Genomic DNA, 57,313 nt, shown 5'->3' on the forward strand with positions numbered 1-57,313 from the left:
TACGTCGGCCGGTGCTGCGGCGGTGCGGCGAGCAGCCGCGCGCCGTCGGTGACGCCGGTGAGAACGAGCAGCGAGTCCACCTCCCCGTTGAACGCGCCCTCGATGTCCGTGTCCAGGCGGTCCCCGACCACCAGCGGTCGCTCGGCACCGGTCCGCAGGATCGTCTCGCGGTGCATGGGCGGCAACGGCTTACCCGCGACCTGCGGTTCGGCACCGGTCGCAATCCGTACGACCTCCACCGCCGCGCCGTTTCCCGGCGCGATCCCGCGCGCGCCCGGAATCGTCAGGTCGGTGTTGGACGCGTACCAGGGCACCCCGCGCGCGATGGCGAAGCAGGCCTCCGCGAACCGGGCCCACCGCAAGTCGGGCCCGCCGTACCCCTGCACGACCGCCACCGGATCGTCGTCCGCCGACTCGACGGGCTCAAGCCCCCGCTCCGCCAGCGCGACCCGCAGCCCCTCCCCGCCGATCACCAGCACGCGTGCCCCCGCCGGCACCTGCTCGCTGATCAGCCGGGCGACCGCCTGCGCGGAGGTGATGACGTCATCGGCGCCAGTCGGTATCCCCAGCTCGGTCAAGTGACCGGCCACCGCGTCCGGCGTCCTCAGCGCGTTGTTGGTGACGTACGCGAGACGCATCCCGCCCGCCCGGGCGGTGGCCAGCGACTCGACCGCGTGCGCGATGGCATTGCCCCCGGCGTACACCACCCCGTCCAGATCGAGCAGCGCCGTGTCGTACGCCTCGCTCAGGGCCTGGCCACTGCCCTCGGGCCTCGTCCTGACGCTCTGGCTCATTCCACATCGCTCCTCGCTCGACGGCTTTCCCTCGATCATCCCTCACGCCTCTGACACACGTACGATGCCGGGATGAAGACAGCGGGTCACTCGGAACCAACGGCGCGCCGAGGCCTGGAACTCACCCCGTTCCGAGGCCTTCGCTACGACCCCGACCGGGTCGGCAGCCTGGCCGCTGTGACGTCCCCTCCTTACGATGTCGTCGTACGCCCCGACGGCCTGCACCACCTCCAGTCCGCCGACCCGTACAACATCGTCCGCCTGATCCTGCCGCAGGCCACCACGCCCACCGCGCGCAACGAACAGGCCGCCGACACCCTGCGCCGCTGGCTGTCGGAGGGCGTACTGGCCGCGGACTCACAACCGGGCCTGTACGTCTACGAGCAGCAGGACGGGGACGGAATGCTGCAGCGCGGCATCATCGGCGCCCTGCGCGTCTCGGACCCTTCGGAGGGCGTGGTGTTGCCGCACGAGGACGTCATGCCGCATGTGGTCGCCGACCGCGCTGCGCTGATGCGCGCCACCTCCGCGAACCTCGAACCATTGCTCCTGACCTACCGTGGCAACGGCTCGGCGTCGGCCGCGAGAGACGTCGTGGAACAGGTCACCGACCGGCCCCCGCTCCTGGCCACCACCACGGAGGACGGTTTCAGCCACCGCCTGTGGTCGGTCACCGACCCGGCCGACCTCGACCGCATCCAGTCCGACCTGGCCCAGCACCAGGCGCTGATCGCCGACGGCCACCACCGCTGGGCGACGTACCGGCGCCTTCGCGGGGAACACACCTCCCCCAGCGCCTGGGACTACGGCCTCGTCCTGCTGGTCGACACGGCCCGCTACCCCCTGCGCGTCCGCGCCATCCACCGCCTCCTGCACGGCCTGCCGGTCGCCGACGCGCTCGCTGCGATGGAGGGCCGATTCCGGATACGGCACCTGCCCGTGCCGCTGCCGGAAGCCCTGGACGCGCTCGCGGACAGCGCCTGCGCGGGCAACGCCTTCCTGCTTGCCGGCGACGGCGCCTTCCACCTGGTCGACCGCCCCGACCCGGACCTCCTGGCCCGTACGATCCCCGCCGACCGCCCCGCCGCCTGGCGCACCCTTGACGCGACGGTCCTGCACTCCACTCTCCTCGACCACATCTGGCACATCCCCGAGGACTCTCCGGCCCACATCGCGTACATCCACGACACGGCGGCCACGGTCGAGAAAGCCGAACGCGACGGCGGTACGGCCGTCCTGATGCACCCGGTGCGCGAGGAGGTCGTCCGCGACCTGGCCCGCCAGGGAGTGACGATGCCCCGCAAGTCGACGTCGTTCGGCCCGAAGCCGGCCTCGGGACTGGTGCTGCGCGCACTCGACCTCTGACATGCGAAAGGGGCGGGACCACGCGGCCCCGCCCCTCAAACCCAGATCAGTCCTTGTCGTCCTCGACCTCGTCCTCGACCTCGACCTCGGCCTCGGCACCGTCGGCCTCGTCGCTCTCCTCGAAGGCGTCGACGAACTCCACACCGTCCAGTTCGGCAAGCCGGTCCGAGGCGTCCGTGCTGCCGTCCTTGTCGGCCTCGACGGCCTTCGCGAACCACTCCCGCGCCTCGTCCTTGCGACCGGCGGCGAGCAGCGCGTCGGCGTAGGCGTACCGCAGCCGCGCGGTCCACGGCTGCAGTGAGTTGGAGGCCAGCTCGGGGCTCTGCAGCGTCACGATGGCCGCGTCGAGCTGCCCCATGTCGCGCCGGGCGCCGGCCGCGACGAGCCGCATCTCGACCTGCCCGGCCTTGTCCAGCTTCTGCACCTCGGGCGCCCCGGCCATGTCCAGCGTCTTCTCCGGCCGCCCCAGCCCACGTTCGCAGTCGGCCATCACGGGCCACAGCTCCGCGCTGCCGGACATGCGCCGCGCGGCCCGGAACTCGGCAAGCGCCTCGGCGTACTTCTGGTTCGCGTACGCGGCGAAGCCACCCGCCTCACGCACCGCGGCGACACGCGACGCCAGACGCAGCGCCACCTTGGAGTAACCGTAGGCACCCTCGGGGTCCTCGTCGATGAGCCGTGCGACCATCACCAGGTTCTTGGCGACATCCTCCGCGAGCCCCTTCGGCAGACTCTGCAGCTCCTGCCGTACGTCCTTGTCGATCTCCTCGCCGGTGACGTCCTCGGGGATGGGCAGCCGCTTGATCGGCTCACGGTCGCGGTCACGATCCCGCTCGTCACGGAACCGGCCGCCACCACCCTGCCGGTCGTCACGCCCCCGGAAGCCTCCGGAACCCCCGGGCCGACCACCGCGGTCGTCACGACGGGGACCGCCGCGTCCACCACGGGCATCGCCCTGCCGGTCGTCCCTACGGCCGTACCCGCCACCACGGTTGTCGTCCCGCCGGAAGCCACCGCGGTCGCTGTCGCGCCGCTCTCCTCGGTCATCACGCCGGAAGGGAGGCCTCTCCCCACGGTCATCACGCCGGAACGAGGGACGCTCGCCACGATCACCACGGTCGTCACGCCGGAAGGGGGGACGCTCGCCACGATCACCACGGTCATCACGGCGGAACGAGGGACGTTCCCCACGGTCACCACGGTCATCACGGCGGAACGAGGGACGTTCCCCACGGTCACCGCGGTCATCACGGCGGAAGGGAGGACGCTCCCCGCGGTCGTCGCGACGCGGCCCACGGTCGGAACCACCACGGTTGTCGTCACGGCGGAAACCGCCACGGTCACCGCGGTCATCACTGCGACGGTCGTCCCTACGGCCGTACCCGCCACCACGGTTGTCGTCCCGCCGGAAGCCACCGCGGTCGCTGTCGCGCCGCTCTCCTCGGTCATCACGCCGGAAGGGAGGCCTCTCCCCACGGTCATCACGGCGGAACGAGGGACGCTCGCCGCGATCACCACGGTCGTCACGCCGGAAGGGGGGACGCTCGCCACGGTCACCACGGTCGTCACGCCGGAAGGGGGGACGGTCACCACGGTCACCACGGTCGTCACGCCGGAAGGAGGGACGTTCCCCGCGGTCGTCACGGCGGAAGGGAGGACGCTCCCCGCGGTCGTCGCGACGCGGCCCACGGTCGGAACCACCACGGTTGTCGTCACGGCGGAAACCGCCACGGTCACCGCGGTCATCACTGCGACGGTCGTCACTACGGCCGTACCCGCCACCACGGTTGTCGTCCCGCCGGAAGCCACCGCGGTCGCTGTCTCGCCGCTCTCCTCGGTCATCACGCCGGAAGGGAGGCCTCTCCCCACGGTCGTCGCGACGCGGCCCACGGTCACGGTCGTCGCGCTGGAACGCCGGACGCGCGCCACGGTCGCCCTCACGCCGGTCGTCTCGCCGGCCGTTCCCGCCACCACGGTTGTCACCACCACGGTTGTCGCCGCGACGGTCGTCCCGACGGTAACCCCCACGGTCATCGCGGTCCCCACTGTCCCGTCGCCGCTGGTCGCGCTCCGGTCGGTCGTCGGGAGAGTTGGTGGACATGGGTGACTCCTGTCTTCGGTACCGCAAGTCATTCTCGCGCAGCCGGGTATCCGGCGCGCTTCGGGCTGTGTTTGTTTCAGAAAAAACAAAAGGACCCCTGGTCCCAGCTTGACGCTGGGACCAGGGGTCCTCCAAAGATTGTTCGGCGGCGTCCTACTCTCCCACAGGGTCCCCCCTGCAGTACCATCGGCGCTGTAAGGCTTAGCTTCCGGGTTCGAAATGTAACCGGGCGTTTCCCTCACGCTATAACCACCGAAACCCTAATGGTTTCGAGCGAACAAGCACACTCTTCACTTGTTTATCAGCTCAAAGCCGGCAACAGTCGTTGCCTCAGAACTAACACAGTGGACGCGAGCAACTGAGGACAAGCCCTCGGCCTATTAGTACCGGTCACCTCCACCCATTACTGGGCTTCCAGATCCGGCCTATCAACCCAGTCGTCTACTGGGAGCCTTACCCCATCAAGTGGGTGGGAATACTCATCTCGAAGCAGGCTTCCCGCTTAGATGCTTTCAGCGGTTATCCCTCCCGAACGTAGCCAACCAGCCATGCCCTTGGCAGAACAACTGGCACACCAGAGGTTCGTCCGTCCCGGTCCTCTCGTACTAGGGACAGCCCTTCTCAATATTCCTGCGCGCGCAGCGGATAGGGACCGAACTGTCTCACGACGTTCTAAACCCAGCTCGCGTACCGCTTTAATGGGCGAACAGCCCAACCCTTGGGACCGACTCCAGCCCCAGGATGCGACGAGCCGACATCGAGGTGCCAAACCATCCCGTCGATATGGACTCTTGGGGAAGATCAGCCTGTTATCCCCGGGGTACCTTTTATCCGTTGAGCGACGGCGCTTCCACAAGCCACCGCCGGATCACTAGTCCCGACTTTCGTCCCTGCTCGACCCGTCGGTCTCACAGTCAAGCTCCCTTGTGCACTTACACTCAACACCTGATTGCCAACCAGGCTGAGGGAACCTTTGGGCGCCTCCGTTACTCTTTAGGAGGCAACCGCCCCAGTTAAACTACCCATCAGACACTGTCCCTGATCCGGATCACGGACCCAGGTTAGACATCCAGCACGACCAGACTGGTATTTCAACGACGACTCCCCCTGAACTGGCGTCCAGAGTTCACAGTCTCCCAGCTATCCTACACAAGCCGAACCGAACACCAATATCAAACTGTAGTAAAGGTCCCGGGGTCTTTCCGTCCTGCTGCGCGAAACGAGCATCTTTACTCGTAGTGCAATTTCACCGGGCCTATGGTTGAGACAGTCGAGAAGTCGTTACGCCATTCGTGCAGGTCGGAACTTACCCGACAAGGAATTTCGCTACCTTAGGATGGTTATAGTTACCACCGCCGTTTACTGGCGCTTAAGTTCTCAGCTTCGCACGCCCGAAAGCGCACTAACCGGTCCCCTTAACGTTCCAGCACCGGGCAGGCGTCAGTCCGTATACATCGCCTTACGGCTTCGCACGGACCTGTGTTTTTAGTAAACAGTCGCTTCTCGCTGGTCTCTGCGGCCACCCCCAGCTCATGGAGTAAATCCAATCACCAGTGATGGCCCCCTTCTCCCGAAGTTACGGGGGCATTTTGCCGAGTTCCTTAACCATAGTTCACCCGAACGCCTCGGTATTCTCTACCTGACCACCTGAGTCGGTTTAGGGTACGGGCCGCCATGAAACTCGCTAGAGGCTTTTCTCGACAGCATAGGATCATCCACTTCACCACAATCGGCTCGGCATCAGGTCTCAGCCCCATGTGCGACGGATTTACCTACCGCACGGCCTACACCCTTACCCCGGGACAACCACCGCCCGGGCTGGACTACCTTCCTGCGTCACCCCATCACTCACCTACTACAAGTCTGGTCTATCGGCTCCACCACTTTCCATTCCCCGAAGGGTCCGGAACGGCTTCACGGACTTAGCATCGCCTGATTCAATGTTTGACGCTTCACAGCGGGTACCGGAATATCAACCGGTTATCCATCGACTACGCCTGTCGGCCTCGCCTTAGGTCCCGACTTACCCTGGGCAGATCAGCTTGACCCAGGAACCCTTAGTCAATCGGCGCACACGTTTCTCACGTGTGAATCGCTACTCATGCCTGCATTCTCACTCGTGAACCGTCCACCACTGCCTTCCGGCGCGGCTTCACCCGGCACACGACGCTCCCCTACCCATCACAGCCTCCGTTGGGAGTATTGCTGCAATGACACGACTTCGGCGGTACGCTTGAGCCCCGCTACATTGTCGGCGCGGAATCACTAGACCAGTGAGCTATTACGCACTCTTTCAAGGGTGGCTGCTTCTAAGCCAACCTCCTGGTTGTCTGTGCGACTCCACATCCTTTCCCACTTAGCGTACGCTTAGGGGCCTTAGTCGATGCTCTGGGCTGTTTCCCTCTCGACCATGGAGCTTATCCCCCACAGTCTCACTGCCGCGCTCTCACTTACCGGCATTCGGAGTTTGGCTAAGGTCAGTAACCCGGTAGGGCCCATCGCCTATCCAGTGCTCTACCTCCGGCAAGAAACACACGACGCTGCACCTAAATGCATTTCGGGGAGAACCAGCTATCACGGAGTTTGATTGGCCTTTCACCCCTAACCACAGGTCATCCCCCAGGTTTTCAACCCTGGTGGGTTCGGTCCTCCACGAAGTCTTACCTCCGCTTCAACCTGCCCATGGCTAGATCACTCCGCTTCGGGTCTTGAGCGCGCTACTATACCGCCCTATTCGGACTCGCTTTCGCTACGGCTTCCCCACCCGGGTTAACCTCGCAACACACCGCAAACTCGCAGGCTCATTCTTCAAAAGGCACGCAGTCACGAGAATGTGCAAGCACATTCCGACGCTCCCACGGCTTGTAGGCACACGGTTTCAGGTACTATTTCACTCCGCTCCCGCGGTACTTTTCACCATTCCCTCACGGTACTATCCGCTATCGGTCACCAGGGAATATTTAGGCTTAACGGGTGGTCCCGCCAGATTCACACGGGATTTCTCGGGCCCCGTGCTACTTGGGTGTCTCTCAAACGAGCCGTTGACGTTTCGACTACGGGGGTCTTACCCTCTACGCCGGACCTTTCGCATGTCCTTCGCCTACATCAACGGTTTCTGACTCGTCTCACGGCCGGCAGACCGCAAAAGAGAGATCCCACAACCCCGTATACGCAACCCCTGCCGGGTCTCACACGCATACGGTTTGGCCTCATCCGGTTTCGCTCGCCACTACTCCCGGAATCACGGTTGTTTTCTCTTCCTGCGGGTACTGAGATGTTTCACTTCCCCGCGTTCCCTCCACTTGCCCTATGTGTTCAGGCAAGGGTGACAGCCCATGACGACTGCCGGGTTTCCCCATTCGGACACCCCCGGATCAAAGCCTGGTTGACGACTCCCCGGGGCCTATCGTGGCCTCCCACGTCCTTCATCGGTTCCTGGTGCCAAGGCATCCACCGTGCGCCCTTAAAAACTTGGCCACAGATGCTCGCGTCCACTGTGCAGTTCTCAAACAACGACCAGCCACCCACCACCCCGAACCTAAGTCCGAGTGCACTGGGGCCGGCATCAGAAGGGCAAGCAACGCTCGCACCCTCAGACACCCAACAGCGTGCCCGACCCGACTCCCGCCCGGAGATCATGCTTTCCACACTCCGAAGAGCAGTACTCACAGCCTCCGACCCGAGAACCGGACCGAATAATCAACGTTCCACCCATGAGCAACCAGCACCGGACGTTCGCCGATGAACTGGCCTCTGACCTCACCCCGTGGGGATCGGTAAGAAGTGCTCCTTAGAAAGGAGGTGATCCAGCCGCACCTTCCGGTACGGCTACCTTGTTACGACTTCGTCCCAATCGCCAGTCCCACCTTCGACAGCTCCCTCCCACAAGGGGTTGGGCCACCGGCTTCGGGTGTTACCGACTTTCGTGACGTGACGGGCGGTGTGTACAAGGCCCGGGAACGTATTCACCGCAGCAATGCTGATCTGCGATTACTAGCAACTCCGACTTCATGGGGTCGAGTTGCAGACCCCAATCCGAACTGAGACCGGCTTTTTGAGATTCGCTCCACCTCACGGTATCGCAGCTCATTGTACCGGCCATTGTAGCACGTGTGCAGCCCAAGACATAAGGGGCATGATGACTTGACGTCGTCCCCACCTTCCTCCGAGTTGACCCCGGCGGTCTCCTGTGAGTCCCCATCACCCCGAAGGGCATGCTGGCAACACAGGACAAGGGTTGCGCTCGTTGCGGGACTTAACCCAACATCTCACGACACGAGCTGACGACAGCCATGCACCACCTGTACACCGACCACAAGGGGGGCACCATCTCTGATGCTTTCCGGCGTATGTCAAGCCTTGGTAAGGTTCTTCGCGTTGCGTCGAATTAAGCCACATGCTCCGCTGCTTGTGCGGGCCCCCGTCAATTCCTTTGAGTTTTAGCCTTGCGGCCGTACTCCCCAGGCGGGGAACTTAATGCGTTAGCTGCGGCACCGACGACGTGGAATGTCGCCAACACCTAGTTCCCACCGTTTACGGCGTGGACTACCAGGGTATCTAATCCTGTTCGCTCCCCACGCTTTCGCTCCTCAGCGTCAGTAATGGCCCAGAGATCCGCCTTCGCCACCGGTGTTCCTCCTGATATCTGCGCATTTCACCGCTACACCAGGAATTCCGATCTCCCCTACCACACTCTAGCTAGCCCGTATCGAATGCAGACCCGGGGTTAAGCCCCGGGCTTTCACACCCGACGTGACAAGCCGCCTACGAGCTCTTTACGCCCAATAATTCCGGACAACGCTTGCGCCCTACGTATTACCGCGGCTGCTGGCACGTAGTTAGCCGGCGCTTCTTCTGCAGGTACCGTCACTTTCGCTTCTTCCCTGCTGAAAGAGGTTTACAACCCGAAGGCCGTCATCCCTCACGCGGCGTCGCTGCATCAGGCTTCCGCCCATTGTGCAATATTCCCCACTGCTGCCTCCCGTAGGAGTCTGGGCCGTGTCTCAGTCCCAGTGTGGCCGGTCGCCCTCTCAGGCCGGCTACCCGTCGTCGCCTTGGTGAGCCATTACCTCACCAACAAGCTGATAGGCCGCGGGCTCATCCTTCACCGCCGGAGCTTTCAACCACCACCCATGCGAGTGACAGTGATATCCGGTATTAGACCCCGTTTCCAGGGCTTGTCCCAGAGTGAAGGGCAGATTGCCCACGTGTTACTCACCCGTTCGCCACTAATCCACCCCGAAGGGCTTCATCGTTCGACTTGCATGTGTTAAGCACGCCGCCAGCGTTCGTCCTGAGCCAGGATCAAACTCTCCGTGAATGTTCTCCCGTCATCGGGATGACACCACGAGAGCGGAACAGCCGGGCGGAATAAGCCCAGCCGTTCACAGCGTCCTCGCTGTGTTTTACTTCAAAGGAACCTCGACCACCGGAACAAGTCCGGCGGACGGGGTATCAACATATCTGGCGTTGATTTTTGGCACGCTGTTGAGTTCTCAAGGAACGGACGCTTCCTTTGTACTCACCCTCTCGGGCTTTCCTCCGGGCGCTTCCCTTCGGTCTTGCGTTTCCGACTCTATCAGACCGTTTCCCGATCCGATTTCCTCGGTGCTTTCCAGGATCCCGCTTTCGCGTTTCCCTTTCCGGCGGTCCCGACTCTATCAGATCCTTTCGGGCCTGATTCCCTGTCGGCGGGGCCTTTCGACATTCACCACGTTAGCCGATTCCCTCTGCTACTCATAATCGAGTTCCGCGAGTTGGAATTCAGGCATGCGGGCACGCTGAATTCGCCCCCGCTGAGGGGTGATCGTAGGTAGTGGTTTGGCCGCTTCCGGCTGCTGGCGATTGCCATACCCGGTTCAGCGGCTCGGGCTACATTACGCACCTTCCAAGGGCGAGTCAACTTCGGCGACGCTTCGGGACGTGCGCCCGATAGGGGCTCACCGTGGGGTCGTTGGCGCTCCAGAAGCGCCAGGGGTGGACGCCCCCGACACCGGCCACGCCGGTGCGGGGACCGTTGCGCACCTGGTGGGGGGCGATCGGAGTGCCCGTCAGGATGCGGAGGGGAGTGTCTCCGGAGCTACATGCGTCCGTGCCGTCCAGGTCCCGGCCCACGTCCAGGGCGGTGGCCAGGCGTGCGGGCCCTTTGGCCAGTTCCTTGTCGTTTCGGGCCGAGAGTCGACGTTTACGCGCGAGCTCGGCACCCTCGACGATCTCGCCGGCCCGGAGCAGGACGGCGCTCGCCCGCCCTTCGGGGCCGCACACCAGGTTCATGCAGAACCACATGCCGTAGGTGAAGTAGACGTACACGTGCCCGGGCGGACCGAACATCACGCCGTTGCGGGGCGTGGGGCCGCGATAGGCGTGGGAGCCCGGGTCGTTCGCGCCGTCGTACGCCTCGACCTCCGTGAGGCGCAGGGCGATCGGACCGTCCGGGGTCGTACGCACGAGGAGTCGGCCCAGGAGGTCGGGGGCGACTTCCAGTACGGGGCGGTCGAAGAACTCCCTGGGGAGTGGCATACGGTCCGGTGACGCGATCATGGCGCCCGAGCCTAGTCCAGACGGGTGGGGGCCAAGGGGTGGTCAAGGTTCCGTCTGCTTGCCAGGGTGAGGGCGCGGAACCGGGCGCGCCCGGATCGCGTTTGTAGGGATCAAGGGTCCATACGTAAGAGGAGAGACATGGCGTTCAAGAAGCTGCTCGCGAGCCTGGGGGCCGGCGGGGCTTCGGTCGAGACGGTGCTGACCGAGGTCAACGTCGTTCCGGGCGGCGTCGTCCAGGGCGAGGTGCGGATCCAGGGCGGGTCTGTGAACCAGGAGATCGAGGGCCTGTCGGTGGGCCTGCAGGCGCAGGTCGAGGTCGAGAGCGGCGACCAGGAGTACAAGCAGAACATCGAGTTCACGATGGTGCGGCTCGGTGGCGCCTTCGAGCTGCAGGCCGGGGCCGCGCACGCCATGCCGTTCGGGCTGGAGATCCCCTGGGAGACGCCGGTCACCACGATCGACGGGCAGGCCCTGCGCGGCATGCACATCGGTGTGCGGACCGAGCTGGAGATCGCGCGGGCGGTGGACTCCGGCGACCTGGACCCGATCAACGTGCACCCGCTGCCGGCGCAGAAGGCGATCCTGGACGCCTTCATCCAGCTGGGCTTCCGCTTCAAGAACGCGGACATGGAGCGCGGGCACATCCGGAACACGCGCCAGAAGCTTCCGTTCTACCAGGAGATCGAGTTCTTCCCGCCGTCGCAGTACCGCGGACTGAACCAGGTCGAGTTGAGCTTCGTGGCCGACGAGCACGCGATGGACGTCATCCTGGAGATGGACAAGAAGCCGGGGCTGTTCAGCGAGGGCAGTGACACGTTCCGGTCGTTCCAGGTGGGTCTGCACGACTTCCACGCGACCGACTGGGCGGCGTACCTCAACCAGTGGCTGTCCGAGGTCGGCAGCAAGCGCAGCTGGTTCTAGGCTCGGAACTGCTGATTCCAGTAATCGATCAGGAGGTACCGACGTGACCGAGCTCAAGAGGCGTCCGCTCCCGCATGACTTCCATCCGCCCGTGCCGTCGTTCACGGTCACGAGTGAGGACGTCGAGGAGGGTGCGACGCTCAGGGACGCTCAGGTCTACGCGGGCGGCAACACCTCGCCGCACCTGCGGTGGGAGGGCTTCCCGCCGGAGACCAAGGGCTTCGCCGTGACCTGCTACGACCCGGACGCCCCGACGGGCAGCGGGTTCTGGCACTGGGTCCTGTTCGACATCCCGGCCTCGGTGACCGAGCTTCCGGTGGGCGCGGGCAGTGGCAAGTTCGAGGGACTGCCCGAGGGTGCCGTGCAGGCGCGCAACGACTACGGGAGCAAGGACTTCGGCGGGGCTGCTCCCCCGCCTGGGGACGGGTCGCACCGGTATGTTTTTACCGTGTACGCCGTGGACCAGGAGAAGCTCGGTCCGGATTCCGACGCCTCTCCCGCCGTCGTCGGTTTCAACCTGCGGTTCCACGCGATCGCGCGTGCCCAGCTCATCGGCGCGTACGAGAGTCCCGCGGAGAGCTGAGTAAGCAGAGCGTTCATTGAACGTTTGCCCGCCCCTGGTCATGGAAGTGATCGGGGGCGGGCATTTTTTATTGCGTTGTCCATCTCGGCGTGCCCGGCCAGAGTTGATCCAAGCCCGCCAGAGGGTGGGCCCGGTGCGCATGGGAGGTGGGCTGGATGCGGGACACGCTGGTGCTGAACGCGAGCTTCGAGCCGCTGTCGACGGTGACGTTGAATCGAGCCGTCGTTCTGGTGCTGCAGGACAAGGCCGTTGTCGAGCAGGCCCACCCCGAACTGCGCATGCGCGGAGCCGCGGTCGACATACCCGTGCCCCGGGTGATCCGGCTGTGCAGGTACGTGAGGGTGCCGTTCCGAAGACAAGCTCCGTGGTCGAGGCGGGGTGTGCTGGTCAGGGACCGGCACCGGTGCGCGTACTGCGGTCGCCGGGCGACGACGGTGGACCACGTGGTGCCTCGGGCTCAGGGCGGTAGGGACTCGTGGCTCAACACGGTCGCCTCGTGTGCGGAGGACAACCACCGCAAGGCGGACCGGACTCCGGAGCAGGCGGGGATGCCGCTGCTGCGGCAGCCGTTCGAGCCGACGCCGCAGGATGCGATGCTGCTGACGCTGGGGGCCGAGGACTTTCAGGCGCTGCCGGCTTGGTTGGCTCGGGAGGCCGCTTAAGCGTCAGCCGGGCTACGGCCCCGCGCCCCTCGAAGTGGGGGCGCGGGGTCTGACGTAGTTCTGGAAGGAGCCGTCAGTCGATGGACGGCTTCTCTCGGCGTTCCGAGCCGCCGGAGTTGCCTCCGCCGCCTGAGTTTCCGCCTGAATTACCGCCGAAGGGGCCGAAGTTGCCCATCGCGCCGGACAGTCCCTTGAGTGCGTCGCCGATCTCGCTGGGGACGATCCAGAGCTTGTTGGCGTCTCCCTCGGCGATCTTCGGGAGCATCTGGAGGTACTGGTAGGCGAGCAGCTTCTGGTCGGGGTCGCCGGCGTGGATGGACTCGAAGACCGTACGGATCGCCTGAGCCTCGCCCTCGGCGCGCAGGGCGGCCGCCTTGGCCTCACCCTCGGCGCGCAGGATCTGGGACTGCTTCTCACCTTCGGCGGTGAGGATCGCGGCCTGGCGCGTACCTTCCGCGGTGAGGATCGCGGCGCGCTTGTCACGGTCGGCGCGCATCTGCTTCTCCATCGAGTCCTGGATGGAGGTGGGCGGTTCGATCGCCTTCAGCTCGACGCGGTTGACGCGGATGCCCCACTTGCCGGTGGCCTCGTCGAGGACACCGCGCAGGGCCGCGTTGATCTCCTCGCGGGAGGTCAGGGTCCGCTCCAGGTCCATGCCACCGATGATGTTGCGCAGCGTGGTGACCGTCAACTGCTCAATTGCCTGGATGTAGCTGGCCACTTCGTAAGTGGCGGCCCGGGCGTCGGTCACCTGGTAGTAGATGACCGTGTCGATGTTGACGACAAGGTTGTCCTGGGTGATCACCGGCTGGGGCGGGAACGGCACGACCTGCTCGCGCAGGTCGATGCGGTTGCGGATCGTGTCGATGAACGGGACGACGATGTTGAGGCCCGCGTTGAGTGTCCGCGTATAACGGCCAAAGCGCTCGACGATGGCGGCGCTGGCCTGTGGGATGACTTGGATTGTCCTGATCAGGGCGATGAAGACCAACACCACCAGAATGATCAGGACGATGATGACCGGTTCCATCGTCGTTCCCCGTACCCTTCTCCGCCTCGGCTCTTTCGGAAGATCTTATGGTTGTTGAAGATCTTGCTGGTCGAGTCTGACAGACCGTCGCACAACTCGTGTGCTGTTCGGTTCAGTTGAGTCGTACGAGGTCAGATGACAATCGCGGTGGCCCCTTCGATCTCCACGACATCCACTTCCTGCCCCACTTCGTACGCGCTGTCGGTGTCGAGCGAGCGTGCCGACCAGACCTCGCCGGCCAGCTTGATCCGGCCTCCGGAGCCGTCGACGCGCTCCAGTACGACGGCTTGCTTGCCCTTCAACGCCTCGACGCCTGTGGCGAGTTGAGGGCGTTGTGCACTGTGCCGGGCCGCGATGGGCCGTACGACGGCGATGAGGGCGACCGAGACGGCGACGAAGGCGAGTACCTGGGCCACCGCTCCGAAGCCCAGTCCGGCGATGACGGCGGCGGCGACTGCGCCCACCGCGAGCATGCCGAACTCCGGCATCGCCGTCACCACGAGCGGGATTCCGAGCGCAGCCGCGCCTACGAGCCACCACACCCATGCGTCGATGTCGTTCACATGGTCATGGTAGGACCGCGGGTCCCGCCTCGGACAGGGCGCGATGTGGTGAGGAGGGCTTCTTACCCGTGTTTTCGCGGGTACTTCACAGAGTCAGGACAGAGTCAGGACAGCGGCAGGCCCTGAGCGGTCCAACGGTCGCCCACCTGTTCCACGACGAGCGGGAGGCCGAAGCAGAGGGAGAGATTGCGGGAGGTGAGCTCGAGCTCCAGCGGGCCCGCGGCGAGAACCTTGCCCTGACGGATCATCAGGACGTGGGTGAAGCCCGGGGCGATCTCCTCGACGTGGTGGGTCACCATGATCATCGAGGGGGCGATCGGGTCGCGGGCGAGCCGGCCGAGGCGGCGTACGAGGTCCTCTCGGCCGCCGAGGTCGAGGCCGGCGGCGGGCTCGTCGAGGAGGAGGAGCTCGGGGTCGGTCATCAGGGCGCGGGCGATGAGGGTGCGCTTGCGCTCGCCCTCGGAGAGGGTGCCGAACTTGCGGTCCACGTACTCGGTCATGCCGAGGCGGTCGAGGAAGGCGCGGGCGCGCTGCTCGTCGATGTCCTCGTAGTCCTCGTGCCAGCCGGCGGTCATGCCGTACGCGGCGGTCAGCACGGTCTGCAGGACGGTCTGGCGCTTGGGGAGCTTGTCGGCCATGGCGATGCCGGCCATGCCGATGCGCGGGCGCAGTTCGAAGACGTCGGTGCCGGGCTTGCCGAGGGTCTCGCCGAGGATGGCCGCCGTGCCCGTGCTGGGGTAGAGGTAGCTGGACGCGACGTTCAGGAGGGTGGTCTTGCCGGCGCCGTTCGGGCCGAGGATGACCCAGCGCTCGCCTTCCTTGACCGACCAGGAGACCTGGTCCACCAGAGCCCGGCCCTCCCGGACCACGGATACGTCCTGAAGCTCCAGAACATCGCTCATGAGCGCGTTGTCTCCCCTTGCAGTGTGACCGGTCTCGGCATCTCGGCGGTCGCGGGCGCCTGTGGCGCCGCCCTCGAAGAAATCTACGCCACCGGTCGGCAGCTCCATTCCATCGGTCCGGTCCTTAGGGTGGAGGCATGCTGTCGGAACCACGTTCAGGACGCCTTGCCGCTTGGGGAAACGCCCTTTTGGCCGGACTTGTCTCACCTGACGACGCCGTGCTCGCGATCGTCGGGGACGACGCACTGCACAGGATGGAGGGGCTGCCCGGGGAGTCGGGGCCGGTCGGGCTCACGCTCGCGCTGGGGCGGCTGCGGGCGCTCGGCGTGACGGGGCTGCGGCTCGCGCTGCCCGCGCCGGGGCATCCGTTGGGCCTGAGCGGGCCGGCGGAGTTCAATGCGCGGGCAATAGAGGCCGAGGAGGCGGTCGTCTGTTACGGCGCCGCGCTCGGGCTGGTTCCCGAGGTGTACGAGGCCGGGCCCGACGGCGATGTGCATGTCGAGGTCGTCTGGCACTGTCTGGCGGTGCGGGAGGCTCCGCCGGCCGACGTGCCCTCGCTGGGCGAGGCCGAGCGGGAGCTGGCCGAGGCGTTGCGGGAGGCCACCGAGGTTCTGGCCCGGTTGGACGTCGCGGCGTCGGGGCCGGTGGCGGAGGCGGCGATCGACGCGTATCGGGCGCGGGCCGAGCGGGAGCGGGAGGTGCTGGCACCCGGGTATCCGCCGCGGGCGGTGCGGGTGCTGGAGCTGGCGCAGCGGATCGGGTTGTTGATCTCCCTCGCCCAGGAGAACGGGCACGGGGGTGCGGTCAGCTCCGCCGAGATGGCGGCGCGGTCGGGGGTGTTGCGGCCGGTGGAGCGGGTGGCTCGGCGGGCTCAGGTCGCTGCGTACAACTCCGTTGTGGAGGAGCGGGAGCGGGGGGTTCGGTGAGCCTGTTTGTCCTGGGTGACCGGAGTTCGGGTGGCCGCTTCTGGGGGCTCTGCCCCCAGGCCCCCGTATCGGCCTGAACGGCCTCGTCCTCAAACGCCGGACGGGCTGATGTTGCCCGACCGGCGTTGTACAGGTCTGCGTGTGACACCGGGCGAAAACTGACCGGCCTCCCGGGAATGCTCGGGAGGCCGGAGGTCTATGCACGCCGTGTGGCGGTCGTCAGCGGTTGACGCCCAGGTTGCCGAAGGCGGGGTTCAGGACGCCGATGACGTTCACGCTGTTGCCGACCGCGTTCACCGGGATGTGAACCGGGGCCTGGACGAGGTTGCCCGAGACGATGCCCGGGGAGCCCACGGCCGTGCCATCGGCGTGCGCGTCAGTGGCGGAAGCCATGCCGGCACCAGCGGCGATCAGGCCGCCGGCCACCATCGTCACGGCCGCTGCCTTCTTCAGGTTCTTCACTTTCTTAGCCCTCCCTAGCGGTAGCCGCGGCAATCGCCGCAGCACGCACTGGAGAACGGCGGAGATCCACGAAGGATGCGCCATCCGGGGGACATTCCCACGACGGTATGAATCTCAGCCCGGAAGGGAACCCTCCGTATTGCCGCTGCGTACCGGCGCGAGCGGCGCGTATCAGCCGGTCACGCCGTGGCGTACTGCCCACAGCGCCGCCTGGGTGCGGTCCGCCAGGTCGAGCTTCATCAGGATGTTCGAGACGTGGGTCTTCACGGTCTTCTCGGACAGGACGAGGGCACGCGCGATCTCCCGGTTCGAGCGGCCGTCCGCTATCAGGCCGAGCACCTCGCGCTCCCGCTCCGTGAGTGAACCGCCTCTCCCCTGGCCCGAGTTGGCCCCTTCCTGGGCCAACAGGGCGCCCGCCACCTCGGGTTGGAGCAGGATGTGCCCGGCGTGGACCGAGCGGATGGCTCCGGCGAGCGCGTCCGGGTCCACGTCCTTGTAGACGTAACCGGCGGCGCCCGCGCGCAGGGCCGGGACCACCGTGCGCTGTTCGGTGAAGCTGGTGACGATCAGTACGCGCGCGGGGTTCGCCAGCTCTCGGAGCCTGCGGAGCGCGTCGACCCCGTCCATGCCCGGCATCTTGACGTCCATCAGGACGATGTCGGGCTGCAACTCCTCGGCGCGGGCGACTCCTTCGGCGCCGTCGGCCGCCTCGCCCACGACCTCGATGTCGTCCTGCACTTCGAGGAACGTACGCAGGCCGCGGCGGACCACCTGGTGGTCGTCGACGAGCAGCACCTTGATTGGGTCAGCCACCGGGGACCTCCATCTCGATCGTGGTGCCCTTGCCGGGCTCCGATTGCACCGTCAGCCTGCCGCCGACCCCGCTCGTGCGGTCGCGCATGGACACCAGGCCCAGATGGCGTCCGGCCCGTCGTATCGACTGGGGGTCGAAGCCGCTGCCGTCGTCCGTCACGCGCAGAGCGACTGCGGTGCCGCGCCGGGCCAGCGCCACCTCCACGTGCTCCGCCCCGGAGTGCCGCAGGGCGTTGTGCAGGGCCTCCTGGGCGACGCGCAGCAGGGCTTCCTCCTGCGCGGCGGGCAGTGCGCGCACGCCGCAGCTGTCGAAGGTCACGCGCGCGGTGTGGGCACGGTCGAGGACGTGGATCTGGGTGCGCAGGGTGGCGACGAGGCCGTCCTCGTCGAGGGCCGCGGGGCGCAACTCGACGACGGCGGCGCGCAGTTCGTCGGCCGCCTCGGCGGCGAGCACGGCCACCTGCTGCAGCTCGCCCTTGGCGCGGGACGGGTCACGGTCGACGAGGGCCGCGGCGGCCTGGGCGGTCAGGCGCAGGGAGAAGAGCTTCTGGCTGACTGCGTCGTGCAGTTCGTGCGCGAGGCGGGAGCGCTCCTCGGCGATCGTCAGCTCGCGGCTGCGCTCGTACAGGCGGGCGTTGGTGAGGGCGATCGCGGCGTGCTGGGCGAGGATGGCGAGCAGGTCCTCGTCCTCCTCGGTGAAGCCACAGCCGCCTTTCGGCTTCGGGCAGGTCTTGTTGGCGAGGAAGAGCGCGCCGATGACCTCGTCGCCGTCCTTGATGGGGAGGCCCAGGAAGTCGGACATGTCGGGGTGAGCGGAGGGCCAGCCCTCGAAGCGGGGGTCCTCGCGCACGTCGGCGAGGCGCTCGATCTTCGCCTCCTGCAGCATGGCGGCGAGGATGCCGTGCTGGCGGGGGAGCGGGCCGATGGCCTTCCACTGGGCGTCGCTCATGCCGTCGACCACGAACTGGGCGAAGCCGCCGTGGTCGTCGGGGACGCCGAGCGCCGCGTACTGCGCGTCGAGCAGCTCGCGGGCCGAGGCGACGATCGTCTTGAGGACGTCACGCACCTCGAGGTGCCTGCTCATGGCCAGCAGCGCGGAACTCACCGCTGCGAGGCCGGACCGGGGGCCTTGGCTCATGTCCTCAAGGTACCGGCGGGGTGTGACACCGCGGATCGGACCTGTGACGGCGGGGCCTGCGCCGGTGGACCTAGGGCCGGTGGCCTAGGTCCTGGGTCCGGGGCCCGCGGCTTAGGCCGAAGGGCCCCGGCTGTCTGCGGCCCGCGTCCGAGGCGGCGCGGGCGGGCCCGTTCCTACGGTGATGTCACCGCCGATCGACAGGCGGGCTGGACGAGGGGAAGTGTCATGCCGGTAGCGATCATCACGGGGGCCTCGAAGGGGCTCGGACGGGCGCTCGCCGAGGCGCTGGCCGCGCGCGGCTGGGATCTGGTGCTCGACGCCAGGAGCGAGGGGGCCCTCACCGAGGCGGCAGGGGCCGTATCGGCGTACGGCACGCGCGTGACCGCCGTGCCCGGGGACGTCACGGACTCCGCTCACCGGGCGGAGCTGGTGGCGGCCGCGTGGAAGCTGGGCGGCGTCGATCTGCTGGTGAGCAACGCCAGTGCGCTGGGCGCCGAGCCGCTCGTACGGCTGGAGAATCTGGCCCTTGAGGGGCTGCGGCGGGCGCTGGAGGTGAACGTGGTGGCCGCGCTGGGCCTGGTCCAGGAGGCGCTGCCGCTGCTGCGCGCGTCCGAGGCAGGCTCGGTGATCGCGGTCAGCTCGGACGCGGCCGCCGAGGCCTACGAGACGTGGGGCGGGTACGGGTCGTCCAAGGCCGCCCTGGACCAGCTCGCGGCCGTGCTGGGCGAGGAGGAGCCCGGGCTACGGGTGTGGGCGGTCGATCCGGGGGACATGGCCACGGACCTGTACGCGGCGGCCGTACCGGACGACGACGATCCGCGGCCGGCGCCCGCCAGTGTGGTGCCGGCCTTCCTCCGGTTGCTGGAGGAGCGTCCGGCGAGCGGCCGCTATGCGGCTTCGGCGCTGCTGGAGGTGCAGGGATGACGGTGGCGGTGAAGGTGCCGGAGGAGTTGTCGGCCCGCCTCCCGGTCGAGCAGCGTGGGCCCGGGCTCGACCGGGATGCCGTACGGCTGCTCGTGTCGCGCGGGACCGAGGTGTCGCACCACGCGTTCACGGAGTTGCCGCGGCTGCTGCGGGCCGGCGATCTGCTCGTCGTGAACACCTCGCCCACGCTGGCCGCCGCCGTGGACGGGTGGGTCGGGCACGCGCGCGTGGTGGTGCACTTCTCCACGTGCGGCGACGACGGGCGGTGGGCGGTGGAGCTGCGGGATACCGACGGGAGGGGCACCACACGCGCGCGTGTGGATCCCGACGGGAAGGGCACTGCACGCGCGCGTGCGGGTGGGCCCGCGGGGAAGGAGGTGTGTCTGCCCGGCGGCGTGCGGCTACTCCTGGAGGAGCCGCTGAGCGTGGGTGGCGAGCGTTTGCGGTGGGCGCGGGCTTCGGGGGCGGAGGTCCTCGGGATGCTGCGGGAGCACGGGCGGCCCATCCGCTACTCCTATACGGAGCGGGACCAGCCGCTGTCCGTGTACCAGACGGTGTTCGCGCTGCCGTCGGCCGACGGCGCGGGCAGTGCGGAGATGCCGAGTGCGGCCCGGCCCTTCACGGCGCGGCTGGTCACGGAGCTGGTGAGCCGCGGGGTGCAGTTCGCGCCCGTCACCCTGCACACCGGGGTCGCCTCGGCGGAGGCACATGAGCCGCCGTATCCGGAGAGGTTCTCGGTGCCGGAGGCGTCGGCACGGCTGATCAACGCCGCGAAGGCGGGGGACGGCAGGGTCGTCGCGGTGGGGACGACCGCCGTGCGGGCCGTGGAGTCGGCGGCCGGGACCGACGGCGTCGTACGCGCGCGTGCGGGGTGGACGGACCTCGTCGTCACCCCGGAGCGCGGGGTGCGGGTGGTGGACGGACTGCTGACCGGGCTGCATGAGCCGCAGGCCTCGCATCTGCTGATGCTGGAGGCGATCGCCGGCCGGGCCGCGGTCGACCGCAGCTACGAGGAGGCGCTGCACGGGCTCTACCTGTGGCACGAGTTCGGGGACATCCACCTCATCCTCCCGCAGGAGTCTCCTCACACAGAGCATTGCTCCAGCAACTAGCGGTGAGACCGCTATGGGCTCGATGTGAGCCCGCGCATAGGGCGCAGATCACGTACGAAGCACGTTAGGAGATAAACCGTCCCCTTTTGAGCGGGACAGACAGTCTGGTCTGTCCCATTTTGCCCTTCCCTGGTCAACTACCCGGGATCGTACGTCACACCTTTGCCACGGCATTTTGCGGCCGCTAAGAATGGCTGCTGTCGCTCGACGCCGCGGGTTCCCCCCGCGGCGTTTGTGCGGGAAGGACCCGTGTCCCCCGCCGGACAGAGAGCGACTCCGCGCTATTCGAAGAGGTCCGTTGCCATGCCCAAGAACACCGATTTTCGCCGACTCAGTCGCTCGCTGAACCGCCACCACAAGATCGCCATAGCCGGTGTCGCCACCCTCGGTGCCGCCGCCATCGCGTTCTCCGCGGTCCCCAGCAACGCCGAGACGACCACGAACGAGGCCACCGTTTCCACAGCCAAGGTGGCGTACGGCTCCGGCCAGGTGAAGGACGTCAAGGCCAGCGTCACCGACCAGCTCGCCGGTGCCAGCCTGAAGGCCCAGGCCATCGAGGCCAAGGCCGCCGCGAAGAAGAAGACCGCGGCCGCTGCCGCCGCGAAGAAGAAGGCGGCCGCCGAGGCCGCCGCCAAGAAGAAGGCCGCTGCCAAGAAGGCCGCCGCCGCGCGCAAGGCGAAGGAGGCCGCGAGCCGGTCCGCCAAGCGCGCCGCGCTGAAGAAGGCCTCGCCGAGGTACTACGCCAACAACCTCGACGGCTGGATCAAGCACAGCCTCGACATCATGAAGAACAAGGGCATCCCGGGTTCCTACAACGGCCTCCACCGCAACATCATGCGGGAGTCCTCGGGCAACCCGAACGCCATCAACGGCTGGGACATCAACGCCATCAACGGCATCCCGTCGAAGGGGCTGCTGCAGGTCATCCCGCCGACCTTCAGCGCCTACCACGTCTCGGGCACGTCCTGGAACATCTACAACCCGGTCGCCAACATCACCGCCGCCGCCAACTACGCGGCCGACAAGTACGGCTCGATCGACAACGTCAACAGCGCGTACTGAGGTCAGCGCGGACCTCTGCACGTGAACGCCGAAGGGCGGCACCCCCTGACGGGTGCCGCCCTTCGCGGTCGTATCAGAACTGCTTGCGCATGACCTGTGGTCAGAACTACTTGCGCATGACTTCCGGCTCGTGGCGACGCAGGAAGCGGGCCACGAAGAAGCCGCAGATGATGCCGAGGACGATCAGGGCGGCCATGTCCATGCCCCAGGCGCCGACGGTGTGCTGCCACAGCGGGTCGTTGCTCTTGTCCTTGCCTGGCGGGCTGATCTTGTTGAAGTCGAGTGTGGCGCCGGCCGCGGCGACCGCCCAGCGGGACGGCATCAGGTAGGAGATCTGGTTGGCGCCGATCGAGCCGTTCAGGGTGAACAGGCAGCCGGTGAACACGACCTGGATGATCGCGAACATGACCAGCAGCGGCATGGTCTTCTCGGCCGTCTTCACCAGCGACGAGATGATCAGGCCGAACATCATCGAGCTGAAGCCCAGCGCCATGATCGGCACGGAGAGCTCGATCAGTGTGGCGCTGCCGAAGACCAGACCCTCCTTGGGGATCTCGCGGCTGGCGAAGCCGATGACGCCGACCATCAGGCCCTGCAGCACGGTGACCACGCCGAGCACGAAGACCTTGGACATCAGGTAGGCCGAACGGGACAGGCCGGTGGCGCGCTCCCGCTCGTAGATGACCCGTTCCTTGATCAGCTCACGGACGGAGTTCGCGGCTCCGGCGAAGCAGGCGCCGACCGCGAGGATCAGCAGGACCGTGGTGGCCGTGCCGTTCGGGACGGGCTGTCCGGTGGCCTGGTTGATCATCGGGTTGGGCAGCAGGCCCTTCCCCGAGTCGATGAGCAGGCTCACCGAGCCGAGGACGAGCGGCAGGATCACCGTCAGGGCCAGGAAGCCCTTGTCGGATGCGATGACCGAGGTATAGCGGCGCACCAGCGTGACGAACTGAGACATCCAGCCCTGCGGCTTGGGCGGCTTCATCGCCTGCATCGGCGGCATCTGTACGGACTGCGGCGCAACGGCGTCGATGTCCGCGGCGTACATCTGGTAGTGCTGCGAGCCCTTCCAGCGGCCCGCCCAGTCGTAGTCGCGGTAGTTCTCGAAGGCGGAGAAGACGTCGGCCCAGGTGTCGTAGCCGAAGAAGTTCAGTGCCTCATCCGGCGGGCCGAAGTAGGCGACCGAGCCGCCCGGCGCCATCACCAGGAGCTTGTCGCAGATCGCCAGCTCGGCCACCGAGTGGGTGACGACGAGAACGGTGCGGCCGTCGTCGGCGAGACCGCGCAGCAGCTGCATGACGTCGCGGTCCATGCCCGGGTCGAGACCGGAGGTCGGCTCGTCCAGGAAGATCAGCGACGGCTTGGTGAGCAGCTCCAGGGCCACCGAGACGCGCTTGCGCTGGCCACCGGAGAGGGAGGTGACCTTCTTCTCCTTGTGGATGTCCAGCTTCAGCTCGCGCAGCACCTCGTCGATGCGGGCCTCGCGCTCGGCGGTCGTGGTGTCGGCCGGGAAGCGGAGCTTGGCCGCGTACTTGAGGGCCTTCTTGACGGTCAGCTCCTTGTGCAGGATGTCGTCCTGCGGGACCAGACCGATGCGCTGGCGCAGCTCGGCGAACTGCTTGTACAGGTTCCGGTTGTCGTAGAGGACATCGCCCTGGTTGGCGGGCCGGTAGCCGGTGAGCGCCTTGAGCAGGGTCGACTTGCCGGAGCCGGACGGGCCGATGACCGCGATCAGCGACTTCTCGGGTACGCCGAAGGAGACGTCCTTGAGGATCTGCTTGCCGCCGTCGACCGTGACGGTCAGGTGGCGGGCCGAGAAGGAGACCTCACCGGTGTCGACGAACTCCTCGAGGCGGTCTCCGACCAGCCGGAACGTGGAGTGGCCGACGCCCACGATGTCGTTCGGGCCGAGCAGCTGGGAGCCGCCCTTGGTGATCGGCTGGCCGTTGACGTACGTGCCGTTGTGCGAGCCCAGGTCGCGGATCTCGAAGCGGCCGTCGGGGGTGGCGTGGAACTCGGCGTGGTGGCGGGAGACCTGCAGGTCGGAGACGACCAGCTCGTTCTCCAGCGCACGGCCGATGCGCATCACACGGCCCAGCGAGAACTGGTGGAACGTGGTCGGGCTGCGGTCGCCGTAGACCGGCGGCGCCCCCGCGCCACCACCGGGGCCCTGCTGCTGCGGGATCGGCGCGGCCTGCTGCGGTTGCTGCCAGCCTGCCTGCGGTGCCTGCTGCTGCGGTGGTGCCTGCTGCGCCCAGCCGGGGCTCGCGCCCTGTGCGGCGTACGGCTGCTGCTGAGGCTGAGGCCGAGCCTGCGGTGAGGCCACGCCGGCCGCCGCGCCGCCGACGCTCACGAGCGGGCCGTCGGTCGCGTTGCCGAGGTGCACCGCCGAGCCGGGCCCGATTTCCATCTGATGGATCCGCTGCCCCTGCACGAACGTGCCGTTGGTGGAGCCGTGGTCCTCGATGACCCAACTACGGCCGCCCCAGCTGATCGTGGCGTGACGCCAGGACACCCTGGCGTCGTCGAGCACGATGTCGCCCTGCGGATCGCGTCCGAGGGTGTACGGCCTGGACGGATCGAGCGTCCAGGTGCGTCCATTCAATTCCAGTACGAGTTCCGGCACTCCAGCCCCACTGAGTAGTCCCCCGAGTTACCCCCATCACAGGGAGTCTAGGGATGTCGAACATCGTCGGGAACTATTTCAGGCTCGCCCCCCTGACCGAAAGTCGGGCCTGGTGAAGATCACGCACGTACGCGTCGGCCGGTTCCGTTGACGGGGTTGAAACCGACCCGGAGAGTGGTAATCCACGCGAGGGGGACATGCGCGGCCACCGTGCCGTGCTGCGGATCGGGGGGTCTGCGATGAGCGCGTCGTCGAGGTTCGAGACCGCGAAGAACGGCACGCGCGGCACACAAGTGCCGTGGGGAGATGTTGTGTTGTCCGCGATCGCCTCCGTGAGCTGGGCGTTGATCGGGATGGCGGGCACGGCGGCGCTCGGCCTGCATCTGCTGGAGGCGGACGCGTCGGGTTCGCTCGGCCCGATGACCGCGGCGGTCGTGGCACTGGGGGCCGGCGGTTCGGTGACCCCGTCGGGCGATGTGTCCGCGTTCGGGTTGAAAGGTGCGGAGGCCCACACGGCCGTCACGATCACGCCATTGGGTGTCAGCCTCGTCGGCGCGCTTTTGCTGTCCTGGTTCTTCCTACGGTCCCTGCGTGCGGCCGGAGTTGTGATCGCGCCGGCCGAACTCCTCGCGCGCGCGGGCGCGGTGGTGGCGCTGTTCGTGGCGATGCTGGGGGGGCTTACCTGGGCGGGTCACGACGTCATCACGATCGACGGGGGCTCGCTGGGACTGGACAAGCTGCCCGGTGGCGGGGGTGGCGATGGCGGCGTCAACATCCCGGGTCTGGGCGACATCAGTGACATCGGTGGGTTGCTGCCCGACAACATCGGCAACCTCATCCACGCGAAGGCGGCGGTCGGTTTCACCGTCGACACGGCGCCCACGCTGCTCGGCGGGCTCGGCTGGTCGGCCGGCATCCTGCTGATCGCCCTGCTGGCCTCGCGCCGCACCCCTCTGCCGCGCGGCTGGGAGGCCGTGCACAGGGTCGTCCGGCCGGCGGTGTCGGCGGTCGTCGCGGTGATGCTGGTGGCGGTGGCGGCGGGCTGCGCGGCGGCAGTGTACGCGGCGATCGGTGACGACCATCCCAAGCGGATCTTCGGCGCCGCGCTGCTCGGCGCACCCAATGGCACCTGGCTCGGCATCCCGATCGGCCTGTTCGTTCCGTACGACGGCAGTGCGACGGGCGCGCTGACCAAGGTCCTGCCCCACCCGCTCGACGGCCTGCTCACCGCGAAGACCGACCGGTCGGTGACGCTGGGGCGGCTGGCGGACCTGGACGGCCGCGTGTGGCTGCTGGCGGTGGCGGCGGCCGTGCTGATGCTCCTGGCGGGGGTGCTGACCGCGGTACGGACGCCGGTCGCCGTCGGGGGTGGCCCGGCGGGGGCGGGCCCTGCGGGCGTACGGGGGCCGGGCGCCCTCGGCCACGCGGGGCGGTGTGCGGTGCGGCTGGGCGTCGTCGCCGCGTTGACTCTGCCGCTGCTCGCGTGGCTGACGGAGGTGTCGGTGGACGCCTCGCTGTCGGTGCTGGGCTTCGATGCGTTCGGCGCCGGGATCGAGCTGCAGGGTCACCTCGGCATGGCACTGCTCCTGGGCGCTCTGTGGGGTGCGGGGGCCGGGGCCGCCGGGGCGCTGCTGGCACGGGCGTCCGGCGCTGCGGGGAGGCGGGCGGCGCCGCTTGCGCTGAGCGGCGCGCCAGGGGCGGCGCCGGCCGGGGGCGCCGATCATCCGCAGTACGCGCGCGAGGCCGGGGCTGCGGCTGGGACCGGAATGCCTGCCGGCGAGGCGGCCACGCCGGGAGATGCTTCGGGGCCGTACACACCCGGTGCGTCCTACCGGGCTCCGAACCCCGCCACCAATCCGTATCTGCGGCTGCCGGACGAGCTGCGGGAACCGGAACCGGAGGACGTACGGCCGCGGTCCGGCGAGAGGCGAGGGCCCGGCAAGCCGCCGCCCGACGCCGGCAACAGCGGCGTGTACGGCGCGCCCACGGTGGCGCGGCCGCTCGGTGGTCCGCCTCCGCGATCGCCGCGCCGTCCGCCCAGGCCGCAGCCCGGAAACCGGTCGCCTTCCTCACCGGACGAGGGCCCGCCTCCGCCTCCTCCTCCCCCGCCAGGAAGGCCCAAGGGCCGCCCGTGAGCCTGACGCGTCGGTGGTGCCGGTGTGACTGCGCCCGTCGTCGACCGCGGCAGTCGGCGCGGACGTGGCCGACTCTTCAGCAGGCCGTCATGCGGCCGACACCCACTGTTCCGTGTCCGCTAGGCGGACCGCGGCGGCGGTAGGCACTGCGTGCCGGATACGGTGGGTACACCATGAGCGCATCGCAGACCTCGACCTCTGACGTTCCCACTCTCCTCGTCAAGATCTTCGGCAAGGACAGGCCGGGAATCACGGCCGGTCTCTTCGACACCCTCGCCGCCTACTCCGTCGACGTGGTCGACATCGAGCAGGTCGTCACCCGTGGCCGGATCGTGCTGTGCGCGCTCGTGACCCCTCCGGCGGACGGACTCGAGGGGGATCTGCGGGCGACCGTCCACAGCTGGGCCGAGTCGATGAAGATGCAGGCCGAGATCATCTCCGGCCACGGTGACAACCGGCCACGAGGCCTCGGACGCTCCCTGGTCACCGTGCTCGGGCATCCGCTCACGTCGGAGGCGACCGCCCGGATCACCGCCAAGATCACCAAGGCCGGCGGCAACATCGACCGCATCTTCCGCCTCGCGAAGTACCCCGTGACGGCGGTCGAGTTCGCGGTCTCCGGCGTCGAGACCGAACCCCTGCGCACCGCGCTGGTGACGGACGCGGCGGCACTCGGTGTCGACGTGGCGGTCGTCGCGGCGGGGCTGCACCGGCGGGCGCAGCGGCTGGTCGTCATGGACGTCGACTCCACCCTCATCCAGGACGAGGTGATCGAGCTCTTCGCCGCCCACGCGGGCTGCGAGGACAAGGTCGCCGACGTGACGGCTGCGGCGATGCGCGGCGAGCTGGACTTCGAGCAGTCACTGCACGCGCGCGTGGCGCTCCTGGAGGGGCTCGACGCCTCCGTGGTGGACAAGGTGCGCAGTGAGGTACGGCTGACACCCGGTGCCCGCACCCTGATCCGCACGCTGAAGCGGCTCGGGTACCAGGTGGGTGTGGTGTCGGGTGGGTTCACCCAGGTCACCGACGACCTCAAGGAGCGGCTCGGGCTCGACTTCGCCCAGGCCAACACCCTGGAGATCGTCGACGGGAAGCTGACCGGCAAGGTCACCGGCGAGATCGTCGACCGCGCGGGCAAAGCACGGCTGCTGCGCCGGTTCGCCGCCGAGGCGGGCGTACCGCTCGCCCAGACCGTGGCGATCGGCGACGGCGCCAACGACCTTGACATGCTGAACGCGGCCGGTCTCGGTGTCGCCTTCAACGCCAAGCCGGTCGTACGGGAGGCGGCGCACACCGCGGTGAACGTGCCCTTCCTCGACACGGTCCTGTACCTGCTGGGCGTCACCCGCGAAGAGGTCGAGGCGGCGGACACCCACGACGAGGAGTGAGCGTCCCTGACGTCCAGGGGCCCGGCACCGTGGTGGTGCCGGGCCCCTCGGTCGTGGTGTCGGCTACTCGGTCGGCGCCCAGTAGTCGAGCAGTGTGGCCACGGCCGGCTCCAGGCTCTTCCAGGAGCCCTCGAAGGACAGGACGGCGAAGGCGGCGGCCGGGAAGCCCCGGCGGTCCATCCGCTCGCGGGCGTCGCCTTCGGACGAACCGGCCAGGACGTCGGCGAGGCCCTGCACGCCAGGGTTGTGACCGATGAGTACGGCGTTCTGCGCGTCGTCGGGGACCTCGTTGAGCAGCGCGATCAGCTCGCCCGGCGAGGCCTCGTAGATCCGCTCTTCATAGACGGTCTTCGGCCGGTGCGGGAACTCGTGGACGGCGAACTTCCAGGTCTCGCGGGTCCGGAGCGAGGTGGAGCAAAGGGCCAGATCGAAGGGGATGCCGGTGTCGACCAGCTTGCGTCCGGAGACTGCGGCGTCCGATCGGCCCCGCTCCGCGAGGGGGCGCTCGTGGTCCGCGACCTGTGGCCAGTCGGCTTTCGCATGCCGGAAAAGGACGATCCTGCGGGGTTCTGCGACGCTCATGGGATCCAGCTTCGCATGAAACAGGCCACAGGGCGCGGGTAGTTGACCAGCGGTCCAGCCGGTGTTCAACGCGCTATGAGCTGCTGCGCCCGCTCGAACAGGTGGGCGATAGCCGGGTCGCTCGCCGCCGCCTGCGCGTCCGTCGGATTCAGCATCAGCGCGAGGAGCACGATGAAGGCGAGCGTCGGCAGAACGAGGGCCCACCAGGGCAGCCGGATGTCCACGCCACCCGTGGACGCCGGGTGGGGCCGGGTGTGCGTGTGGGCCGACATGGATGCCTCCGCGGGTCTTCGAGTGGTCGGTGGCCCGCCTCTCGCGGCCACACTCCGAAGTTACGGACTCCGCAGTCCTCAACCCATCCGGAGATCCACCCAGTTGACCCTGACACTCACCCCCTAAGGGATGGTGGTGCTAGCACCACCATCGGGTCCCGGCACCGGATCCCGCTGCCGGGTCCCGCTACCGGGCCCCTGCCCGGGGCGTCACGGCGAGGCGATCGTCGCGATGACGGCGATGATCACGAAGATGGCGAGGAACGAGCCGAAGACGAGCAGCATCTTCTTCTGGCCGTTCTGGGGATTCGGGTCGAGCACTGGCATACGGCAAGTCTCGCACCACGCGCCCGCGACCGTTCGCCCGGGGGTCAGCGGGGTCAGCGGGCCGCCTCGTCCTCCACCGTGCGATTGCGCCCGGCCAGGACGCCGACCAGCATCTGCGGGACCATCAGCGCGGCCATGAGCGCGATCGGCAGACCCCAGCCGCCGCTGTGCTGGTAGAGCACGCCCACCAGGAGGGGGCCGGGGATGGAGATCAGATAGCCGGTGCTCTGCGCGAAGGCCGACAGCTGGGCGACGCCCGCGCCGGTCCTGGCCCGCATGCCGACCATCGTGAGGGCGAGCGGGAAGGCGCAGTTGGCGATGCCGAGCAGTAGTGCCCAGACCCAGGCCCCGGCGGCCGGTGCGAGATACAGGCCGGCGTAACCGGCGAGTCCGCAGGCGCCCAGCGCGATCACGATCGGCCCCTGGTGCGGCAGCCTGGCGGCGACCCGCGGGATGACGAAGGCCAGCGGGACGCCCATCACCATGGTGACGGCGAGCAGCAGCCCCGCCGTGCCCGCGGGCACTCCCGCGTCCCGGAAGATCTGCGCCATCCAGCCCATCGTGATGTAGGCGGCGGTGGCCTGGAGCCCGAAGAAGACGGCGAGTGCCCAGGCGGTACGGCTCCGGGTGATCCGCAGCGCGGGTGCCTCCACGCGCGCGTGCTCCCTCGGTACGGCCGGCTGCTCGGCGGGCTCCGGCCCCCGCTGTCGTACGAACGGGATCCACGGCACCACCGCCGTCACGGCGAGAGCCGCCCACACCGCGAGCCCCGACTGCCAGCTTCCGCCCAGTGCGTCGGTCAGGGGCACGGTCACGGCCGCCGCGGCGGCCGTGCCCAGGGCGAGGGCCATCGAGTAGAGGCCGGTCATGGAGCCCACCCGGTCCGGGAACCAGCGCTTGACGATGACCGGCATCAGGACGTTGCTGACCGCGATGCCCATGAGGGCGAGCGCGCTCGCGGCCAGGAAGCCGGCCGTGCTGCCCGTGTACGGCCGTATGAGCAGGCCCGCGGTGATGGCGACCATGCCCGCGCACACCACCGCGCCCGGCCCGAAACGGCGGGCGAGGCGCGCTGCCGTGACGCCGAAGACGGCGAAGCAGAGCGGGGGCACGGAGGTGAGCAGTCCGGCCACGCTGCCGCTCATGCCGAGTCCGTCACGGACCTCTTCGAGGAGCGCGCCGAGGCTGGTGATGGCGGGGCGGAGGTTGAGCGCCGACAGGACGATGCCGATCACGAGCAGTCGCATCGTCCACGCGCGCGTGGCGGGTCGCTGGGGCTCGTCCGCGGCCGGACTGCGCACGGCCGGGGATGTCGTCGTCCTGGTTTCCTGGCTTGCCATGACACCCATCATAGAATCATGGGATGATTGGTTGTCCACTGCCGGGCCGGCCGCTCCCGGCCATCTCGTGCGAAGGTGTGCCATGCCCCTGAGTCACCCCCGCCGTTCGGCGCTGTCCGAGCAGGTCATCGCGGCCCTGCGGCACCAGATCACCTCGGGCGAGTGGCCGGTCGGCTCACGCATCCCGACGGAGCCGGAGCTGGTCGAGCAGCTCGGCGTCGCACGGAACACCGTCCGTGAGGCCGTCCGCGCACTCGCGCACAACGGCCTGCTGGACATCCGCCAAGGCTCCGGCACCTATGTCGCGGCGACCAGTGAACTGGCGGGTGTGATGCACCGCCGCTTCGCCGACGCGGACCCGCGGCACATCGCCGAGCTGCGCGCCACGCTGGAGTCGGCGGCCGCGCGGCTGGCCGCCGGGCGGCGCACGGAGAAGGACCTCAAGCAGCTCGACGCGCTTCTCGTGCGGCGCGAGGAGGCCTGGGAGTCCGGCGAGACGGAGGCGTTCGTGACGGCGGACGCGACCTTCCACCTGGCGGTGGTGGCGGCGTCCCACAACGACGTGATGAGCGCGATGTACGCGGACCTCGGCGAGGTGCTGCGGGACTGGCTGCGCGAGGACGTCGGCGCGGAGCTGACACCGGAGACGTACATGGACCACACCCGGCTGGTCGACGCGATCCGCGCGGGGGACGCCGAGGCGGCCGGCGTCGAGGCGGCGAGTTACCCGTTCCTGTGCCGTCCCGGACGGTTCACCGTTTCTGGTGGCTGATCCACACCGAGCGGACTTCCTCCCAGCACCGTCCGGTGAGCCGTACGGTCATCGCCGGGCCGGTGTCGACCCGCACACCGTCGGTGTCGATGTCCCACCACCGGGCGCACTCGACGTGCAGGCTGACGCCGTCGGTCTGCGGATACGGGTTGTGGCAGTACGTGGTCACATGGGAGCCGGTGACCTTGGTGCGGCACGCCGCACCGAAGGGCTGCGGGGAGGGGGGCTTCCCGGGCTGCACGCGCGCGTGGGGAAGCGCTTCGCACGGCAGGGACATCACGAGAGCGACGGCGACGGTCACTGAGGCCAGACTGCGGAACAGGCGCACAAGGAGACCTCCTCGGCCGTGCTGGGGAGGGAATCACGTGCTGAACACGTAATCCAGAGTGCGCAGTTGAGCCCGGACCCGCCCGGCCGGATAGGCCGAACGGGTGATATGCGCAGGGCGCGCGCCCGGCGGGACGCGCGCCCTGGATCGTCGGTCAGACCGCAGCGGCAACGGCAGCCGCAGCGACAGCGATCACGCGCCGATGGCGTGCAGACCGCCGTCCACGTGGATGATCTCGCCCGTGGTCTTCGGGAACCAGTCGCTCAGCAGGGCGACGATGCCCTTGCCGGCCGGCTCCGGGTCCTTGAGGTCCCACTCCAGCGGGGAACGCTCGTCCCAGACGGCGGCCAGGTCGCTGAAGCCCGGGATGGACTTGGCTGCCATGGAGCCGAGCGGGCCCGCGGAGATGAGGTTGCAGCGGATGTTCTGCTTGCCCAGGTCGCGCGCGATGTAGCGGCTGGTGGCCTCCAGGGCGGCCTTGGCCGGGCCCATCCAGTCGTACTGCGGCCAGGCGTACTGCGCGTCGAAGGTGAGGCCGACGACCGAGCCGCCGTTCTGCATCAGCGGCAGGCAGGCCATCGTGAGCGACTTCAGGGAGTACGCCGAGACGTGCATGGCCGTGGCGACCGACTCGAACGGCGTGTTCAGGAAGTTGCCGCCGAGCGCGTCCTGCGGCGCGAAGCCGATGGAGTGGACGACGCCGTCGAGGCCGCCCAGCTCCTCACCGACGACGTCGGCCAGACGGCCGAGGTGCTCGTCGTTCGTCACGTCGAGCTCGATGACCTTGGTGGGCTTCGGCAGCTTCTTGGCGATGCGCTCGGTCAGCGTGGGCCGCGGGAACGCGGTCAGGATGATCTCGGCGCCCTGCTCCTGGGCCTGCTTGGCGGCGTGGAAGGCGATGGAGGACTCCATCAGCACACCGCTGATCAGGACACGCTTGCCCTCGAGAATTCCGCTCATGGTGATCAGTGACCCATTCCCAGTCCGCCGTCAACAGGGATGACGGCTCCAGTGATGTACGAGGCGTCGTCGGAGGCGAGGAACCGCACCGTCGCGGCCACCTCCTCCGGCTGCGCGTAGCGGCCGAGCGGCACCTGCTTCACGATGCCCTCACGCTGCTCGTCGGTGAGCGCCTTGGTCATGTCGGTGTCGACGAAGCCGGGCGCGACCACGTTGAAGGTGATGTTGCGTGAGCCCAGCTCACGGGCGAGGGAGCGCGCGAAGCCGACGAGGGCAGCCTTGGAGGCGGCGTAGTTGGCCTGGCCGGGGCCGCCGAACAGCCCGACGACCGAGGAGATGAGGACGACGCGGCCCTTCTTGGCGCGCAGCATCCCGCGGTTGGCACGCTTGACCACACGGAAGGTGCCGGTGAGGTTGGTGTCGATGACCGAGGTGAAGTCCTCCTCGGACATGCGCATCAGGAGCTGGTCCTTGGTGATGCCGGCATTGGCCACGAGGACCTCGACCGGGCCGTGCTCGGCCTCGATCTCCTTGTAGGCCTGCTCCACCTGCTCGGTGTCGGTGATGTCGCACTTGACGGCCAGGAAGCCTGCCGGCGGCTCACCCGAGCGGTACGTGATCGCGACCTTGTCGCCGGCGTCGGCGAATGCGCGGGCGATGGCGAGGCCGATGCCCCGGTTGCCTCCGGTGACGAGAACCGAGCGGCTCAACGGATCACCCTTTCGATTGCGGTCTGAATACCCCCGCCCGAACACCTGGATGACAGGCGGCTTCCTCGGAAACCTATCGGGCCCGGGCCGCCCGCGGACAATCGGGCACCGACAGTGGCTTAGGGGACTCGCTGTCGGATCCCTACAGAAAGGTGCCGACCGCACCGGCAAACGTGTGGTCCGCCGGCCGGTCGCCACGACATGATCGGAGCAACCGCCGGTCACTGTCATGCCAACAGGAAGAGACGCAGGTGCCTCATACCATCGACGAAGCCTTCAGGGCACTTCCCCTACGCGCCCTCGCCGACGCCGCGCTCGCCCGCGCGCGTGCGCTGGGCGCCGAGCACGCGGACTTCCGGTTCGAGCGGGTGCGCAGCGCGTCCTGGCGGCTGAGGGACGCCAGGCTCGCCGGGTCGTCGGACACCACCGATCTGGGGTACGCGGTGCGCGTCGTGCATGGCGGTACCTGGGGTTTCGCCTCGGGGGTGGATCTGAGGCTCGACGCGGCCGCCAAGGTCGCCTCGCAGGCGGTGGCGATGGCGAAACTGTCCGCCCAGGTGATCAAGGCAGCCGGCTCGGACGAGCGCGTGGAGCTGGCCGACGAGCCCGTGCACGCCGACCGGACCTGGATCTCGTCGTACGAGATCGATCCCTTCTCCGTACCCGACGAGGAGAAGTCGGCGCTGCTGGCGGACTGGAGTTCACGGTTGCTCGCGGCCAACGGCGTCAACCACGTCGACGCCTCGCTGCTCACCGTGCACGAGAACAAGTTCTACGCCGATACGGCGGGGACCGTGACGACGCAGCAGCGCGTCCGGCTGCATCCGCAGCTGACGGCCGTGGCGGTCGACGAGACGAGCGGTGAGTTCGACTCGATGCGGACCATCGCGCCGCCCGTCGGACGCGGCTGGGAGTACCTCACCGGCACCGGCTGGGACTGGGAGAGCGAGCTGGAGCAGATCCCGGAGCTGCTCGCCGAGAAGATGCGCGCGCCGAGCGTCGAGGCGGGTCTGTACGACCTGGTCGTCGACCCGTCCAACCTGTGGCTGACCATCCACGAGTCCATCGGTCACGCCACCGAACTGGACCGCGCGCTCGGCTACGAGGCCGCCTACGCCGGCACCTCCTTCGCCACCTTCGACCAGCTCGGCAAACTGAGGTACGGCTCCGAGCTGATGAACGTCACCGGTGACCGCACCGCCGAGCACGGCCTGGCGACCGTCGGCTACGACGACGAGGGCGTGGCGGGCCAGTCCTGGGACCTGGTGAAGGACGGCACGCTGGTCGGCTACCAGCTGGACCGGCGGATCGCGAAGCTGACCGGCTTCGATCGCTCCAACGGCTGCGCGTTCGCCGACTCCCCCGGGCATGTGCCCGTACAGCGCATGGCCAACGTGTCGCTGCAGCCGGATCCGGCCGGGATGTCGACCGACGACCTGATCGGCGGGGTCGACCGCGGGATCTACGTCGTCGGGGACCGGTCCTGGTCGATCGACATGCAGCGCTACAACTTCCAGTTCACGGGCCAGCGGTTCTTCAGGGTCGAGAACGGGCGGATCACCGGGCAGCTGCGGGACGTCGCGTACCAGGCGACGACCACCGACTTCTGGGGCTCGATGGCCGCGGTGGGCGGCCCGCAGACCTACGTCCTCGGCGGCGCCTTCAACTGCGGCAAGGCCCAGCCGGGTCAGGTCGCCGCGGTTTCGCACGGCTGCCCGTCGGCCCTCTTCAAGGGCGTCAACATCCTCAACACCACGCAGGAGGCCGGTCGATGAGCGCCCGCACCAACAAGCCGCACGACATCGTCGAGCGGGCCCTGGAGCTGTCCGCCGCCGATGGCTGCGTCGTGATCGCCGACGAGCACTCGACCGCCAACCTGCGCTGGGCGGGCAACACGCTCACGACGAACGGCGTCACGCGCGGGCGCACCCTCACGGTCGTCGCGACCGTCGACGGCAGGGAGGGCACCGCCTCGGGTGTCGTCTCGCGCTCGGCCGTGACCGTGGACGAGCTGGAGCCGCTGGTCCGGGCCGCCGAGGCCGCCGCGCGTGCCGCAGGGCCCGCGGAGGACGCGCAGCCGCTGGTCACGGGCGTGACACAGGCGCCGGACTTCACGGACGCGCCCGCGGAGACGACCTCCGCCGTGTTCGCCGACTTCGCTCCGGCGCTCGGCGAGGCCTTCGCACGCGCGCGTGCGGGCGGCCGTGAGCTGTACGGCTTCGCCAACCACGAGCTCGTGTCGAGCTACGTCGGTACGTCGACGGGTCTGCGCCTGCGTCACGACCAGCCCAACGGGACGCTGGAGCTGAACGCCAAGTCGCCGGACCGTACGCGCTCGGCGTGGGCGGGCCGTTCCACGCGGGACTTCAAGGACGTCGACCCGGCGGCGCTGGACGCGGAGCTCGCCGTGCGCCTCGGCTGGGCCGAGCGACGCGTCGAGCTGCCGGCCGGGCGCTACGAGACGCTGCTGCCGCCGACCGCCGTCGCGGACCTGCTGATCTATCAGCTGTGGTCGGCCTCGGGCCGGGACGCGGTCGAGGGGCGCACGGTGTTCTCCAGGCCGGGTGGCGGCACGCGCGTGGGCGACAGGCTCAGCGAGCTGCCGCTGACCCTGCGCAGCGACCCGAACGAGCCGGGCCTGGAGTCGGCTCCCTTCGTGATCGCGCATTCCTCCGAGGGTGACCAGTCGGTCTTCGACAACGGCCTGCCGCTCGCCGCCACCGACTGGGTCCGCGAGGGCGAGCTCCGGCACCTCACGACCAGCCGGCACAGCGCGGGCCTGACCGGGCTGCCCGTTGCCCCGGCCATCGACAATCTCGTCCTGACCGGCGGCGACGACCGCTCCCTGGACGAGATGGTCGCCGGCACGGAGCGCGGTCTGCTGCTGACGTGCCTGTGGTACATCCGCGAGGTGGATCCGGCGACGCTGCTGCTGACCGGCCTGACCAGGGACGGCGTCTACCTCGTCGAGAACGGCGAGGTGGCGGGCGAGGTGAACAACTTCCGGTTCAACGAGTCGCCGATCGACCTGCTGGGGCGCGCGACGGAGGCGGGACGCACGGAAAAGACGCTGCCCAGGGAGTGGGGCGACTGGTTCACTAGGGCTGCGATGCCCGCGCTGCGGGTGCCGGACTTCAATATGAGCTCTGTCAGTCAGGGCGTATAACCTCGTAGCCGGTAGTCGCCCGGCTGCCTGATGATCACCAAGGAGATACGAGAACCGTGACGGACATCGTCGACGAACTGAAGTGGCGCGGGCTGATCGCCCTCTCCACTGACGAGGACGCATTGCGCAAGGCGTTCGCGGACGGTCCTGTCACGTTCTATTGCGGCTTCGACCCGACCGCGCCCAGCCTGCACCTCGGTAATCTCGTGCAGATCCTGACGATGCGCCGGATCCAGCAGGCGGGCAACCGTCCGCTGGGCCTGGTCGGGGGTGCCACCGGTCTGATCGGTGACCCGAAGCCGAACTCCGAGCGCACGCTCAACGCGCCCGAGGTCGTCGCCCAGTGGGTCGAGCGGCTGCGCGGCCAGATCGCCCCGCTGCTGGACTTCGAGGGCCCGAACGCGGCGGTCATGGTCAACAACCTGGACTGGACCCAGGGCATGTCGGCCATCGAGTTCCTGCGGGACGTCGGCAAGCACTTCCGCGTGAACAAGATGATCGCGAAGGAGGCCGTCGCCCGGCGCCTGGAGTCCCAGGAGGGCATCAGCTACACGGAGTTCAGCTACCAGATCCTGCAGGGCATGGACTACCTGGAGCTGTTCCGGCGGTACGGCTGCACGCTGCAGACCGGCGGCAGCGACCAGTGGGGCAACCTCACCTCGGGCACCGACCTGATCCACAAGGTCGAGCCGGACGCGGTGGTGCACGCGCTGGGCACGCCGCTGATCACCAAGGCCGACGGCACCAAGTTCGGCAAGACGGAGTCCGGCACGGTCTGGCTCGACCCCGAGATGACCACGCCGTACGCCTTCTACCAGTTCTGGCTGAACGCGGACGACCGGGACGTCTCCAAGTTCCTGCGCATCTTCAGCTTCCGCTCCCGCGAGGAGATCGAGGAGCTGGAGAAGCAGACGGAGGAGCGTCCGCAGGCCCGGGCCGCTCAGCGTGCTCTGGCCGAGGAGCTGACGACGCTGGTGCACGGCGCCGGCCAGACGGCCGCCGTGACCGCCGCGTCCAGGGCTCTGTTCGGGCAGGGCGAGCTGGCGGACCTCGATGAGAAGACGCTGACCGCGTCCCTCTCCGAGGTGCCGCACATCCAGGTCTCCGAGCTGGGGCTCGTCGTCGACCTCCTGGCCGAGGTCGGCCTGGTGGCCAGCAAGTCGGCCGCGCGCCGGACCGTGAAGGAGGGCGGCGCCTACGTGAACAACGTGAAGGTCGCCGCGGAGGACGCCGTGCCGGCCGAGGAGGATCTGTTGCACGGGCGGTGGCTGGTGCTGCGCCGGGGCAAGAAGAACCTGGCCGCGGTCGAGGTCACAGGAGCCTAGACCGCGCACGAAGGGGGCGGACTTCCTCGCATGGGGCGTCCGCCCCCTTCGTCGTGCCTGCCCTCAGACTGTCTGCTTTCTCTTGCCGATCGTCGCCATGTACGCCATGTCGACGAGGAAGACGATGACGATCGCGGCGACGAGCTGGAACGCGTGCCGGCTCCAGTCGATGCCCCGGGTCGATTCGACGCCGAAGCCGCGTGCGATGGCATTGCCTGCGATGGCGCCGAGCATGCCGCAGATGGTGGTCAGCCAGAGGGGGCTGTGCTGCTTGCCCGGGATGATCGCCTTGGCGATCAGGCCCAGCACGAATCCCACGATGATCGCCCACAACCAGCCCATGGCTGCCTCCTCGTACGGCTCGACGTGAGCATTACGCCCAGTGTCGGGCCGTGCGCCGTACGGCGCATGTCGGCCACGGCCGTACGTGCTCCTGCTGAGGCCGTCCGCCCAGGCAGGAGGTGACCCGGTCTCGTAGGCGGCGCAGGCGCGGCGTAACGTGGGACGTGTCCGGGTGTCGTCCCCCGACGGGGGTGTACCGGGCACGGGGACGGGGAGTGTCCGATGCGGACGGATGGTGGAATGTGATGCGGAAGCAGCATGGCGGTGCCAACGGCCAGGTGTTCCGGATCACCGGGGCACGGACCAGCCTGGACGAGGACGTGCGCGGGCGGCAGCGCCGCTACGTCATCTCCATGTCGATCCGAACGGTGTCGGTGATCCTCGCGGCCACACTGTGGAACGTCGAACGGCCCGTCGCGATCGTGGCGTTGGTGCTCGGGGCGGCTCTTCCCTACATCGCCGTGGTGATCGCGAACGCGGGGCGGGAGAACGCGCCATCGCTCCCGTCGACGTTCGTGATCGCGCCGATGCGTCCCATGATTGCGCCGCAGGGGACGAACGACGGTTTCGCGGAACCGAACCCGGAAGATGTCGCGGCCGAGCCCGCACCGGGTGCACGAAGCGAGCCGCACGACCGCGCGTGAGCGGCCGCGGCAGCGTCGCGGACGGCAGTCGACTCCGCGCCAAGCTCAAGAAAAGCTCAGATCAATCATGTTGTTCCGGTGCCGGGCGACAGCTTCCCCGTGACATACTTCGTACGCGCTCCGCATCCCCCGTCGGAGCGACAGACCGACGCCGGGCAGCTCCCCCCGTGGCTGCTCGGCGTCGCCTTGTTCAGCGCCTTTTCCGGCCCGCCTGTGAGACGAATCCGTGAGTGACGAGACCCCGATCTGCTCCGCCAAGGGCTGCCGTACCGACGCCGTGTGGGTGCTGGCGTGGAACAACCCGAAGATCCATACTCCGGAGCGGCGCAAGACGTGGCTGGCGTGTGAGGAGCACCGGGAACATCTGTCGCAGTTCCTCGGAGTCCGGGGTCTGCTGAAGGACGTCGTGAAGTTCGACGACTGGGAAGCGCCCGAGGGTTCCTAGTTCCGGGGCGCTAACCGCCGATCGCCGACATCGGGCGGTCCGGCTGGACGAACGACGGGTCGTCCAGGCCCGCGCCCGCCTTCTTGCCCCACATGGCCAGTCGCCAGATGCGGGCGATCTCCTCGTCCGGGGCGTCGGAGCGCAGGGCGGCGCGCAGGTCCGTCTCCTCCTGCGCGAACAGGCAGGTGCGTATCTGGCCGTCGGCGGTGAGGCGGGTGCGGTCGCAGGCCGCGCAGAACGGGCGGGTGACGGAGGCGATGACGCCGACGCGGTGCGGGCCGCCGTCGACGATCCAGCGCTCGGCGGGGGCCGAGCCGCGCTCCTGGGAGCCTTCGGGGGTCAGCTCGAAGCGGGTGCGCAGCGAGGCGAGGATGTCGCCCGCGGTCACCATGCCCTCGCGCTTCCAGCCGTGTTGGGCGTCCAGGGGCATCTGCTCGATGAAGCGCAGTTCGTATTCGTGCTCGACCGCCCAGGCGAGCAGGTCCGGGGCCTCGTCGTCGTTCAGGCCGGGCATCAGGACGGTGTTGACCTTGACCGGGGTCAGGCCCGCGGCGCGGGCGGCCTCCAGGCCGTCGATGACGTCCTTGTGCCGGTCCCGGCGGGTGAGGGTCTTGAAGACGTCCGGGCGCAGGGTGTCGAGTGAGACGTTCACCCGGTCCAGGCCCGCCGCCTTCAGGGCGGTCGCGGTGCGCCTGAGGCCGATGCCGTTCGTCGTCAGGGACATCTGGGGGCGGGTGTGCAGAGCGGCGACCCGTTCGACGATGCCGACCAGGCCCGGACGCAGCAGGGGTTCGCCGCCGGTGAAGCGGACCTCCTCGATGCCCAGTGAGGTGACGGCGATGTCGATGAGGCGGACGATCTCGTCGTCGGTGAGCAGATCGGGCTTGGCCAGCCACTGAAGGCCCTCTTCGGGCATGCAGTACGTGCATCGCAGATTGCACCGATCGGTCAGCGAGACGCGCAGGTCGGTGGCCACTCGGCCGTAGGTGTCGATGAGCACGTGGGCCCCCTCCCTCGTAGCGGATCAGTGCGGATCAGTTGTTTCCCGTCACGTGCGAGCCTACGTGACACCGCTGACAACGACATCGGCCCGATCCCACGAGGTACGACGCGGCCGCGTCGTAGGGACCTACGACGCGGCCGCTCGGGGAACGGGCTGCGCGGGCTGTCAGTGGGCGCCCGTGCCGGTCAGGGACCTGACCTCCAGCTCGGCGTACTTGTCGGTGTCCGGCTCCTCCTTGGACAGGTAGGTGCCGATGACGCCCAGCAGGAAGCCGACCGGGATCGAGATGAGGCCCGGGTTCTCCAGCGGGAACCAGTGGAAGTCGACGTCGGGGAACATCGACGTCTCCTTGCCGGAGACCACCGGCGAGAACAGCACGAGGCCGACCGCTGTGATCAGGCCGCCGTAGATCGACCACAGGGCTCCGGAGGTGGTGAACCGCTTCCAGAAAAGGCTGTAGAGGATGGTCGGCAGGTTGGCGGAGGCGGCGACCGCGAAGGCGAGGGCGACGAGGCCCGCCACGTTCAGGTCGCGGGCCATGGCCCCGAGGCAGATCGAGACGGCGCCGATCGCGACCGTCGCCCAGCGGGCCGAGCGCAGCTCCTGCTTCTCGGTGGCCTGGCCCTTCTTGATGACGTTCGCGTAGATGTCGTGGGCGAACGACGAGGACGAGGCCAGGGTCAGGCCGGCGACGACCGCGAGGATCGTGGCGAAGGCGACCGCGGAGATGGAGGCGAGCAGGATGGCGCCCCAGTTGGAGTCGACGCCGCCCAGATGGAGCGCCAGCAGGGGCGCGGCCGTGTTGCCGGCCTTGTTGGAGGCGATGATCTCGTCCGGCTTGATGAGGGCCGCGGCGCCGAAGCCCAGCGCGAGCGTCATCAGGTAGAAGGCGCCGATCAGGCCGATCGCCCAGTTCACGGACTTACGGGCGGCCTTTGCCGTGGGCACCGTGTAGAAGCGGATCAGGATGTGCGGCAGGCCCGCGGTGCCGAGGACCAGGGCGATGCCCAGGGAGATGAAGTCGAGCTTGGTCGTGGAGGTCGCGCCGTACTTGAGGCCCGGCTCCAGGAAGGGCGTGCCCTTGCCACTGTTGGATGCGGCCGAGCCGAGCAGGTCGGAGATGTTGAAGTTGAACTTCAGCAGCACCAGGAAGGTGAGCAGAATGGCGCCCGCGATCAGCAGGACGGCCTTGACCATCTGCACCCAGGTGGTGCCCTTCATGCCGCCGATGGTGACGTACACGATCATCAGGACGCCGACCAGGGCGACGATGCCGATCTTGCCCGCGTCGCTGGTGATGCCGAGCAGCAGCGAGACGAGAACGCCGGCGCCCGCCATCTGGGCCAGCAGGTAGAAGATCGACACGACGATCGTGGAGGTGCCGGCCGCCGTACGGACCGGGCGCTGGCGCATCCGGTACGCGAGGACGTCGCCCATGGTGTAGCGGCCGGAGTTGCGCAGCGGTTCGGCGACCAGGAGCAGGGCGACCAGCCAGGCGACCAGGAAGCCGATGGAGTACAGGAAGCCGTCGTACCCGAAGAGGGCGATGGCGCCCGCGATGCCCAGGAAGGACGCGGCGGACATGTAGTCGCCGGAGACCGCGAGGCCGTTCTGGAAGGCGGTGAACTGCCGTCCGCCGGCGTAGAAGTCGGCGGCGTCCTTGGTCTGGCGGCCCGCCCACACGGTGATGACGAGGGTCGCGAGGACGAAGACCGAGAACAGGGTGATGATCAGCGGCCGGTGCTCGCTCGCCTCACCGGCGGCGAGCACGGTCTGCTGCGCGATGCTCATGCGTCGCCCTCCATACGGGACTTGATTGCCTCGGCCTTGGGGTCGAGCTTCGCGGCGGAGTACCGCGAATACCACCAGGCGATGAGGAACGTGGTGAGGAACTGGGCGAGGCCGAGCACCAGGGCGACGTTGATGTTGCCGAACAGCTGGGTGCCCATGAAATCGCCCGCGTAGTTCGACAGCAGGACGTAGAGCAGGTACCAGACGATGAAGGCGACGGTCAGCGGGAAGGCGAAGGAGCGGTGGGAGCGGCGCAGTTCACCGAACTCCGCGCTCTCCTGCTCCGCGACGAACTCCTCGGTGGACGGGAGCCGGGCTTGGGTTTTCGAGGGGGGAGGTGTCTCGGTGGCCACGGAGTCTCCTCGAGTTGCGGATGCGGTGTGTTACGGGGATCGGGGGCGAGTGTCCTAGTGCTCCCTGTCCAAGGTCACGGCGCCACGCGAGGGCGGGTTCAACTCGCTTGACCAGTTTCCGAACTCGTCTTGGGGAACTCATTGCTGACCAGCGGCTTCGGGGGATAACTTCTGCCTGCACCACCCGTCATGCACCTGCCCGAGCGCCACCGTGTCTCGGGCGGTTTCGTTTCCGGATGATGTGGAGATCCCATGGCTCATCTGCGTTCCAGACGTCGGCTCGCCCTCGCGGTGCCGGTCGTACTGTCGCTGACCGCCTCGCTCGGCTTCCTGCCGGCGGCCGCGCAGGCCGCCCCGCGCGCGCAGTCCACGGCCCCGTCGGCCGACGCGGAGAATTTCGCGTATCTCGTCAACACCAGGACGGACCGTCACACGATCGAGTCGGTCAAGAAGGCGGTCACTGCCGCCGGCGGCAGCGTAGTCGCCGCGTACGACAGGATCGGCGTGCTCGTCGCCCACTCCGCGAACCCCGACTTCGCCCGCCGGATACGCACGGTGCGCGGCGTCCAGTCGGCGGGCGCCTCGCGTACCTCGCCGGTGACCGCCGCGGGGACGACGGACGAGGGAGCGGTCCAGTACCTGTCCAAGGCCGAGGCGGCGAAGGCCGCCGGGAGTTCGGCGACCGGCCAAGAACCGCTTGAGGCCGACCAGTGGGACCTGAGGGCGATCGGCGCCGACAAGGCCGCCCGGATCGACCCGGGCAGCAAGAAGGTGACCGTTGCCGTCATCGACACCGGCGTGGACGACACCCACCCGGACATAGCGCCCAACTTCTCCGCCTCGCAGTCCGCGAACTGTGCGAGCGGCAAGGCGGACACCACGTACGGCTCCTGGCGGCCGGTGAACGACGGCAACCACTACCACGGCACGCACGTGGCCGGTGAGATCGCCGCGGCCCGCAACGGCATAGGCGTCGCCGGTGTCGCACCCGGAGTGAAGGTCGCGAGCATCACCGTGGCGCAGCCGGACGCGAACTCGCTGTTCTTCCCGGAGAGCGTCGTGTGCGCCTTCGTTTTCGCCGCCGATCACGGCGTCGAAGTCACCAACAACAGCTATTACGTTGACCCGTGGCTGTACAACTGCATGGACGATCCCGATCAACGTGCCATCGTTGATTCGGTCAACAGGGCCCAGCTGTACGCACAACGCAGGGGCACGCTCAATGTCGCCTCGGCGGGCAATTCCAATGACGACCTCGATTCGAACGCCCTCACCGATGCCTCCAGCCCCGACGACTCGACCCCGGCGACCCGGACGGTCGACCCGCACGAGTGCTTCGACGTGCCGACGCAGCTGCCGGGTGTCGTCACGGTGAGCGCGACGGGCGTCACCGGCGCCAAGTCGTACTACTCCAGCTACGGTGACGGCGTCATCGACGTCGCGGCGCCCGGCGGCGACAAGTACAAGGCGGCGGACACGCCGTCGAAGGACGGCCGCATCCTGTCGACTCTGCCGAACAACCAGTACGGCTACCTCCAGGGCACGTCGATGGCCTCGCCGCACGTCGCGGGTGTCGCAGCGCTGCTCAAGTCGACGCACCCGCACGCGTCCCCGGCCCGCCTGCAGGCGCTCCTCAAGGCACAGGCCGACAACCCGGGCTGCCCGACCGGCCCGTACGACGGCAACGGCGACGGTGTCGTCGACGCCACCTGCGTGGGCGGCAAGCGGTTCAACGGCTTCTACGGCTTCGGCATCGTCAACGCACTGCGCGCGGTGAAGTAGGACCTGCGCGAGCGGGGTCAAGGGCCGGACGGGCACCCTTCAGTTCTAGAGGTCGTTGCAACACCCCAGTTCAGGGGATGCAATGCACTTCGAGATCCGTAGGAACCGGACGGCTCAGGGGCCTGTGAAGCTGAGCCGGGAGCGCGCGGAATACTCCCGGCTCGTGCAGCAGGGCTACAGCAACAAGGAAGCCTGCCGGCTGGTCGGTATCGACGAGCGGACCGGCAGGAAGTGGCGCAACGGCCGTAGCGCCGGCAGCAGGCAGAAGGCGGCCCCACCGATCGACACGGTGGTGCCGCCTTCCGGTCCGTCCCGGTACCTGCGCGAGGGCGACCGGATCCACATCGCCGACCGGCTGCGAGAGAAGGCGACCGTCCGGGCGATCGCCGCGGAACTGGGCCGCAGCCCGTCCACCATCAGCAGGGAGATCCGCCGCAACCGGCACCCGGCCAACGGGCAGTACCGGCCGCACGCCGCCCAGGCCCGCGCCGATGCCCGCCGGCCCCGCCCCAAGCCAGGGAAGATCGGACAGAACCCCGAGCTGCGGGACTTCATCCAGAGCCGCCGGCGTCTTCGGTGGAGTCCGGAGCAGATCTGCCAGGCTCTTCGGGCACAGTTCCCCCAGCGGCCGGAGATGCACGTGGTCCACGAGACGGTCTACCAGGCTCTCTACGTCCAAGGACGCTCAGAGCTGCGCCGCGAGCTTGCCCGCGCCCTTCGGGGCGGCCCTCGCCGAGCGGTCCGCGGTCGACGTCGAGGAGGCGGTGTACGCGGCCGGAGAGCTGGCCGTGGCCCTGCGGACGCCCGAGGAGTGGGCCGCGCACGGGCAGGCGGCCGCCCTGTCCGCACGGCCTCTGGTGGAGCGCGAGCGGCTCGACTCCGCGCACGCGCGCGTGCTCACGCCGGTCGACGGGTCTCCCCTGCTGCCCGCCGCCGGGCTGCGCGTCCTGGATCTGACCCGGGTCCTCGCGGGCCCGATCGCCACCCGCACACTCGCCCTGCTGGGCGCGGACGTACTGCGCGTCGATCCGCCGCAGCTGCCCGAACTGCCCGACCAGCACGCCGACACCGGGTTCGGGAAGCGTCTCGCGACCCTCGACCTGGCGGCGGACCGGGGCATCTTCGAGGATCTGCTCACAAAGGCCGACGTCGTCGTCACCGGGTATCGGCCGGGCGCCCTCGACCGGTTCGGGCTGTCGGCTCAGGCGCTGGCCGAGCGGCGCCCGGGGATCGTCGTCGCGCAGGTGTCCGCCTGGGGCGTGTACGGGCCGTGGGGGGACCGGCGTGGCTTCGACAGCCTGGTGCAGGTGGCCTCGGGGATCGCCGCCACCGAAGGCTCCGAGGAGCAGCCGGGTGCACTGCCCGCGCAGGCTCTCGACCACGGCACGGGCTATCTGCTCGCGGGCGCGGTGCTGCGAGCGCTGACCGAGCAGTCGCACGAGGGTGGGAGCCGGTTCGTCCGGCTGGCGCTGGCGCGGACGGCTCAGTGGCTCGTGCACGGCAGCGGGGCCGGTGCCGGTGCCGCCGGGGACGAGGCGTACGACGGGCCCGGGCCCTGGCTCGCCGGGACGGACAGCGCGCTGGGACGGCTGCGGTACACGCTGCCGCCGGTGTCCTTCGCGGGCGGGCCCGTCGACTGGGCGCGGCCGCCGGTGCCCTGGGGTACGGATCGCGCGCGGTGGCTCTGAGTTCCGGGGCGACCGAAAACGTACCCATGGGCGGAATGCCGCACCGCCAGTTGTTCGCCTTTACTTGCCCGGCTCTGCGACGGTTGGTGAAGATCTTGAGGTGACTTTGATGAGACGACCGGCCGGGGCGGCCGACGCCGGCGGGCCTGTTCGGCGTCTTGGTGCCGGCCGGGCCGTCGCCGTCCTCGTCCTGGTGGCGTCGGCGGCACTGATACCGCTGCTCGGCCCGTCCGCCGCGCTGCACGGCACCGGGGAGGCCGCCGCACCCGGTGTCGGCGGCATCGCGCTGCTGCGAGCGCTGCTGTTCGCCGCGCTGTGCGTCCCGGTGGGCGAGCTCTTCGTGAACCGTCTGGCCCGTTCGCTGCCCGGTGCCCCCGCGGACGCGCCCCGCAGCTGGGCCCCGTACACGGCCGCCGCCGGTTTCGTCGCCGCCCTGGGGCTGGCCTCGGTGGTGGCCACGGGCAACCTGGTGCCGCACAGCCTCTCCGAGATCGACGTGGGCGGCCTGTCCGACTCGCGAGACGGCAGGCTCGCGCTCGTCGAGGTCAACGGCTTCCTCGCGGCCGGCCTGTGTGCCCTCTCGGGCCGTCCGGCGACCCAGGCGTGGCCGCTGGCCGCCGTGGTCGTGGCGGAGGCGCTGCGGGCGCATCCCGCGACGGAGCACGGACCGCTGTTGGGGGCGGGCCTGACGCTGGTTCACCTGACGTGCGCGACGCTGTGGGCGGGCGGTCTGCTGCACGCGGTGCGTACGCTGCGCCGCTGGGGGCCTTCGGAGGCGGGCGCTGCACTGCTCGGGCTCTACGCGCGCGTGGCGGCCGTTCTGCTCGCCGTCATCACCGCCACCGGAGTGTGGAGTTCGCTGCGCCGCATGCCGTCCCACACGATCCTCGACCAGCTGGCGACGACGGCGTACGGGCGCACCCTGCTCGCCAAGGTGATCCTCGTGGCCGTCGTCGCCGTGCTCGCCCTGTGGGCGCGGGTCCGGCTGCGCCGCGCCCCCGATCCGCTGACCGCCCGCGGCCCCGCGCGTGCCGAGGTCGTCGCCCTGGGGGTGGTGGTCGTGGTGTCCGGGCTGCTGACGGCGCTGCCGCTGCCCATCAGATGGTGAATGCCGGCGGACGCCCGGACGGTGAACGTCAGTTGGTCACCAGCACCTTGAGTGCGGTGCGCTCGTCCATCGCCTTGTAGCCGTCGGGGACGCCCTCCAGACCGACCGTCATGTCGAAGACCGGCGAGGCGTCGACGGTGCCGTCCAGGACATCGGGCAGCAGCTCCGGGATGTAGGCGCGGACCGGTGCGACGCCGCCGCGCAGCGCGATGTTCCGGTCGAACATGACGCCGAGGTCAAGACCGGTGGCGCTGCCGTGCGGGACGCCGACGAAGCCGATCGCGCCGCCGTCGCGGGTGATGTTGACCGCCGTACGCATGGACTGTTCCGTACCGACGGCCTCGACGACCGCGTGCGCGCCCTGTCCACGCGTGAGCTCGCGTACGGCTTCGACGGCCTCGTCCCCGCGTGCGGCGACGACGTCGGTGGCGCCGAAGCGGCGCGCGATGTCCGTGCGGACCTGGTGGCGGCCGAGCGCGATGATCCGCTCCGCGCCGAGGCGCCGGGCGGCGAGCACCGCGCACAGGCCGACGGCTCCGTCGCCGACGACGGCGACCGTGGCTCCCGGGCGGGCGGCCGCACCGAGCACCGCGTGATGACCGGTACCGAGCACGTCGGAGAGGGTCAGCAGGGAGGACAGCAGGTGGTCGTCGGAGGCGGCGTCCTTGGGGAGCTGTACGAGGGTGCCGTCGGCGAACGGCACGCGTACGGCCTCGCCCTGGCCACCGTCGTGTCCGACGGCGCCCCAGAAGCCGCCGTGCTCGCAGGAGGTGGTGAGGCCCTCGCGGCAGTGGTCGCAGACGCCGTCGGACCACATGAAGGGCGCGACGACGAGGTCACCACGGCGCACGCTGTCCACCTCGGAGCCGGTCTCCTCGACGATGCCGAGGAACTCGTGCCCGATCCGCTGCCCCGGCTGCCGGGCCGCCTCGCCGCGGTAGGCCCACAGGTCGCTGCCGCAGATGCAGGCGCGCAGCACCCGCACCACGGCGTCGGTGGGCAGCTGCGCCACGGGCTCGGGCACATCCTCCACACGCATGTCGTACGGGGCGTGGATGGTGGTGGCGCGCATGGCGAGGATCCTTCTCGTGCGGTGGCGTGGCTGCGCTCAGGGGTGGCGAGCGCACTTCACCGTACGTCGCGACCGGGGCGGCCGCGCATCAAGGTCCGTCGGCAGGGACCGCGCATCGAGATCCTTCGAAGGGGACGGCCACGCACCGAGACCCGCCACCAGGGACCGTCACGCACCAAGATCCGCCGACAGGGACACGGCCGCGCATCGAGATCCTTCGACGGGGGCGGCCACGCACCGAGACCCGCCACCAAGGACCGTCACGCACCGAGACCCGCCGGCGGGGGTCGTCAGACCCCGGCCACCCCCAGCAGCCTCCCCGCCGCGTAGGTGACCCCCATCGCCAGGGCTCCCCCCACCGCATTCCGCAGGACCGCCCGCCCGGGCGCCGCGGAGCCGAGCCGTGCGCTGGTCCAGCCGGTGAGGACGAGAGCGGCCAGCACCGACACCACCGTGACCCACAGCCGCCAGTCCGACGGCGGCAGCACGATCGCCAGCAGCGGCAGCAGCGCCCCCACGGTGAACGACAGGAAGCTCGCCCACGCCGCGTGCCACGGATTGGTCAGCTCGTCGGGGTCGATGCCGAGCTCCACGCGCGCGTGCGCCCTGAGCGCGTCGCGTTCCGTCAGCTGCTCGGCTGCCTCCCTGGCCACCTCGCGCGACATCCCCCGCTCCTGGAGCAGCTGGGTCAGCTCCTCCAGCTCGGCCTCCGGCTGCTCGCGCAGCTCCCGCCGCTCCAGGGCGAGGGCCGCCATCTCCGAGTCCCGCTGGGTGGAGACGGACACGTACTCGCCCGCGGCCATCGACATCGACCCGGCCAGCAGGCCCGCGAGCCCCGCGGTGAGCAGCGCCGAGCGGTCGTCCGTCGCGCCGGCCACGCCGACGACGAGACCCGCGGTGGACACGATGCCGTCGTTCGCGCCCAGGACGGCCGCCCGCAGCCAGTTCAGCCGCGTGCCCAGCGAGCCCCCGTGCGCCTCGTCGTGCGTTGGTTGCGTCACCCGGGGAGGATCCCACCCCGGGTGTCACCACACCCGCACCGACGCCCCCTTCGCGAACGCCGGGCTCGTCGCGTCGGCCGGCGGTACTGCCAGCGGCTCGGCCAGCTCCGCCACGGCCGGCCCCACCTTTGCCGCGATCGGGTCCAGCAGGTCCAGGTCGAAGCCGTACACGCGGGCCGCGTTGCCGCCGATCATGGCCGCGACCTCCTCGCGCGGCACGCCCGCGTACGCGATGCGCAGGCCCTCCCTGGAGTACGGGTACGTCCCCTCGTCGTGCGGGTAGTCGCTGCCCCACATGATCTTGTCGACGCCGATGCGGTCCCGCAGGGGCACCTCGTGGGGGCGCATGAAGCTGGCGCCGACGAAGCAGTTGTCGTGCCACACCTCGGAGGGCGGTTTGCCCATGCGGGCGGCCAGGCCGGCGCCGAATTTGGACTCGGCGGTGGTCGCCTTCGTCGCGGCGACCAGGCGGCCGTGGTAGTAGTCCAGCATGTCGAGCACTCCGGGGATCCAGCCCGAGCCCTGCTCGGTCAGCACCAGCTTCAGCTCCGGGTGGCGGCGGAAGGCGCCCCCGAACACCAGGTGCCACAGGGCGCGGTGGGAGAACCAGGTCGTCTCGACCATGAAGACCGCGCGGGCGGCCGGCTCGTCGCCGAGCGGCGGGGACGCCGACCCCGCGTGGTGGTTCACGGGGACGCCCAGCTCCGCACAGACCGCCCAGAGGGGGTCGTACGACTGCGAGTAGAGCTCCGGCAGACCGGAGCCCGGCGGTGTGCCCGGCAGCATCAGGCCGCCCTTGAGGCCCGCTTCGGCGGCCCACCTGACCTCCTGCACGGCCGCGTCCACGTCGTTCAGGAGGATCTGGAAGACGCCCGCCCGCCGGCCCGGTGCCGCCGCGCAGAAGTCCGCGAGCCAGCGGTTGTGGGCGCGCAGGCCGGCCCAGCGCCGTTCGAACTCCTCGGCGGTGGGCGCGGGAGCCATCAGGGAGCCGGACGGGAAGAACGGCGGAATGGTGTTCGGGAAGAGGACCTCGGCGACGATGCCGTCCTCCTCCAGCTCCGCCACCCGGCGCTCGGAGTTCCAGTTCTTGTCGGCGGTGTCGGCGAGCAGGTCCTCGTACGGATTGACGTATGTCGCCGCCCACACGTCGAACTCGTCGTGGTGGCGCCGTTCCAGGTACGGCTTGTAGTCCAGGAGGTCGGCTCCCGCGTGGCAGTCGGCGGAAATGACGGTGTAGCGGTCGTCTGCGGTCATCGGTCCACTCCCAGGGCCGGAAAGTCGTGGTCGGTCAGCCAGTGCCGGCCCACCTCGCGCGAACGCGCCCAGGACGCCGCCACGGACGCCTGGTCGTCCGGCTGGCCGAGGTCGGCCGGTGTGGGGCCGATGCGGCGGGCCAGCGGGGTCAGTTCGCCGACGTCGAAGCCGAAGACCTCCGCAGCCGCCAGGCCCAGCATGCGGCGGGTCTCGGCCACCGGGATGTCGTGGAAGGTGCGCCGCAGCCACGCGCGCGTGTCGGGCCAGGTGCCCTCGGGATGCGGGAAATCGCTGCCCCAGAGGATGTTGTCGACGCCGATCTCGTAACGCTGGGCCAGTTCACGGCGCTTGGTGTTGGTCGCGCAGATGAAGAGCTGGCGGTCCAGGTACTCGTGCGGCGGGCGTTTCACCTCCTGGAAGGGGGACAGCTTCTTGCCGCCGTGCGCGCCCAGGAAGAGGCGGTCCATGAACCACAGGAGGTTCGGCAGCCACCAGCAACCCGACTCCGCCACACCGAACTTCAGCCCCGGATGGCGTTCGAGGACGCCGGACCACAGGAGGAACCACAGCGGCCGGGCGGGCCACCAGGTGATCTCGGAGACGAAGATCCCGAGGTGGTCGCCGTACTCGCGCCGCGGCGCCGCGCCCGAGTGCGTCACCACGGGCATTCCGCATTCGGCGGCCGCCGCCCACACCGGGTCGTAACGGCGGTCGTGGTACGGCTCCTTGTCGACCCACATGGACGGAATCATCAGCGCGCGCAGGCCGGACTCCCTGGCGCGGTGGATCTCCGCCACGACCCGCCGCGTCGGCGCCGTGATCGGCAACAGGGCGACCCCGCAGTGCCGTTCGGGGTGCTCCGACACGAAGTCCGCCAGCCAGCGGTTGTGGGCCTGCGCGCCCGCCATGCCCAGCTCCGGGTCCTGGTCGCCGGAGAGGCCGAGGCCCACGCCGAAGGGAGCGGCGGTCCGGCTGTCGACGGCGTCGGCGTCCGGGAAGACGACCTCGGCGGCCACCCCGTCGCCGTCGAGTTCCTTCAGGCGCCGCGCGGTGTCCCAACCCCCGCGCAGGCCCTCCTCGTTGTCCTGGAACCACTTCGCCGCGAACGCCTCGTTGCGGATGCCGAGCCGCGTCATCTCCTCGCGGCGCCGCTCGCGCCCCGCGAGGAAGTCTTCGAAGTCCCGGTGGAAACGGGCGTCCAGATAGGGCCGGTACTCCTCGGTGGGCAGCCCGGCGTGGCAGTCGGAGGAGATGATCAGATACGGGTCCTGGTCGGTCACATCGGCCCCTCGGTCCGGAATGCTGCGCTTCCCGGGGGACGCCCCGGGCACCCGGCCGACCGCGTGGCACCGTCGGCGGACAAGCGCGGCAACGATTCAGTCAAGGATGAATTGCTCGAGGTACGACGGGTTCGTGCGGTCGAGCATCGACTCGGCCCGCGCGCGGATCTGGGCGTCGCTGTGCTCACTGGGCGGCAGCAGCCAGAAGCGGTCGGCCCGGATGCCGTCGAAGACGAGGTCCGCGACCTCCTCGACGGGGGTGAAGCGCACTTCCCGTCCCGCCGAGCGCATTGCGGACTCCCACTGGCCGAGGCTGCGGTACGGCGTCTTGCGCGGCCTCTCCTTCGCGTACCAGGCGGGTCTGTTGCGGTGCGACTCCCACAGGCCGGTGCGCAGCATGTGCGGCCCGGGGAACAGCACGGACGCCCCCACGCGTGCGTGCTCCGCTCGGAGATGGGCGTACAGGGACTCGGTCATGGTCACGACGGCCGCCTTCGTGACGGCGTACACGGAGGCCGTGGGCAGCGGGGCGATACCGCCGTCGCCGGAGGACGTGTTGACGACATGACCGGGTTGACCCGACTTGATCATCCGTGGAACGAACGCCTGGACGCCATGGAAGACACCCCACACATTGACGGCGAACGCCCACTTCCAGTCGTTCGGCTCGTGCTCCCACATCCGGCCCTCGGCACCCGAGCCGACCCCGGCGTTGTTGCACAGGACGTGTACGGCGCCGTACCTGTCGTACACCGACTCCGCGAGGTCCAGGACCTGTTGACGCTCGCCGACGTCGGCCACGCGCGCGTGCACGTCGGCACCCTCGGCACGCAGGTCCGCGGCGGCCTTGTCCAGGGCGCTCGCCTCGACGTCGGCGAGGACCACCTTCAGGCCTCCGGCCGCGAACCGCCGGGCCATCGCGAGCCCGATCCCGCTCGCCGCGCCGGTGACGACGGCGACCTGTCCGGACATCAGCTCCATCAGGCACTCCCCTCGGGCGGCGCGTCGAGGATCTGCCGCGGATCGTCGTAACGCTGGTGGATGTACGGCAACAGGGCCTCGGCGCTCACCCGTTCGACGACCTTGCCGCGTTGGCCGCTCGTCTTCTCGCCGATCGTGATGCCGATCAGGCGACGGACCGGCAGGTCGGCCACCGGGTCGTACATGGACTCGCGCAGCATGACGTCCCCGGTGACGCGCTCCAGCCGGCGCACCTTCTCCTCGCGCAGGCAGTGCACGAGCACCGGGCCGGCGTCGAAGCCCGAACCGTCCACCGCGGGAAGGAACTTGAAGTAGAAGTCGGTCTTCCGGCTCGGCTCCGGCAGCGGCAGTTCCTCGCTCACCGCGCCGCGCACCTCGACGAAGGCGACGGAGTGCCGGGCGAGCGAGGCGTGGACGACGAGGCCGTCACGCTCAAGAGTCACCTCGCCGAGCTTCTTGGGCTCCCCGAAGACCTCGCGGCCGCCGGTGAGGGCCCGCTCGTGGGTCATCGGCATGACGAGCGGATACCAGCCGTCGACGCCGGCGTGCGAGGCGGCGACCGCGAACGAGCCCGCACCGAGCGGGTATCCGGGCAGCTCGACCTTGCTGATGTTCACCCGGGCCAGAGGCCGGCTCGTGGGTTTCAGGGGCGGCGGCAGGACCGCCGCGAGGGCGTCCGGGTCGGTCTCCCAGAGGGCCGCCACACCGGTGGACCAGATGTCGGGAAGCCGTGCGCTCGCTGTGCGCGCGGCGGCGATCTCCGCCTCGGTCCGTGCGCCGTACCGTACGCGTGCCATACGTCGTACCGCCCTTCCGTCGACCGTCACACGCCGGGCGGGCAGCACGCTTGCACCGGGTGCCGAAAAGGTCCATAGCCGTGGGCACAGACATTCGCGCCATTCGCGGCACTCGAACAGACGGGCACGCAAGGGCACCTGACGGACAGGACTGTCAGTGGCGGCCCGTATCCTCAGGGACCATGCTCGAAGACCTGACGACCGCCGCGTCCTCCCCGACGACGTGGCCGGCCGCGTATCCGCAGGGATACGCGGTCGTTGACGTGGAGACCACCGGCCTGGCGCGGGACGACCGGATAATCTCCGCGGGCGTCTACCGGCTGGACGCACGCGGCGAGGTCGAGGACCACTGGTACACCACGGTCAATCCGGAGCGGGACCCGGGGCCGGTGTGGATCCACGGTCTGACGAGCGAGGCGCTGGAGGGCGCGCCCCTCTTCCAGGACATCGCCGAGGAGTTCGCGACCCGGCTGGACGGCCGGGTGCTCGTCGCGCACAACGCCGTCTTCGACTGGCAGATGATCGCGCGGGAGTACGCGCGCGCGAAGCGCGAGGCACCGGTGCGGCAGCGGCTGTGCACCATCGCGCTCTCCAAGGAGCTGGCCCTGCCGCTGCCCAACCACAAGCTGGAGTCGCTGGCCGCCCACTTCGGCGTCGTACAGCAGCGCGCGCACCACGCGCTGGACGACGCGCGCGTGCTGGCGGAGGCGTTCCGGCCGAGCCTGAGGGCCGCGGCGGCGCGGGGCGTACGGCTGCCGCTGCTGGAGTGCCGGCCGCTGACGGAGTGGAGCGACCGGCCGGTGCCGCGCCAGTCCGGCGGCGGCTACGACGGCTATCGGCCGACCAGTTGGCGCCCTTCCCGTAAAAGGCCCGCATGCCCCCATCCCAACCCAGGCCGTTACGAAGACGGCAAACCCCTCAAGCAGGGCATGCGGGTGGCCTTCTCCGGAGACACCTCGGTCGAGCGCGACCTGCTGGAGGACCGCGCCGTCGAGGCCGGGCTGCATGTCGCGACGAGCCTGTCCCGGCTGACCAGCCTGCTCGTCACGAACGACCCGGACTCGACCACGTCGAAGGTCGTCAAGGCCCGGCAGTTCGGCACCCCGGTGGTGGACGAGGCGGCGTTCGGGCAGTTGCTCAGGGACGTGGAGCCCGCGGACGGGTGACCCGTACGGACGGGTGATTGCCACGCGACTCGCCCGCCGTCCGCTCGCCCGCGCGGCAGCGAAGGCTCACCCTGTGGCGCATGGCGACCTGTGAAGTATGTGGCAATGACTACGGAATGTCCTTCGAGGTGCACGCACAAGGAGCGGTGCACGTCTTCGACTGCTTCTCCTGCGCGATCCACCGCATGGCACCCGTGTGCGAGCACTGTCGTGTGCAGATCATCGGCCAGGGCGTCGAGGTCGAGGGCCAGTGGTACTGCGGCGCGCACTGTGCCCGTGCGGAGGGCAAGGTGGGGATCATCGACAAGGTGTAACCCGTGACCCGCCCGATCGCACCCCACGACCGAGTTGTACGGTCGTGGGGTGTACCGCTTCCTGTTGTCCCGGCAGTGGGTGATCCTCACCCTGATCGCCCTTGTCCTGATCCCCACGATGATCAGGCTGGGCATCTGGCAGAAGCACCGCTACGAGATGCGGACCGCCCGCAACGACCTCGTCTCCTCGGCGCTGCACGCGAAGCCGGTCCCCGTGCAGCGGCTGACCTCCCCCGGGCATGCGGTCACCAGCACCGAGAAGTACCGCACCATCACCGCGACGGGCACCTTCGACACCGCCCGCGAGGTCGTCGTCCGGCGCCGCACCAACGACGACGACGAGGTCGGCTTCCACGTCCTCACCCCGCTCGTCCTGACGGACGGCAAGGTGGTGCTCGTCAACCGTGGCTGGATCCCGGCCAACGGCGCGCAGACCGCCTTCCCGAAGATCCCCGCGCCCCCGGCCGGCAAGGTCACCATCGAGGGGCGGCTGAAGGCCGACGAGACCACCGCGACGAGCGGCATCAAGGAGATCAAGGGGCTGCCGGCCCGGCAGATCATGCTGATCAACAGCGAGGAGCAGGCGCGGCGGCTCGGCGCCGAGGTCCTCGGCGGCTACGTCGAGCAGACGGCACCCGAGGCGAAGGGCGACAGCCCCGAGCAGATCTCGGATCCCGGCAGCGAGGACGCACCGCTGAACTACGCGTACATGATCCAGTGGTGGCTGTTCGCCGCGGGCGTCCCCGTGGGCTGGTGGGTCCTGGTGCGACGCGAACTCCGCGACCGGGCGGAAGCCGCAGCCAGTGAGCAGGCGGAGGCAGCGGAACCGGCGACGGTGTAGCGGGGCCGGACCCGCCCCCTCAGGCGGCCTTCACTCCCCCGCCCCCAGGCGGCGTTCACTCCCCCGCCCCGGGCGGCCGTCACTCCCACGGCCCCCGCCCGGATTGCCAGGGGTGCTCACCGGGAACCCGCAACTCCGTGCACCCCCGTATCGAGGATTACGCTCTCATCGGCGACGAGCAGACCGCGGCCCTGGTCGGCCGGGACGGCTCCGTCGACTGGCTCTGCCTGCCGCGCTTCGACTCGGCGGCCTGCTTCGCCCGGTTGCTCGGCGACGAGGGCGACGGCCACTGGCGCATCGCCCCCAAAGGCGCCGACGGTCCCTGCACCCGCCGGGCCTACCGCCCCGACACCCTCGTCCTGGACACCGAGTGGGAGACGGACGAGGGCGCGGTGCGCGTGAGCGACCTGATGCCGCAGCGCGAACGCGCCCCCGAGGTCGTACGAGTCGTCGAGGGCCTGCGTGGCAGGGTGACCGTCCGCAGCACACTGCGCCTGCGCTTCGACTACGGGTCGATCGTGCCGTGGATGCGCAGGTCCGGCGAGCACCGGGTGGCCGTCGCCGGCCCGGACTCGGTCTGGCTGCGCAGCGACCCCGCGGTGCACACCTGGGGCGAGGACCTCGCCACGCACTCGGAGTTCACGGTCGAGGAGGGCGAGAAGGTCGCGTTCGTCCTCACCTGGCACCCCTCCTACCGTCAGCGTCCGCCGCAGATGGATCCGTACGAGGCGCTGCGCGCCAGCGTCGCGGACTGGCAGGCATGGGCGTCCCAGTGCCACTACCACGGTCCTCACCGGGACGCCGTGATGCGCTCCCTGATCACCCTCAAGGCTCTCACCTACGCGCCGACCGGCGGCATCGTCGCCGCCCCCACCACCTCCCTGCCCGAGGAGCTCGGCGGGGTGCGCAACTGGGACTACCGCTACTGCTGGCTGCGCGACTCCACCTTCACCCTGGACGCGCTCCTGACCTGCGGCTACCACCAGGAGGCCGAGGCCTGGCGGAACTGGCTGCTGCGCGCGGTCGCGGGTGATCCGGCCGACCTGCAGATCATGTACGGCCTGGCGGGCGAGCGACGGCTGCCCGAGTCCGAACTGCCGTGGCTTTCCGGCTTCGCGGGGTCGACACCCGTACGCATCGGCAACGAGGCCGTGAACCAGCTGCAGCTGGACGTGTACGGCGAGGTCATGGACTCGCTGTCACTGTCCCGGAGTTCGGGCCTGTCCACCAAACCGCACATGTGGTCGATCCAGGCCGCGCTGATGAAGTGGCTGCAGTCCGAGTGGCGACAGCCCGACGAGGGGCTGTGGGAGGTACGCGGCGGCCGACGTCACTTCGTCCACTCCAAGGTCATGGTGTGGGTGGCCGCGGACCGTGCCGTACGCGCGCTGGAGGAGAACCCGCGCCTTGAGGGCGATCTCGACGGCTGGCGCGCCCTGCGCGACGAGGTCCACCGCGAAGTGTGCGAGAAGGGCTTCGACCGCGAGCGGAACACCTTCACGCAGTACTACGGCTCCCGCGAACTGGACGCCGCGCTCCTTCTCATCCCGCGCGTCGGCTTCCTCCCGCCCGACGACTCCCGCGTGCTCGGCACCATCGACGCCGTCCGCGAAGAGCTGAGC

49 protein-coding genes, 3 rRNA genes and 3 pseudogenes (2 of these 55 running past the window's edge) are annotated in these 57,313 nt (G+C 69.1%); 24 read left to right on the forward strand and 31 right to left on the reverse strand.

Features of this window, described 5'->3' with window-relative positions; all coding sequences use genetic code 11:
* Positions 1-794, reverse strand: partial view of an HAD hydrolase-like protein gene (locus tag OOK07_RS09010; protein WP_266795853.1) — the 5' portion only. The gene continues 235 nt to the left of window position 1, outside the view; 794 of the gene's 1,029 nt are visible here — the first part of the coding sequence; its start codon is at positions 792-794; its stop codon lies beyond the left edge, outside the window.
* Positions 795-866: 72 nt separating this feature from the next.
* Between OOK07_RS09010 and OOK07_RS09015 the strand changes: the two genes are divergently transcribed.
* On the forward strand, positions 867-2,159 hold the full coding sequence (locus tag OOK07_RS09015; RefSeq protein WP_266795855.1) for a DUF1015 domain-containing protein: 1,293 nt from the start codon (positions 867-869) through the stop codon (positions 2,157-2,159).
* Positions 2,160-2,205: 46 nt separating this feature from the next.
* Here OOK07_RS09015 and OOK07_RS09020 read toward each other — a convergent pair whose 3' ends face one another.
* The 6 genes and pseudogenes from OOK07_RS09020 to OOK07_RS09045 all read right to left on the reverse strand — a co-directional run bounded on the left by OOK07_RS09020 (position 2,206) and on the right by OOK07_RS09045 (position 10,800).
* Positions 2,206-2,955, reverse strand: a complete 750-nt coding sequence (locus OOK07_RS09020; protein WP_266801916.1) for a tetratricopeptide repeat protein — start codon at positions 2,953-2,955, stop codon at positions 2,206-2,208.
* Between the two features lie 162 nt (positions 2,956-3,117).
* A pseudogene (locus OOK07_RS43640) lies at positions 3,118-3,732 on the reverse strand (DEAD/DEAH box helicase); the annotation flags it as partial.
* Positions 3,733-4,400: 668 nt separating this feature from the next.
* Positions 4,401-4,517, reverse strand: a 5S ribosomal RNA gene (gene rrf, locus OOK07_RS09030).
* 103 nt (positions 4,518-4,620) lie between these two features.
* A 23S ribosomal RNA gene (locus tag OOK07_RS09035) occupies positions 4,621-7,737 on the reverse strand.
* Between the two features lie 317 nt (positions 7,738-8,054).
* A 16S ribosomal RNA gene (locus OOK07_RS09040) occupies positions 8,055-9,580 on the reverse strand.
* Together the 16S, 23S and 5S rRNA genes form the textbook arrangement of a ribosomal RNA operon.
* A gap of 578 nt (positions 9,581-10,158) precedes the next feature.
* Positions 10,159-10,800, reverse strand: coding sequence for a DNA-3-methyladenine glycosylase (locus OOK07_RS09045; protein WP_266795856.1), 642 nt, complete (start codon positions 10,798-10,800; stop codon positions 10,159-10,161).
* Between the two features lie 138 nt (positions 10,801-10,938).
* On the opposite strand from OOK07_RS09045, the gene OOK07_RS09050 reads away from it, so the two are divergent.
* The 3 genes from OOK07_RS09050 (at position 10,939) to OOK07_RS09060 (ending at position 12,966) form a co-directional block, all read left to right on the forward strand.
* Complete coding sequence (locus tag OOK07_RS09050; RefSeq protein ID WP_266795857.1) at positions 10,939-11,721, forward strand: sporulation protein; 783 nt, start codon at positions 10,939-10,941, stop codon at positions 11,719-11,721.
* 43 nt (positions 11,722-11,764) lie between these two features.
* On the forward strand, positions 11,765-12,304 hold the full coding sequence (locus OOK07_RS09055) for a YbhB/YbcL family Raf kinase inhibitor-like protein (RefSeq protein ID WP_266678585.1): 540 nt from the start codon (positions 11,765-11,767) through the stop codon (positions 12,302-12,304).
* Positions 12,305-12,459: 155 nt separating this feature from the next.
* Positions 12,460-12,966: an HNH endonuclease gene (locus tag OOK07_RS09060; protein ID WP_266678587.1), complete on the forward strand. Its 507-nt coding sequence runs from the start codon at positions 12,460-12,462 to the stop codon at positions 12,964-12,966.
* 73 nt (positions 12,967-13,039) lie between these two features.
* On the opposite strand, the gene OOK07_RS09065 is transcribed toward OOK07_RS09060, so the two are convergent.
* The 3 genes from OOK07_RS09065 to OOK07_RS09075 all read right to left on the reverse strand — a co-directional run bounded on the left by OOK07_RS09065 (position 13,040) and on the right by OOK07_RS09075 (position 15,461).
* Positions 13,040-13,996, reverse strand: a complete 957-nt coding sequence (locus OOK07_RS09065; protein ID WP_266678589.1) for an SPFH domain-containing protein — start codon at positions 13,994-13,996, stop codon at positions 13,040-13,042.
* Between the two features lie 131 nt (positions 13,997-14,127).
* Entirely contained in the window at positions 14,128-14,559 is a 432-nt protein-coding gene (locus tag OOK07_RS09070) for an NfeD family protein (RefSeq protein WP_266585641.1), read from the reverse strand.
* Between the two features lie 104 nt (positions 14,560-14,663).
* On the reverse strand, positions 14,664-15,461 hold the full coding sequence (locus OOK07_RS09075) for an ABC transporter ATP-binding protein (protein ID WP_266511776.1): 798 nt from the start codon (positions 15,459-15,461) through the stop codon (positions 14,664-14,666).
* A gap of 137 nt (positions 15,462-15,598) precedes the next feature.
* Here OOK07_RS09075 and OOK07_RS09080 point away from each other — a divergent pair, with 137 nt between their 5' ends.
* Positions 15,599-16,387 (forward strand): Rv1486c family protein, encoded by a 789-nt coding sequence (locus OOK07_RS09080; protein WP_266795859.1) that lies wholly within the window; start codon positions 15,599-15,601, stop codon positions 16,385-16,387.
* Positions 16,388-16,606: 219 nt separating this feature from the next.
* On the opposite strand, the gene chpE is transcribed toward OOK07_RS09080, so the two are convergent.
* From chpE to OOK07_RS09095, 3 genes are all read right to left on the reverse strand, one after another.
* Complete coding sequence (gene chpE / locus OOK07_RS09085; RefSeq protein ID WP_266678593.1) at positions 16,607-16,849, reverse strand: chaplin ChpE; 243 nt, start codon at positions 16,847-16,849, stop codon at positions 16,607-16,609.
* A 171-nt stretch (positions 16,850-17,020) separates the two neighbouring features.
* Positions 17,021-17,662, reverse strand: coding sequence for a response regulator (locus tag OOK07_RS09090; protein ID WP_266678595.1), 642 nt, complete (start codon positions 17,660-17,662; stop codon positions 17,021-17,023).
* A complete protein-coding gene (locus OOK07_RS09095) occupies positions 17,655-18,800 on the reverse strand; it encodes a GAF domain-containing sensor histidine kinase (RefSeq protein ID WP_266678597.1) in 1,146 nt (381 codons plus the stop codon). The genes OOK07_RS09090 and OOK07_RS09095 overlap by 8 nt, the downstream gene beginning before the upstream one ends.
* 225 nt (positions 18,801-19,025) lie before the next feature.
* On the opposite strand from OOK07_RS09095, the gene OOK07_RS09100 reads away from it, so the two are divergent.
* From OOK07_RS09100 to OOK07_RS09110, 3 genes are all read left to right on the forward strand, one after another.
* Positions 19,026-19,724 (forward strand): SDR family NAD(P)-dependent oxidoreductase, encoded by a 699-nt coding sequence (locus tag OOK07_RS09100; RefSeq protein WP_266678599.1) that lies wholly within the window; start codon positions 19,026-19,028, stop codon positions 19,722-19,724.
* The gene (locus tag OOK07_RS09105) at positions 19,721-20,836 is read left to right on the forward strand and encodes an S-adenosylmethionine:tRNA ribosyltransferase-isomerase (RefSeq protein WP_266795861.1); all 1,116 of its coding nucleotides are present in this window, start codon (positions 19,721-19,723) and stop codon (positions 20,834-20,836) included. Before OOK07_RS09100 ends, OOK07_RS09105 begins: the two co-directional genes overlap by 4 nt.
* A gap of 303 nt (positions 20,837-21,139) precedes the next feature.
* Positions 21,140-21,898 carry a transglycosylase SLT domain-containing protein gene (locus OOK07_RS09110; RefSeq protein ID WP_266795862.1) on the forward strand — a complete coding sequence of 253 codons (759 nt, stop codon included), beginning with the start codon at positions 21,140-21,142 and terminating at the stop codon, positions 21,896-21,898.
* Between the two features lie 106 nt (positions 21,899-22,004).
* Here the strand turns inward: OOK07_RS09110 and OOK07_RS09115 are convergent, their stop codons facing one another.
* The gene (locus OOK07_RS09115; protein WP_266678605.1) at positions 22,005-24,524 is read right to left on the reverse strand and encodes an ABC transporter ATP-binding protein/permease; all 2,520 of its coding nucleotides are present in this window, start codon (positions 24,522-24,524) and stop codon (positions 22,005-22,007) included.
* A gap of 239 nt (positions 24,525-24,763) precedes the next feature.
* On the opposite strand from OOK07_RS09115, the gene OOK07_RS09120 reads away from it, so the two are divergent.
* Complete coding sequence (locus OOK07_RS09120) at positions 24,764-26,659, forward strand: streptophobe family protein (RefSeq protein ID WP_266795863.1); 1,896 nt, start codon at positions 24,764-24,766, stop codon at positions 26,657-26,659.
* Positions 26,660-26,832: 173 nt separating this feature from the next.
* Entirely contained in the window at positions 26,833-28,047 is a 1,215-nt protein-coding gene (gene serB, locus OOK07_RS09125) for a phosphoserine phosphatase SerB (protein ID WP_266678609.1), read from the forward strand.
* A 63-nt stretch (positions 28,048-28,110) separates the two neighbouring features.
* On the opposite strand, the gene OOK07_RS09130 is transcribed toward serB, so the two are convergent.
* From OOK07_RS09130 to OOK07_RS09145, 4 genes are all read right to left on the reverse strand, one after another.
* Positions 28,111-28,629, reverse strand: coding sequence for a SixA phosphatase family protein (locus tag OOK07_RS09130; RefSeq protein ID WP_266678611.1), 519 nt, complete (start codon positions 28,627-28,629; stop codon positions 28,111-28,113).
* Between the two features lie 65 nt (positions 28,630-28,694).
* A complete protein-coding gene (locus tag OOK07_RS09135; RefSeq protein ID WP_266678613.1) occupies positions 28,695-28,901 on the reverse strand; it encodes a hypothetical protein in 207 nt (68 codons plus the stop codon).
* 210 nt (positions 28,902-29,111) lie between these two features.
* The gene (locus OOK07_RS09140) at positions 29,112-29,228 is read right to left on the reverse strand and encodes an SGM_5486 family transporter-associated protein (RefSeq protein WP_097262240.1); all 117 of its coding nucleotides are present in this window, start codon (positions 29,226-29,228) and stop codon (positions 29,112-29,114) included.
* A 53-nt stretch (positions 29,229-29,281) separates the two neighbouring features.
* A complete protein-coding gene (locus OOK07_RS09145) occupies positions 29,282-30,580 on the reverse strand; it encodes a CynX/NimT family MFS transporter (RefSeq protein ID WP_266678615.1) in 1,299 nt (432 codons plus the stop codon).
* Positions 30,581-30,650: 70 nt separating this feature from the next.
* Here OOK07_RS09145 and OOK07_RS09150 point away from each other — a divergent pair, with 70 nt between their 5' ends.
* Positions 30,651-31,340 carry a FadR/GntR family transcriptional regulator gene (locus OOK07_RS09150; RefSeq protein WP_266678617.1) on the forward strand — a complete coding sequence of 230 codons (690 nt, stop codon included), beginning with the start codon at positions 30,651-30,653 and terminating at the stop codon, positions 31,338-31,340.
* Here the strand turns inward: OOK07_RS09150 and OOK07_RS09155 are convergent.
* From OOK07_RS09155 to fabG, 3 genes are all read right to left on the reverse strand, one after another.
* Positions 31,321-31,668, reverse strand: coding sequence for a hypothetical protein (locus tag OOK07_RS09155; RefSeq protein ID WP_266678619.1), 348 nt, complete (start codon positions 31,666-31,668; stop codon positions 31,321-31,323). The genes OOK07_RS09150 and OOK07_RS09155 overlap by 20 nt on opposite strands.
* A gap of 192 nt (positions 31,669-31,860) precedes the next feature.
* Complete coding sequence (gene fabI, locus OOK07_RS09160) at positions 31,861-32,628, reverse strand: enoyl-ACP reductase FabI (RefSeq protein ID WP_266678621.1); 768 nt, start codon at positions 32,626-32,628, stop codon at positions 31,861-31,863.
* 5 nt (positions 32,629-32,633) lie between these two features.
* On the reverse strand, positions 32,634-33,338 hold the full coding sequence (fabG, locus tag OOK07_RS09165; RefSeq protein WP_266678623.1) for a 3-oxoacyl-[acyl-carrier-protein] reductase: 705 nt from the start codon (positions 33,336-33,338) through the stop codon (positions 32,634-32,636).
* Positions 33,339-33,589: 251 nt separating this feature from the next.
* On the opposite strand from fabG, the gene OOK07_RS09170 reads away from it, so the two are divergent.
* From OOK07_RS09170 to tyrS, 3 genes are read left to right on the forward strand one after another with little or no spacing between them, the layout of a single operon-like run.
* The gene (locus OOK07_RS09170) at positions 33,590-35,113 is read left to right on the forward strand and encodes a TldD/PmbA family protein (protein ID WP_266795866.1); all 1,524 of its coding nucleotides are present in this window, start codon (positions 33,590-33,592) and stop codon (positions 35,111-35,113) included.
* A complete protein-coding gene (locus tag OOK07_RS09175) occupies positions 35,110-36,504 on the forward strand; it encodes a metallopeptidase TldD-related protein (RefSeq protein ID WP_266795867.1) in 1,395 nt (464 codons plus the stop codon). The genes OOK07_RS09170 and OOK07_RS09175 overlap by 4 nt, the downstream gene beginning before the upstream one ends.
* A gap of 56 nt (positions 36,505-36,560) precedes the next feature.
* On the forward strand, positions 36,561-37,829 hold the full coding sequence (gene tyrS / locus OOK07_RS09180) for a tyrosine--tRNA ligase (protein WP_266795869.1): 1,269 nt from the start codon (positions 36,561-36,563) through the stop codon (positions 37,827-37,829).
* Positions 37,830-37,892: 63 nt separating this feature from the next.
* On the opposite strand, the gene OOK07_RS09185 is transcribed toward tyrS, so the two are convergent.
* Positions 37,893-38,171 carry a GlsB/YeaQ/YmgE family stress response membrane protein gene (locus OOK07_RS09185; protein WP_266678631.1) on the reverse strand — a complete coding sequence of 93 codons (279 nt, stop codon included), beginning with the start codon at positions 38,169-38,171 and terminating at the stop codon, positions 37,893-37,895.
* Between the two features lie 245 nt (positions 38,172-38,416).
* Here OOK07_RS09185 and OOK07_RS09190 point away from each other — a divergent pair, with 245 nt between their 5' ends.
* Together OOK07_RS09190 and OOK07_RS09195 are read left to right on the forward strand one after the other, a co-directional pair.
* A complete protein-coding gene (locus OOK07_RS09190) occupies positions 38,417-38,815 on the forward strand; it encodes a DUF3099 domain-containing protein (protein WP_266801917.1) in 399 nt (132 codons plus the stop codon).
* Between the two features lie 226 nt (positions 38,816-39,041).
* Positions 39,042-39,260, forward strand: a complete 219-nt coding sequence (locus tag OOK07_RS09195) for a hypothetical protein (RefSeq protein ID WP_266795870.1) — start codon at positions 39,042-39,044, stop codon at positions 39,258-39,260.
* A gap of 10 nt (positions 39,261-39,270) precedes the next feature.
* Here OOK07_RS09195 and moaA read toward each other — a convergent pair whose 3' ends face one another.
* The 3 genes from moaA to OOK07_RS09210 form a co-directional block, all read right to left on the reverse strand.
* Positions 39,271-40,260: a GTP 3',8-cyclase MoaA gene (moaA, locus tag OOK07_RS09200; RefSeq protein ID WP_266678635.1), complete on the reverse strand. Its 990-nt coding sequence runs from the start codon at positions 40,258-40,260 to the stop codon at positions 39,271-39,273.
* Between the two features lie 168 nt (positions 40,261-40,428).
* Positions 40,429-42,054 carry a monocarboxylic acid transporter gene (locus OOK07_RS09205; RefSeq protein ID WP_266678637.1) on the reverse strand — a complete coding sequence of 542 codons (1,626 nt, stop codon included), beginning with the start codon at positions 42,052-42,054 and terminating at the stop codon, positions 40,429-40,431.
* The gene (locus tag OOK07_RS09210) at positions 42,051-42,407 is read right to left on the reverse strand and encodes a DUF485 domain-containing protein (protein WP_266678644.1); all 357 of its coding nucleotides are present in this window, start codon (positions 42,405-42,407) and stop codon (positions 42,051-42,053) included. The genes OOK07_RS09205 and OOK07_RS09210 overlap by 4 nt, the downstream gene beginning before the upstream one ends.
* Positions 42,408-42,659: 252 nt before the next feature.
* On the opposite strand from OOK07_RS09210, the gene OOK07_RS09215 reads away from it, so the two are divergent.
* The 4 genes and pseudogenes from OOK07_RS09215 to OOK07_RS09230 all read left to right on the forward strand — a co-directional run bounded on the left by OOK07_RS09215 (position 42,660) and on the right by OOK07_RS09230 (position 46,985).
* Positions 42,660-44,189: a S8 family peptidase gene (locus OOK07_RS09215; RefSeq protein ID WP_266795871.1), complete on the forward strand. Its 1,530-nt coding sequence runs from the start codon at positions 42,660-42,662 to the stop codon at positions 44,187-44,189.
* An 82-nt stretch (positions 44,190-44,271) separates the two neighbouring features.
* A pseudogene (locus OOK07_RS09220) lies at positions 44,272-44,943 on the forward strand (transposase); the annotation flags it as partial.
* Positions 44,909-45,877 (forward strand): annotated as a pseudogene (locus tag OOK07_RS09225) (CoA transferase); the annotation flags it as partial. The pseudogenes OOK07_RS09220 and OOK07_RS09225, both read left to right, overlap by 35 nt.
* A gap of 109 nt (positions 45,878-45,986) precedes the next feature.
* On the forward strand, positions 45,987-46,985 hold the full coding sequence (locus OOK07_RS09230; protein WP_266678648.1) for a CopD family protein: 999 nt from the start codon (positions 45,987-45,989) through the stop codon (positions 46,983-46,985).
* A 28-nt stretch (positions 46,986-47,013) separates the two neighbouring features.
* Here OOK07_RS09230 and OOK07_RS09235 read toward each other — a convergent pair whose 3' ends face one another.
* From OOK07_RS09235 to OOK07_RS09260, 6 genes are all read right to left on the reverse strand, one after another.
* Complete coding sequence (locus OOK07_RS09235; RefSeq protein ID WP_266795872.1) at positions 47,014-48,057, reverse strand: zinc-dependent alcohol dehydrogenase family protein; 1,044 nt, start codon at positions 48,055-48,057, stop codon at positions 47,014-47,016.
* 290 nt (positions 48,058-48,347) lie between these two features.
* Entirely contained in the window at positions 48,348-49,058 is a 711-nt protein-coding gene (locus OOK07_RS09240; RefSeq protein ID WP_266678652.1) for a VIT1/CCC1 transporter family protein, read from the reverse strand.
* A 24-nt stretch (positions 49,059-49,082) separates the two neighbouring features.
* Entirely contained in the window at positions 49,083-50,312 is a 1,230-nt protein-coding gene (locus OOK07_RS09245) for an amidohydrolase family protein (protein WP_266795874.1), read from the reverse strand.
* A complete protein-coding gene (locus OOK07_RS09250) occupies positions 50,309-51,592 on the reverse strand; it encodes an amidohydrolase family protein (RefSeq protein WP_266795875.1) in 1,284 nt (427 codons plus the stop codon). The genes OOK07_RS09245 and OOK07_RS09250 overlap by 4 nt, the downstream gene beginning before the upstream one ends.
* 96 nt (positions 51,593-51,688) lie before the next feature.
* Complete coding sequence (locus tag OOK07_RS09255; protein WP_266795877.1) at positions 51,689-52,573, reverse strand: SDR family NAD(P)-dependent oxidoreductase; 885 nt, start codon at positions 52,571-52,573, stop codon at positions 51,689-51,691.
* On the reverse strand, positions 52,573-53,370 hold the full coding sequence (locus OOK07_RS09260; RefSeq protein WP_266678656.1) for an acetoacetate decarboxylase family protein: 798 nt from the start codon (positions 53,368-53,370) through the stop codon (positions 52,573-52,575). The genes OOK07_RS09255 and OOK07_RS09260 overlap by 1 nt, the downstream gene beginning before the upstream one ends.
* A gap of 182 nt (positions 53,371-53,552) precedes the next feature.
* On the opposite strand from OOK07_RS09260, the gene OOK07_RS09265 reads away from it, so the two are divergent.
* The 4 genes from OOK07_RS09265 to OOK07_RS09280 all read left to right on the forward strand — a co-directional run.
* The gene (locus OOK07_RS09265; protein WP_266795879.1) at positions 53,553-54,536 is read left to right on the forward strand and encodes a DEDDh family exonuclease; all 984 of its coding nucleotides are present in this window, start codon (positions 53,553-53,555) and stop codon (positions 54,534-54,536) included.
* 80 nt (positions 54,537-54,616) lie between these two features.
* A complete protein-coding gene (locus OOK07_RS09270; RefSeq protein WP_266511868.1) occupies positions 54,617-54,850 on the forward strand; it encodes a metallothionein in 234 nt (77 codons plus the stop codon).
* A gap of 49 nt (positions 54,851-54,899) precedes the next feature.
* On the forward strand, positions 54,900-55,691 hold the full coding sequence (locus OOK07_RS09275) for an SURF1 family cytochrome oxidase biogenesis protein (protein ID WP_266795880.1): 792 nt from the start codon (positions 54,900-54,902) through the stop codon (positions 55,689-55,691).
* Positions 55,692-55,828: 137 nt separating this feature from the next.
* Positions 55,829-57,313 carry the 5' portion of a glycoside hydrolase family 15 protein gene (locus OOK07_RS09280; protein ID WP_266795882.1) on the forward strand. It continues 303 nt past the right edge of the window, so only the first 1,485 of its 1,788 coding nucleotides appear in the window; the start codon lies at positions 55,829-55,831; its stop codon lies beyond the right edge, outside the window.

This window comes from Streptomyces sp. NBC_00078 (assembly GCF_026343335.1).
Lineage (GTDB): Bacteria > Actinomycetota > Actinomycetes > Streptomycetales > Streptomycetaceae > Streptomyces.

Coding starts and splice junctions, on each gene's coding strand:
- OOK07_RS09215 (WP_266795871.1), top strand. CDS start 42,660: ATGGCTCATCTGCGTTCCAGACGTCGGCTCGCCCTCGCGGTGCCGGTC.
- OOK07_RS09260 (WP_266678656.1), bottom strand. CDS start 53,370: ATGGCACGCGTACGGTACGGCGCACGGACCGAGGCGGAGATCGCCGCC.
- OOK07_RS09065 (WP_266678589.1), bottom strand. CDS start 13,996: ATGGAACCGGTCATCATCGTCCTGATCATTCTGGTGGTGTTGGTCTTC.
- OOK07_RS09135 (WP_266678613.1), bottom strand. CDS start 28,901: ATGTCGGCCCACACGCACACCCGGCCCCACCCGGCGTCCACGGGTGGC.
- OOK07_RS09075 (WP_266511776.1), bottom strand. CDS start 15,461: ATGAGCGATGTTCTGGAGCTTCAGGACGTATCCGTGGTCCGGGAGGGC.
- OOK07_RS09100 (WP_266678599.1), top strand. CDS start 19,026: ATGCCGGTAGCGATCATCACGGGGGCCTCGAAGGGGCTCGGACGGGCG.
- OOK07_RS09190 (WP_266801917.1), top strand. CDS start 38,417: ATGCGGAAGCAGCATGGCGGTGCCAACGGCCAGGTGTTCCGGATCACC.
- OOK07_RS09095 (WP_266678597.1), bottom strand. CDS start 18,800: ATGAGCCAAGGCCCCCGGTCCGGCCTCGCAGCGGTGAGTTCCGCGCTG.
- serB (WP_266678609.1), top strand. CDS start 26,833: ATGAGCGCATCGCAGACCTCGACCTCTGACGTTCCCACTCTCCTCGTC.
- OOK07_RS09130 (WP_266678611.1), bottom strand. CDS start 28,629: ATGAGCGTCGCAGAACCCCGCAGGATCGTCCTTTTCCGGCATGCGAAA.
- OOK07_RS09080 (WP_266795859.1), top strand. CDS start 15,599: ATGCTGTCGGAACCACGTTCAGGACGCCTTGCCGCTTGGGGAAACGCC.
- OOK07_RS09265 (WP_266795879.1), top strand. CDS start 53,553: ATGCTCGAAGACCTGACGACCGCCGCGTCCTCCCCGACGACGTGGCCG.
- OOK07_RS09140 (WP_097262240.1), bottom strand. CDS start 29,228: ATGCCAGTGCTCGACCCGAATCCCCAGAACGGCCAGAAGAAGATGCTG.
- OOK07_RS09235 (WP_266795872.1), bottom strand. CDS start 48,057: ATGCGCGCCACCACCATCCACGCCCCGTACGACATGCGTGTGGAGGAT.
- OOK07_RS09270 (WP_266511868.1), top strand. CDS start 54,617: ATGGCGACCTGTGAAGTATGTGGCAATGACTACGGAATGTCCTTCGAG.
- OOK07_RS09185 (WP_266678631.1), bottom strand. CDS start 38,171: ATGGGCTGGTTGTGGGCGATCATCGTGGGATTCGTGCTGGGCCTGATC.
- OOK07_RS09050 (WP_266795857.1), top strand. CDS start 10,939: ATGGCGTTCAAGAAGCTGCTCGCGAGCCTGGGGGCCGGCGGGGCTTCG.
- OOK07_RS09205 (WP_266678637.1), bottom strand. CDS start 42,054: ATGAGCATCGCGCAGCAGACCGTGCTCGCCGCCGGTGAGGCGAGCGAG.
- OOK07_RS09245 (WP_266795874.1), bottom strand. CDS start 50,312: ATGACCGCAGACGACCGCTACACCGTCATTTCCGCCGACTGCCACGCG.
- OOK07_RS09145 (WP_266678615.1), bottom strand. CDS start 30,580: ATGATGGGTGTCATGGCAAGCCAGGAAACCAGGACGACGACATCCCCG.
- fabI (WP_266678621.1), bottom strand. CDS start 32,628: ATGAGCGGAATTCTCGAGGGCAAGCGTGTCCTGATCAGCGGTGTGCTG.
- OOK07_RS09255 (WP_266795877.1), bottom strand. CDS start 52,573: ATGGAGCTGATGTCCGGACAGGTCGCCGTCGTCACCGGCGCGGCGAGC.
- OOK07_RS09110 (WP_266795862.1), top strand. CDS start 21,140: ATGCCCAAGAACACCGATTTTCGCCGACTCAGTCGCTCGCTGAACCGC.
- OOK07_RS09120 (WP_266795863.1), top strand. CDS start 24,764: ATGAGCGCGTCGTCGAGGTTCGAGACCGCGAAGAACGGCACGCGCGGC.
- OOK07_RS09045 (WP_266795856.1), bottom strand. CDS start 10,800: ATGATCGCGTCACCGGACCGTATGCCACTCCCCAGGGAGTTCTTCGAC.
- OOK07_RS09105 (WP_266795861.1), top strand. CDS start 19,721: ATGACGGTGGCGGTGAAGGTGCCGGAGGAGTTGTCGGCCCGCCTCCCG.
- OOK07_RS09150 (WP_266678617.1), top strand. CDS start 30,651: ATGCCCCTGAGTCACCCCCGCCGTTCGGCGCTGTCCGAGCAGGTCATC.
- OOK07_RS09230 (WP_266678648.1), top strand. CDS start 45,987: ATGAGACGACCGGCCGGGGCGGCCGACGCCGGCGGGCCTGTTCGGCGT.
- OOK07_RS09060 (WP_266678587.1), top strand. CDS start 12,460: ATGCGGGACACGCTGGTGCTGAACGCGAGCTTCGAGCCGCTGTCGACG.
- OOK07_RS09015 (WP_266795855.1), top strand. CDS start 867: ATGAAGACAGCGGGTCACTCGGAACCAACGGCGCGCCGAGGCCTGGAA.
- OOK07_RS09175 (WP_266795867.1), top strand. CDS start 35,110: ATGAGCGCCCGCACCAACAAGCCGCACGACATCGTCGAGCGGGCCCTG.